Annotated in this window: 58 protein-coding genes, 2 tRNA genes and 2 pseudogenes; 34 read left to right on the forward strand and 28 right to left on the reverse strand. The window is 63.5% G+C overall.

Annotated features, from left to right (window positions below; all coding sequences use genetic code 11):
* From CWO91_RS43050 to CWO91_RS45025, 4 genes and pseudogenes are all read left to right on the forward strand, one after another.
* Positions 1-1,432, forward strand: a pseudogene (locus CWO91_RS43050) (AAA family ATPase); the annotation flags it as partial.
* A 201-nt stretch (positions 1,433-1,633) separates the two neighbouring features.
* On the forward strand, positions 1,634-2,575 hold the full coding sequence (gene ligD / locus CWO91_RS19395; protein ID WP_245471303.1) for a non-homologous end-joining DNA ligase: 942 nt from the start codon (positions 1,634-1,636) through the stop codon (positions 2,573-2,575).
* A 39-nt stretch (positions 2,576-2,614) separates the two neighbouring features.
* Positions 2,615-2,797: a hypothetical protein gene (locus CWO91_RS19400; RefSeq protein ID WP_091887829.1), complete on the forward strand. Its 183-nt coding sequence runs from the start codon at positions 2,615-2,617 to the stop codon at positions 2,795-2,797.
* On the forward strand, positions 2,769-2,900 hold the full coding sequence (locus CWO91_RS45025) for a hypothetical protein (RefSeq protein ID WP_256477664.1): 132 nt from the start codon (positions 2,769-2,771) through the stop codon (positions 2,898-2,900). Before CWO91_RS19400 ends, CWO91_RS45025 begins: the two co-directional genes overlap by 29 nt.
* Positions 2,901-3,092: 192 nt before the next feature.
* Here CWO91_RS45025 and CWO91_RS19405 read toward each other — a convergent pair whose 3' ends face one another.
* Positions 3,093-3,305: a hypothetical protein gene (locus CWO91_RS19405; RefSeq protein WP_130215365.1), complete on the reverse strand. Its 213-nt coding sequence runs from the start codon at positions 3,303-3,305 to the stop codon at positions 3,093-3,095.
* Positions 3,306-3,437: 132 nt separating this feature from the next.
* The gene (locus tag CWO91_RS19410; RefSeq protein ID WP_130215367.1) at positions 3,438-3,629 is read right to left on the reverse strand and encodes a DUF3072 domain-containing protein; all 192 of its coding nucleotides are present in this window, start codon (positions 3,627-3,629) and stop codon (positions 3,438-3,440) included.
* Positions 3,630-3,944: 315 nt separating this feature from the next.
* Between CWO91_RS19410 and CWO91_RS19420 the strand changes: the two genes are divergently transcribed.
* Complete coding sequence (locus CWO91_RS19420) at positions 3,945-4,172, forward strand: hypothetical protein (protein ID WP_091887823.1); 228 nt, start codon at positions 3,945-3,947, stop codon at positions 4,170-4,172.
* A 309-nt stretch (positions 4,173-4,481) separates the two neighbouring features.
* On the opposite strand, the gene CWO91_RS19425 is transcribed toward CWO91_RS19420, so the two are convergent.
* Together CWO91_RS19425 and CWO91_RS19430 are read right to left on the reverse strand one after the other, a co-directional pair.
* A complete protein-coding gene (locus CWO91_RS19425; protein ID WP_130215369.1) occupies positions 4,482-4,754 on the reverse strand; it encodes a hypothetical protein in 273 nt (90 codons plus the stop codon).
* A gap of 27 nt (positions 4,755-4,781) precedes the next feature.
* Positions 4,782-5,018, reverse strand: coding sequence for a hypothetical protein (locus CWO91_RS19430; RefSeq protein WP_130215371.1), 237 nt, complete (start codon positions 5,016-5,018; stop codon positions 4,782-4,784).
* Positions 5,019-5,181: 163 nt separating this feature from the next.
* Here CWO91_RS19430 and CWO91_RS43055 point away from each other — a divergent pair, with 163 nt between their 5' ends.
* On the forward strand, positions 5,182-5,349 hold the full coding sequence (locus tag CWO91_RS43055) for a hypothetical protein (protein WP_165405554.1): 168 nt from the start codon (positions 5,182-5,184) through the stop codon (positions 5,347-5,349).
* A gap of 341 nt (positions 5,350-5,690) precedes the next feature.
* On the opposite strand, the gene CWO91_RS19435 is transcribed toward CWO91_RS43055, so the two are convergent.
* Complete coding sequence (locus CWO91_RS19435; RefSeq protein ID WP_130215373.1) at positions 5,691-5,993, reverse strand: hypothetical protein; 303 nt, start codon at positions 5,991-5,993, stop codon at positions 5,691-5,693.
* Positions 5,994-6,109: 116 nt separating this feature from the next.
* Positions 6,110-6,601, reverse strand: a complete 492-nt coding sequence (locus tag CWO91_RS19440; RefSeq protein ID WP_130215375.1) for a hypothetical protein — start codon at positions 6,599-6,601, stop codon at positions 6,110-6,112.
* Between the two features lie 357 nt (positions 6,602-6,958).
* Here CWO91_RS19440 and CWO91_RS19445 point away from each other — a divergent pair, with 357 nt between their 5' ends.
* The 3 genes from CWO91_RS19445 (at position 6,959) to CWO91_RS19450 (ending at position 8,801) form a co-directional block, all read left to right on the forward strand.
* Entirely contained in the window at positions 6,959-7,255 is a 297-nt protein-coding gene (locus tag CWO91_RS19445) for an HU family DNA-binding protein (protein ID WP_008558895.1), read from the forward strand.
* A gap of 460 nt (positions 7,256-7,715) precedes the next feature.
* A complete protein-coding gene (locus tag CWO91_RS43060; RefSeq protein ID WP_008558897.1) occupies positions 7,716-7,853 on the forward strand; it encodes a hypothetical protein in 138 nt (45 codons plus the stop codon).
* A gap of 750 nt (positions 7,854-8,603) precedes the next feature.
* Complete coding sequence (locus tag CWO91_RS19450; protein ID WP_130215377.1) at positions 8,604-8,801, forward strand: hypothetical protein; 198 nt, start codon at positions 8,604-8,606, stop codon at positions 8,799-8,801.
* Here CWO91_RS19450 and CWO91_RS45030 read toward each other — a convergent pair.
* Positions 8,798-8,923 (reverse strand): hypothetical protein, encoded by a 126-nt coding sequence (locus tag CWO91_RS45030; RefSeq protein WP_283810979.1) that lies wholly within the window; start codon positions 8,921-8,923, stop codon positions 8,798-8,800. The genes CWO91_RS19450 and CWO91_RS45030 overlap by 4 nt on opposite strands.
* 386 nt (positions 8,924-9,309) lie before the next feature.
* Between CWO91_RS45030 and CWO91_RS19455 the strand changes: the two genes are divergently transcribed.
* Positions 9,310-9,597 carry a hypothetical protein gene (locus tag CWO91_RS19455; RefSeq protein WP_091887817.1) on the forward strand — a complete coding sequence of 96 codons (288 nt, stop codon included), beginning with the start codon at positions 9,310-9,312 and terminating at the stop codon, positions 9,595-9,597.
* Positions 9,598-9,667: 70 nt separating this feature from the next.
* Here CWO91_RS19455 and CWO91_RS43065 read toward each other — a convergent pair whose 3' ends face one another.
* On the reverse strand, positions 9,668-9,832 hold the full coding sequence (locus CWO91_RS43065) for a hypothetical protein (protein WP_164935006.1): 165 nt from the start codon (positions 9,830-9,832) through the stop codon (positions 9,668-9,670).
* 264 nt (positions 9,833-10,096) lie between these two features.
* On the opposite strand from CWO91_RS43065, the gene CWO91_RS19460 reads away from it, so the two are divergent.
* The 4 genes from CWO91_RS19460 to CWO91_RS19475 all read left to right on the forward strand — a co-directional run bounded on the left by CWO91_RS19460 (position 10,097) and on the right by CWO91_RS19475 (position 12,436).
* Entirely contained in the window at positions 10,097-10,858 is a 762-nt protein-coding gene (locus CWO91_RS19460; protein ID WP_165405555.1) for an SIR2 family NAD-dependent protein deacylase, read from the forward strand.
* Positions 10,859-11,056: 198 nt separating this feature from the next.
* Positions 11,057-11,686, forward strand: coding sequence for a cold-shock protein (locus CWO91_RS19465; RefSeq protein WP_165405556.1), 630 nt, complete (start codon positions 11,057-11,059; stop codon positions 11,684-11,686).
* Positions 11,687-11,799: 113 nt separating this feature from the next.
* Positions 11,800-12,285 (forward strand): DUF192 domain-containing protein, encoded by a 486-nt coding sequence (locus CWO91_RS19470; RefSeq protein ID WP_130215381.1) that lies wholly within the window; start codon positions 11,800-11,802, stop codon positions 12,283-12,285.
* Positions 12,286-12,359: 74 nt separating this feature from the next.
* Positions 12,360-12,436: transfer RNA gene (locus CWO91_RS19475), tRNA-Pro, on the forward strand.
* Between the two features lie 143 nt (positions 12,437-12,579).
* Here CWO91_RS19475 and CWO91_RS19480 read toward each other — a convergent pair.
* Both CWO91_RS19480 and CWO91_RS19485 read right to left on the reverse strand, forming a co-directional pair.
* A complete protein-coding gene (locus CWO91_RS19480) occupies positions 12,580-12,870 on the reverse strand; it encodes a hypothetical protein (protein ID WP_130215383.1) in 291 nt (96 codons plus the stop codon).
* 621 nt (positions 12,871-13,491) lie between these two features.
* Positions 13,492-14,346, reverse strand: coding sequence for a hypothetical protein (locus CWO91_RS19485; protein ID WP_130215385.1), 855 nt, complete (start codon positions 14,344-14,346; stop codon positions 13,492-13,494).
* 488 nt (positions 14,347-14,834) lie between these two features.
* Here CWO91_RS19485 and CWO91_RS19490 point away from each other — a divergent pair, with 488 nt between their 5' ends.
* Both CWO91_RS19490 and CWO91_RS19495 read left to right on the forward strand, forming a co-directional pair.
* Complete coding sequence (locus tag CWO91_RS19490) at positions 14,835-15,983, forward strand: phage tail protein (RefSeq protein ID WP_130215387.1); 1,149 nt, start codon at positions 14,835-14,837, stop codon at positions 15,981-15,983.
* Between the two features lie 167 nt (positions 15,984-16,150).
* Positions 16,151-17,389 (forward strand): hypothetical protein, encoded by a 1,239-nt coding sequence (locus CWO91_RS19495; protein ID WP_165405557.1) that lies wholly within the window; start codon positions 16,151-16,153, stop codon positions 17,387-17,389.
* Between the two features lie 484 nt (positions 17,390-17,873).
* On the opposite strand, the gene CWO91_RS19500 is transcribed toward CWO91_RS19495, so the two are convergent.
* The 5 genes from CWO91_RS19500 to CWO91_RS43070 form a co-directional block, all read right to left on the reverse strand.
* Positions 17,874-18,338 (reverse strand): hypothetical protein, encoded by a 465-nt coding sequence (locus CWO91_RS19500; RefSeq protein WP_130215391.1) that lies wholly within the window; start codon positions 18,336-18,338, stop codon positions 17,874-17,876.
* A 392-nt stretch (positions 18,339-18,730) separates the two neighbouring features.
* A complete protein-coding gene (locus tag CWO91_RS19505) occupies positions 18,731-19,174 on the reverse strand; it encodes a hypothetical protein (protein WP_130215393.1) in 444 nt (147 codons plus the stop codon).
* A gap of 77 nt (positions 19,175-19,251) precedes the next feature.
* Positions 19,252-19,803: an Arm DNA-binding domain-containing protein gene (locus CWO91_RS19510; RefSeq protein ID WP_130215395.1), complete on the reverse strand. Its 552-nt coding sequence runs from the start codon at positions 19,801-19,803 to the stop codon at positions 19,252-19,254.
* Positions 19,804-20,077: 274 nt separating this feature from the next.
* Positions 20,078-20,299, reverse strand: a complete 222-nt coding sequence (locus CWO91_RS19515) for an RNA-binding protein (protein WP_130215397.1) — start codon at positions 20,297-20,299, stop codon at positions 20,078-20,080.
* Between the two features lie 377 nt (positions 20,300-20,676).
* Complete coding sequence (locus tag CWO91_RS43070) at positions 20,677-20,904, reverse strand: hypothetical protein (protein ID WP_165405552.1); 228 nt, start codon at positions 20,902-20,904, stop codon at positions 20,677-20,679.
* A gap of 263 nt (positions 20,905-21,167) precedes the next feature.
* Between CWO91_RS43070 and CWO91_RS19520 the strand changes: the two genes are divergently transcribed.
* A complete protein-coding gene (locus CWO91_RS19520; RefSeq protein WP_130215399.1) occupies positions 21,168-21,362 on the forward strand; it encodes a hypothetical protein in 195 nt (64 codons plus the stop codon).
* 25 nt (positions 21,363-21,387) lie between these two features.
* Here CWO91_RS19520 and CWO91_RS19525 read toward each other — a convergent pair whose 3' ends face one another.
* Positions 21,388-22,557: an OpgC domain-containing protein gene (locus tag CWO91_RS19525; protein WP_091894900.1), complete on the reverse strand. Its 1,170-nt coding sequence runs from the start codon at positions 22,555-22,557 to the stop codon at positions 21,388-21,390.
* 257 nt (positions 22,558-22,814) lie between these two features.
* Between CWO91_RS19525 and CWO91_RS19530 the strand changes: the two genes are divergently transcribed.
* The 3 genes from CWO91_RS19530 (at position 22,815) to CWO91_RS19545 (ending at position 24,461) form a co-directional block, all read left to right on the forward strand.
* Complete coding sequence (locus tag CWO91_RS19530) at positions 22,815-23,120, forward strand: ETC complex I subunit (protein WP_130215401.1); 306 nt, start codon at positions 22,815-22,817, stop codon at positions 23,118-23,120.
* Between the two features lie 299 nt (positions 23,121-23,419).
* Positions 23,420-23,911 carry an Lrp/AsnC family transcriptional regulator gene (locus CWO91_RS19540; protein WP_130215405.1) on the forward strand — a complete coding sequence of 164 codons (492 nt, stop codon included), beginning with the start codon at positions 23,420-23,422 and terminating at the stop codon, positions 23,909-23,911.
* 250 nt (positions 23,912-24,161) lie between these two features.
* A complete protein-coding gene (locus tag CWO91_RS19545; RefSeq protein ID WP_130215407.1) occupies positions 24,162-24,461 on the forward strand; it encodes a DUF3551 domain-containing protein in 300 nt (99 codons plus the stop codon).
* Positions 24,462-24,550: 89 nt separating this feature from the next.
* On the opposite strand, the gene CWO91_RS19550 is transcribed toward CWO91_RS19545, so the two are convergent.
* Positions 24,551-25,579 (reverse strand): AraC family transcriptional regulator, encoded by a 1,029-nt coding sequence (locus CWO91_RS19550; protein ID WP_130215409.1) that lies wholly within the window; start codon positions 25,577-25,579, stop codon positions 24,551-24,553.
* Positions 25,580-25,735: 156 nt separating this feature from the next.
* On the opposite strand from CWO91_RS19550, the gene CWO91_RS19555 reads away from it, so the two are divergent.
* The 4 genes from CWO91_RS19555 (at position 25,736) to CWO91_RS19570 (ending at position 31,470) form a co-directional block, all read left to right on the forward strand.
* Complete coding sequence (locus CWO91_RS19555; RefSeq protein ID WP_130215456.1) at positions 25,736-26,863, forward strand: isovaleryl-CoA dehydrogenase; 1,128 nt, start codon at positions 25,736-25,738, stop codon at positions 26,861-26,863.
* A gap of 81 nt (positions 26,864-26,944) precedes the next feature.
* Positions 26,945-28,549, forward strand: a complete 1,605-nt coding sequence (locus CWO91_RS19560; protein WP_130215411.1) for a carboxyl transferase domain-containing protein — start codon at positions 26,945-26,947, stop codon at positions 28,547-28,549.
* Positions 28,550-28,553: 4 nt separating this feature from the next.
* Positions 28,554-30,557, forward strand: coding sequence for an acetyl/propionyl/methylcrotonyl-CoA carboxylase subunit alpha (locus CWO91_RS19565; protein ID WP_165405559.1), 2,004 nt, complete (start codon positions 28,554-28,556; stop codon positions 30,555-30,557).
* Position 30,558: 1 nt separating this feature from the next.
* On the forward strand, positions 30,559-31,470 hold the full coding sequence (locus CWO91_RS19570) for a hydroxymethylglutaryl-CoA lyase (protein ID WP_130215415.1): 912 nt from the start codon (positions 30,559-30,561) through the stop codon (positions 31,468-31,470).
* 101 nt (positions 31,471-31,571) lie between these two features.
* On the opposite strand, the gene CWO91_RS19575 is transcribed toward CWO91_RS19570, so the two are convergent.
* The 4 genes from CWO91_RS19575 to CWO91_RS19590 form a co-directional block, all read right to left on the reverse strand.
* A complete protein-coding gene (locus tag CWO91_RS19575) occupies positions 31,572-32,498 on the reverse strand; it encodes a dihydrodipicolinate synthase family protein (protein ID WP_130215417.1) in 927 nt (308 codons plus the stop codon).
* Positions 32,499-32,584: 86 nt separating this feature from the next.
* Complete coding sequence (locus CWO91_RS19580; RefSeq protein ID WP_130215419.1) at positions 32,585-33,568, reverse strand: TRAP transporter substrate-binding protein; 984 nt, start codon at positions 33,566-33,568, stop codon at positions 32,585-32,587.
* 23 nt (positions 33,569-33,591) lie between these two features.
* A complete protein-coding gene (locus CWO91_RS19585; protein ID WP_130215421.1) occupies positions 33,592-34,857 on the reverse strand; it encodes a TRAP transporter large permease in 1,266 nt (421 codons plus the stop codon).
* Positions 34,857-35,465 (reverse strand): TRAP transporter small permease, encoded by a 609-nt coding sequence (locus CWO91_RS19590; RefSeq protein WP_130215458.1) that lies wholly within the window; start codon positions 35,463-35,465, stop codon positions 34,857-34,859. Before CWO91_RS19590 ends, CWO91_RS19585 begins: the two co-directional genes overlap by 1 nt.
* Before the next feature lie 200 nt (positions 35,466-35,665).
* Between CWO91_RS19590 and CWO91_RS19595 the strand changes: the two genes are divergently transcribed.
* The gene (locus CWO91_RS19595; RefSeq protein WP_130215423.1) at positions 35,666-36,346 is read left to right on the forward strand and encodes a GntR family transcriptional regulator; all 681 of its coding nucleotides are present in this window, start codon (positions 35,666-35,668) and stop codon (positions 36,344-36,346) included.
* Positions 36,347-36,466: 120 nt separating this feature from the next.
* On the opposite strand, the gene CWO91_RS19600 is transcribed toward CWO91_RS19595, so the two are convergent.
* From CWO91_RS19600 to dctP, 3 genes are read right to left on the reverse strand one after another with little or no spacing between them, the layout of a single operon-like run.
* Positions 36,467-37,825, reverse strand: a complete 1,359-nt coding sequence (locus CWO91_RS19600; protein ID WP_130215425.1) for a TRAP transporter large permease — start codon at positions 37,823-37,825, stop codon at positions 36,467-36,469.
* Positions 37,822-38,376 carry a TRAP transporter small permease gene (locus CWO91_RS19605; RefSeq protein WP_130215427.1) on the reverse strand — a complete coding sequence of 185 codons (555 nt, stop codon included), beginning with the start codon at positions 38,374-38,376 and terminating at the stop codon, positions 37,822-37,824. The genes CWO91_RS19600 and CWO91_RS19605 overlap by 4 nt, the downstream gene beginning before the upstream one ends.
* Positions 38,373-39,395, reverse strand: coding sequence for a TRAP transporter substrate-binding protein (gene dctP, locus CWO91_RS19610; protein WP_130215429.1), 1,023 nt, complete (start codon positions 39,393-39,395; stop codon positions 38,373-38,375). Before dctP ends, CWO91_RS19605 begins: the two co-directional genes overlap by 4 nt.
* 304 nt (positions 39,396-39,699) lie before the next feature.
* Between dctP and CWO91_RS19615 the strand changes: the two genes are divergently transcribed.
* Complete coding sequence (locus CWO91_RS19615) at positions 39,700-39,942, forward strand: pentapeptide MXKDX repeat protein (protein WP_130215431.1); 243 nt, start codon at positions 39,700-39,702, stop codon at positions 39,940-39,942.
* Between the two features lie 127 nt (positions 39,943-40,069).
* Here CWO91_RS19615 and CWO91_RS19620 read toward each other — a convergent pair whose 3' ends face one another.
* A complete protein-coding gene (locus tag CWO91_RS19620) occupies positions 40,070-40,417 on the reverse strand; it encodes a DUF6481 family protein (RefSeq protein WP_130215434.1) in 348 nt (115 codons plus the stop codon).
* Positions 40,418-40,681: 264 nt separating this feature from the next.
* On the opposite strand from CWO91_RS19620, the gene CWO91_RS19625 reads away from it, so the two are divergent.
* The 3 genes and pseudogenes from CWO91_RS19625 (at position 40,682) to CWO91_RS19635 (ending at position 42,144) form a co-directional block, all read left to right on the forward strand.
* Complete coding sequence (locus CWO91_RS19625; RefSeq protein ID WP_130215436.1) at positions 40,682-40,918, forward strand: hypothetical protein; 237 nt, start codon at positions 40,682-40,684, stop codon at positions 40,916-40,918.
* Positions 40,919-40,994: 76 nt separating this feature from the next.
* A complete protein-coding gene (locus tag CWO91_RS19630; RefSeq protein ID WP_128933965.1) occupies positions 40,995-41,207 on the forward strand; it encodes a hypothetical protein in 213 nt (70 codons plus the stop codon).
* A gap of 182 nt (positions 41,208-41,389) precedes the next feature.
* Positions 41,390-42,144 (forward strand): annotated as a pseudogene (locus CWO91_RS19635) (hypothetical protein).
* Between the two features lie 293 nt (positions 42,145-42,437).
* On the opposite strand, the gene CWO91_RS43075 reads toward CWO91_RS19635, so the two are convergent.
* The gene (locus CWO91_RS43075) at positions 42,438-42,599 is read right to left on the reverse strand and encodes a hypothetical protein (protein WP_164935011.1); all 162 of its coding nucleotides are present in this window, start codon (positions 42,597-42,599) and stop codon (positions 42,438-42,440) included.
* 450 nt (positions 42,600-43,049) lie between these two features.
* On the opposite strand from CWO91_RS43075, the gene CWO91_RS43080 reads away from it, so the two are divergent.
* On the forward strand, positions 43,050-43,226 hold the full coding sequence (locus CWO91_RS43080) for a hypothetical protein (protein ID WP_165405553.1): 177 nt from the start codon (positions 43,050-43,052) through the stop codon (positions 43,224-43,226).
* Positions 43,227-43,626: 400 nt separating this feature from the next.
* Here the strand turns inward: CWO91_RS43080 and CWO91_RS19650 are convergent, their stop codons facing one another.
* A complete protein-coding gene (locus tag CWO91_RS19650) occupies positions 43,627-43,854 on the reverse strand; it encodes a DUF2171 domain-containing protein (protein ID WP_130215440.1) in 228 nt (75 codons plus the stop codon).
* A gap of 125 nt (positions 43,855-43,979) precedes the next feature.
* On the opposite strand from CWO91_RS19650, the gene CWO91_RS19655 reads away from it, so the two are divergent.
* Positions 43,980-45,263, forward strand: a complete 1,284-nt coding sequence (locus CWO91_RS19655; protein WP_130215442.1) for a hypothetical protein — start codon at positions 43,980-43,982, stop codon at positions 45,261-45,263.
* A gap of 7 nt (positions 45,264-45,270) precedes the next feature.
* Here the strand turns inward: CWO91_RS19655 and CWO91_RS19660 are convergent.
* Positions 45,271-45,347 (reverse strand) — tRNA-Arg (locus CWO91_RS19660).
* A 403-nt stretch (positions 45,348-45,750) separates the two neighbouring features.
* On the opposite strand from CWO91_RS19660, the gene CWO91_RS19665 reads away from it, so the two are divergent.
* The 3 genes from CWO91_RS19665 to CWO91_RS19675 form a co-directional block, all read left to right on the forward strand.
* Positions 45,751-50,955 carry an alpha-2-macroglobulin family protein gene (locus CWO91_RS19665; protein WP_130215444.1) on the forward strand — a complete coding sequence of 1,735 codons (5,205 nt, stop codon included), beginning with the start codon at positions 45,751-45,753 and terminating at the stop codon, positions 50,953-50,955.
* 9 nt (positions 50,956-50,964) lie between these two features.
* A complete protein-coding gene (gene pbpC / locus CWO91_RS19670; protein WP_165405560.1) occupies positions 50,965-53,202 on the forward strand; it encodes a penicillin-binding protein 1C in 2,238 nt (745 codons plus the stop codon).
* 50 nt (positions 53,203-53,252) lie between these two features.
* On the forward strand, positions 53,253-54,212 hold a 960-nt coding region (locus CWO91_RS19675; RefSeq protein ID WP_130215448.1), incomplete at its 3' end, for an ArnT family glycosyltransferase.

Consider the following 54,212-nt stretch of genomic DNA (forward strand, 5'->3'; position numbering starts at 1 on the left):
GCACGCCCGGATCGCCACTACCATTGAGCAGCATCTTCCGGAGACGGTGCAGACACAGCCGGAGCTTCTTGCCCACCATTACATGGAAGCGGGGCTGGCTGAACCGGCAATTGACTATTGGCTGAAGGCCGGACAAGCAGAGATCGCCCGCTCGGCCACAGCAGAAGCGATCACGCAACTGACCAAAGGTCTGGAGCTGATCTCTGCTCTCTCCGACGACGCCGCAAGATGGCGGCGGGAACTCGAACTGCAAGTCGCCCTCGGTGTCGCCCTGATGGCTGCGAGGGGCTGGGCCGCACCGGAGGTCGGGCGGGCTAACGCGCGGGCCCGAGACTTATGCGAGCGCCTCGGCGACACGTCGCGGCTTTTCCCTGTTCTCTATGGGGAGTGGGTTTTTCACGTCGTGAGGGCAGAACTCGAGGCTGGTCGAAGTGCAGGCGAAGATTTACTCCGCCGCGCTCAGGAACAGAACGATGCTGCCGCCGAAGCCATCGGCAACCGCATCGTCGGAACCGCTGAATTGCTTCGCGGCGAGTTAGTGGCTGCGCGCGCCCATCTAGAGCGCACGCTCGCTCTCTATGATCGGGCCGCCCATCGGTCGCTTGCCTTCCTGTTCGCACAGGATCCAAGTGTTGCAGGACTGTCCGTTCTATCCTGGGGACTGTTCGCCCTTGGCTATCCCGAGCAGGCCCAGGCGAGGAGCGAAGAGGCATTGAGAGACGCGACGGAATTATCCCACCGCAACACCCTCGGCTATGCACTGCTTTACGCCTGCATCCTATCGCAGCTCCGCCAGAACCACGACGAGGCCCGAGATCGGGCGAATGCGCTGATCGCGCTTGCAGCCGAGCAGGATTCCCCACATTTCCTCGGAGCCGGCATCATCATTCGCGGCTGGACACTGGCCGAGGCTGGGGATTTTGCTGCTGGTATTGCGCGGATCCGGGAAGGACTAACGATGTGGCAGGATACCGGAGCGGGCTTCCTGGTACCCTATTTCCGAAGCCTGCTTGCTGAGGTCCACGGTCGGTCCGGCGCCGTGAACGAGGGCTTGGATCTCATTACCGAAGCGATCGACCGCGTGGAAAAAACCGGCGAGCGGTGGTTCGAGGCCGAGCTCCATCGGATAAGGGGCGAATTGATGCTGTGGCTGCCGAGGCCCGACCCAACCGGCGCGGAAGCACAGTTCGCGCATGCGGTTGCAACCGCGCACCAGCAAGGCGCCAAGCTCTGGGAGTTGCGCGCTGCGACATGCCTTGCACGACTTTGGATAGAACAGCGCCGGCGCGGCGAGGCTCACGATCTGCTTAGTCTGCTCTATGGCCAGTTCGCTGAGGGTTTTGAGACACCAGATCTTCGGGCTGCCAGAGCAGTACTTCAAGAGATCACTGCCAGCTCCGAGAAGAACCCGATCCCAGGTCCCAGCAGTTGAGTCTGCAACGAGCATCGCAGCTCCCTGGTCAAGTCGGCCGCGCGAGAGACCACGTCCTAGTTGATCGTCAAACTCCACACAGCTGCAGGCAGAATTTCGGAACGCGGAGAACGCCTCGGCGTTCGCGACTCGTGAGTAGGGCAGGTTTGCCCGCCCGCGTCGGCGTCCGACGCCAGCGGCGGGCTCTCGCGAGTTGCGTCAGTGGCGAAGCGTACCAAGGCACCTCCGGCCAAAGTGCCGGAAGCAGCCCCCATGCCGGGCTTCATCAGCCCGCAGCTGGCGATCCCGAAGATGAAGCCGCCTTCGGGGGCTCAGTGGATTCACGAGATCAAATACGACGGTTACCGCATCCAGCTCCGCATCGACGGCGACGACCGCAGAGCCTTGACGCGCACCGGCCTGGACTGGACGAACAAGTTTTCCACCATTGCGGGCGCCTTCGACATCGCGGGACAGGCGATCGTGGATGGCGAGGTCGTTGTCATCCATGAGGATCGTCCCAGCTTCGCCGAGCTGCAGGCCGATCTCGCAACGGGCGATCAGGATCGCCTGTTGTACTTCGCCTTCGATCTGCTGTGGCTCGATGGCGAAGACCTTCGGAATTTGTCCCAGCTTGCCCGCAAAGAGCTGCTGAAGGAGCTGATTGAGGGTCACAAGCTGGAGAAGCCGATCGTCTACAGCGAGCACCATGTCGGAGACGGACAGGCGTTGTTCGAGGCTGCCAGCAAGCTCAACTACGAAGGCATCATCTCGAAGCGGGTTGATGCGCCGTACCGGTCGGACCGGGTCGAAGCCTGGCAGAAGATCAAGACTGTCCAGCGCGAGAAATTTCCCGTGGTCGGATTCGTCAAAGACCCCTCCGGCGTCGCGGCGCTATACCTCGGCAAGCAGGAGGGCAAAGAGCTGCGCTACATGGGAAAGGTCGGGACCGGCTGGTCTCGAACGAAGTCCGCGGAGATCCGCAAGGCACTGGAGACCGTCGTCAGCCCCAAAACCAAGCTCACCAAGCCCATCAGGAAGCCGAAGGCCACCTGGGTCGAGCCAAAATTCTACGCTGACGTGGAGTACCGCGACATCACCTCCGAAGGGTTGTTGCGGGCAAGCTCATTCAAGGGGCTGAGCAAAGGAACGCGCCGTTCCTAGCTGCGTTTTAGCTTCCACAGTATGCGTGGAGTACCGGCCGTGAAACCGGATCGCGTGAGGGCAGCCGTCAAACAGGCCCAGGCCATTCTGGCGAGCTATGTCGAGCCGGGGTCGCGCGACGGCAACAAGACAATCAATGATCTGCTGGATGTTCTCGATGACGAAGAGCTGATCGAGGCCATGGAGAGGGAAGATGCGCAAGGCACTGGCAGAACTGAGTGAGGACGAACGTGACGTGTTGCTTTATCTGGCCGACCTCGGCACTGCAGCATGTCTCTCGGGCCTGATCGTCAGCATCCTCAAGCTCATAGGCGATCTGTTCTGACAAAGCCCGACTGCCCGATCTGGCTTGGCATCGGCTTTGTGTGCGAGAGCCATCCCGGTCGCGCTTGGAGTTTTTTCGGAGGCCTCTAATAGTGGTCGCTGGCTAACAAGCGGGAGCCGGCCGGACTTGCACCGTGCTCGTCGACCTCATGGGTTCGAGCAAGTCGGCGTGGGGCCACCACGGGAAAGTCCGCTAGCGAACAACGCCTGCCGCATCGTCGTCCTCGTTCGGCAAGAGCCAATCGATCGCAAGCAGGCTGGCCTCAAGTAGAACGAAGGCAACAATGCCGCCGAGCAGTCCGAAGAACACAATCGAGAAGGTCGCGAGCATAATCGCGCAGAAGACGTCGGCCAGCACCTTGTAAGTGCGTTGTGCCTGGTCCTGCTTGGATGTGAAGTACGGCATCCGGGCTCCTCCAGCATTTGGGTCAGCCTAGTCAAAACGAGCAGCGATCGTCCGTTCCCTATGGAAGGCAGGGCTACCCGCGCACTCGCACGCGTGCATCTGGGCGGCCCCGGCTTTCCGCAATCATAGGGGTCACTCGTCCAGCCCGGCCTTTTGCCGCATCTTGTCGATCAACTCCGACGCCTCGGCCTTGGTCAGTTCTTGCTCGGGCAGGTTCTGATGCGCCTGCTCGGCGAGGGTCTTGAGGTAGGATTCCTGGGCTCCGGTCATCGGGTCGTCTCCGGACACCCAGTCTTTCGGGTCCTTCTCGGTATTGTCTGCCATCACAATTCTCCTTCTCCGTCCAACGTCGGACTGGACTCTTCGTTCCGTTTTTGTTCTCATGGACCATATTCAAAATCGCGGGGCTGAACATGCCGGACCTGGACGTTGTCAGGCGGGAGATCGAACGGATGCGCATCCGGATGGGAAGGCAGAGGAAGGAGATCCTCCAATTGCAGCGGGCGGGTGTCGGGACGCCTCGGCCGAAGCGCTGCTGTCGCGGATGGAGGCAAAGATTGAAAGTCTTTGCGCGCAGCGCGACGCGCTGAAGAGCGCGCAGCCGCGCCAGACCAAGGGCAGGGTGCTCGGCGGGAGGACATGGTGAGCAGGCGTTGGTTCGACGATGAGAGAGAGCTATCGCCCTTCCTGACCGCGCTCGAGGACGTTCGCCGAAGAGCGACGCGGGAAGGGTGGTGCTATGCCCATGTCCAGGCCATCATCGTGGCCATCGACCAGTACGCGGAAGCTGCGACCGGTAATCGCGAGTATTTCCTGAACAAGCCGGTTTCAATTGGTGAGAGCCGGAAGGCCGGGGACGTTCGGTGAGGGCGGTGACCCCGAGGCTGTTGCTCTTGCATCGCATCGGGGCGCATGGCTGGCTTCGACGCTCACGGTCGAAGTACGACGTGCAGTCGATTTGCACGGTTCGAAATGACGGTGCTCTCAATCATGTTGTTCGCCAGGCATGACCACGGTCGCAAGGTAGCAGAGCGGCCATAGCGAACGAATGAGTGCACCGTCACCGAAAACCGGCAGGCCCTCCCGCGACGACTAAGGTTGTTGTCTAAGCATGATCTTTTCGGAAAACCGCTTCGCGCTTTGCGCTAACGCGGCCCTTCGGGTCCGGATCATGCTTTAATTCGTCGGAAGTCCGTGGCGTGCAAAGCAGGACCGAACCTTGCCGGCCGGACCGGCGGGGACCCGATAAGCGTGCCAATCTTCCTGCGTGTATCCGACGGCGCGCAGGCATGCCGTCATTGCACTGTCCCTGCGCTTGGACTCGGCGACGCTGGTGCCGTCGCGTTGTGCCTGACAGACGGGGTCGTGATTGCAGTTGATGCGGGCCTGGGCGGAATTGGCGAAGCTCAAGGCAGCTAATGAGATCAAGCAAAGGGAGATGGATTTCACGGTAATTTCCTTCGAATATGCGTGTGGTTAGTTGGATTTGCAGACGAAAGGCGTGCCGTTCGAGGTGCGTCCGGTGACCGTCTTGCCCTTTTTGGTCACGGGGTAATTGTTGCCGCGGTCATAGGGGGAGAGGTGGATATAGGCGGTCGCTCCACCGTCGTAGTTGCCGGTGATCATGTTCTTCGCGGAGCAGGTCCAATCCGCAGCGTTCGCTTCACCGCCCAGGGCGAACGAAGTCAGCAATAGCATTCCCAAAAGTCGCATTCGAAATTCCCCAATTTAAAAGTGGCGGTACAATAAGCGAGGCGAACAAAACGACAAGTAGTTGGCGGGACCTACTTAACGTTCTGGTTAGCGAATAGCAGAACGGCCGCTCTACTGCGGGACGGCGGTTGAACCCCGCCGAAGACGGGCACGACCAATTATTATGCTTCAAAGCCTGCTCAGCGCGATCGTGGATCTGATCCTGTCTGCCGCATGGAGCGCCATCGTCAGATTCTTCGGTCTGGAAAACCTCGTCGAAATCGTGACGGCGGTCTTCGGGCTTGGCTGTATCGTGATTGGCTTCACGGTGTTCTTGCTGGGCGGCCAGTGAACGTGGGAAGGCTCGCTCGCGTCGTCGCGACAGGCGCTGAAATATGTGCTGGTTGCAGCCATCGCGATCCTCATGGTGCTGGGATCATGGCTCCCGCTCCGGATCTTCAACCGGCTCCGCGGATAACTTCCCGAAGTACCTTCCGGCTCGTGATGAAGCTGGCTTCGCTCGTTCGCCTGTAGCCCATCCTTCGAGACGCCCGCCTATGGCGGGCCCTCAGGATGAGGTCGCGTGTCGCGGTCGAGATATCAGAGCCTCGTGGTGAGGAGCCCGCCGAAGCGGGCGCCTCCGGACGATGCTTTGCATCGCCGGGCGAAGCATGCAGGCCGCGCCGTCTGCAATCAGGCTGCGATCCGTTGCTCGACAGGTACCGTCAGGTATTTGAGCACTTCTGCGTGCTCGAGGTCAGGGACCGCGATGGCCGTGTGGCTGTACATCGCATGGCTCCGCGAGTTTGCGATCTTGTCCAGGATCTCTTTGCCTTTGATGACGTGGAGGCCCATGCCGTCACCAGAGGGGAAGATCGCGAGCACGACGTCATAAGCTGCGATGACGGCTCGCAGCGCTTCGGCCTTGTCCTCGGCGATATCGACAAAAACGCGCACATCAGCCGCGAGTTCACGCAGCTCGTTAAAATCCAGCACTGTGAGGATACTCCAACGCAACGATACTGATGCGAGATTGGAGGCGTTAGGTTACCGAAGTCTCAACAAGGCGTGCCGAGCCACAAGTTTCACGACGAGGTGACTCATAATGCTCGCTAGCGCTTGGCTTCCTCTTTGCGAAGCCGGGCCTCCGCGGCCTCGTCCACGAGGTTCAAGGCGAGGCCGTCGTAGCTCAGCTTGAGCTCACGGCCGACGATCCATATCCATGCCGTGCCGGCCTTGATCGGCTGGGCGTTGAACTGGTCGGAGATCGATTTGACGGCGGCGTCCTGCGGTCCCGGATTGTTCAACTCCGCATGGACACGCCAGATCGGGTGCTTGGCGTCAACGTCGTCACTATCGACCGTGACCTTGGCGCCATTGATCTCGCATTCGAGGGTGTACGAGCCCCGGATCTGGCGGCAGAGGTAGCGACGTTGACTGACGAGCTTGCTGGTTTCGTCGAACGTCATCCCGGGCGAGAAGCCGAAGATGTCGGACTTCTTCACGAGGGCCAGGGATGCAGGCTTCAAGAAGCTCGGCTGGATGGCGACGAGGGCGGCGATCGCAACAACGATCAAGCCGGCGATGACGATGGCGACTTTCATTCGTCCCCCACGAGAAACCTTTCGACCATATAGCAGCCGCGGCGTTCTACCAGGCATCCCAAAAGCGAAAACCCCGCCTGGGGGAAGCGGGGCTTTCTGGTGGGGTGAAGCTTTAGGGACTTCAGTAAGTAAGACGCGCCAGGGGGCAAATGGTTCAAAAAGAATCGGCAAATGCTGCAACATCTTTCACAGGAAGTCTGGAACCTCGGAGAACCCCTGCTTGCGTTTTGGGCCTCGATAGGCTCTAAGCCCGGTCACTTCATGACCTCTGGCATGAATCAGAAGCGCGCCTCCGCGGTCCGGCCGCGTTCACAGCAGAGTTTACGCGCGACGCATCCCTTCAAAGGAATTCAGAACATGGCGAAGATGACGAAGACCCAATTGATCGATGCAATTGCGGAAGGCACGCAGCTGTCGAAGAACGACGTGAAGTCGGTGATCGAATACATGGCGACGGTCGGCTACAAGGAGCTCAACGAGTCCGGCGAGTTCGTCATTCCCGGCTTCGTCAAGATGTCGGTGGTGAACAAGCCCGCGACCGAAGCCCGGATGGGCATCAATCCCTTCACCAAGGAGCCGATGCAGTTTGCGGCCAAGCCGGCGAGCAAGTCGGTCAAGGCCTCGCCGCTGAAGGTGGCCAAGGACGCCGTCTAAGGCGCCGGCGATGCCGGGGCGGCTTCGCGCAGCATCGCAACGGATCAGCGGCTGAAGATGAAGTGGTGCTCGGCGACGGCAATGCCGAACATCGCCACGACGATCAGGAGAAACCACAGGGCCCGCCGGCCGTTGCGCTGCCGCGCAACCGCGGCTGACAAGAAAAACCCCGCGCTTTCGCACGGGGCTCTCTTGGCTGACGGCGTTGGGATTTCAGCGCCTGGCCGCCAACCGTGTTCGTAACGTAAGGTTGAAAATCCAAAAAGCAACAGCGCCGCGATGACGGAGTATGTTCGTCAGGCGGCGCTGCCGTATGACTGGGCCCTGAAATCCCCAGCCTCCGTAGGTGCGCGGAGCGCGGAAAAGGTTCAAGCCGCCGGGCCCTGTGGAATTTCGGGAAGGGGCTGGACTTTCTGTTCTCATTTTGTTCTAGTTAGTCATCTTCTCTTGGAGGTGATTCATGACCGTCGAGAAACAGCGCGAAGTGATCAGGCTCTGGAACGAGCTCAGGAAGCTCGAGGGTCCGGCCGCAGAAGAGCTGCGCATCCAGATCCTGGAATGCTTTTCGGAGAAGGGCAAAGCGAAGCGGGCGGCGTGAGTGGGATCGGCGGGCGTCGACGCTGATGCCTTTGAAGCGAACGTGTGACGGAAAGCGTTCGCGCAGCATGCGCCAAGCCGATGACGGCGAACTCGCCTAACAGTTTTCGGTGCGAGCCGTGCCGCGAGATCGTCATCGTGTTCGCAGTCGTCTCGAAATTCTTGCCGCCGAAAATTTTGCTGCCGAAGAGTCGTGTACCGAGGGTGACGGCACGCGCTTTCATCGATCGTTAGGATTCGCATCCCTCTGATTTTTTCGACTCCGATTCCTTCTTTGCGAACGAAATGGAGTCGGATGCAGAACAAGCCGTGGCTTCTGTGTCGATGCGGGACACGTCGGTCACGGCTGGCTTTCGTAGGCAGTCGTTTGTTGCGAACGCGACTCGCGGCTGCGCCAAGACAAACTGTCGTTGCCGCAGCGATCGACCTCAGGTGATCGGGCGCTCGCCGCGCGCGTTCACACCACTTGTTAAGAGTTGCTCCGCGCCGATTTCTTCGATTCCGATTCGTTCTTCGCGAACGAAAGGGAGTCGAAACTGGAACAAAGGCGGTCGGGCGCGGCGCGCCGAGGGCCCCGCGCAACGCCTAACGAGACCTTCCGCGAAAGCAGATAACCCTATTCGGTTAGGTTAAAAGCCCAATCGCATTGCGCTTGCCGCTAGTTGGGATAGGTGTCTGGCAACGACAATCAAGAAGCGATTTTGCAAGAAACGATTTGCAAGAAACGACCTTGCCAAGAAGCATTTTTATCATGACGCCATTTTCAGAGCCGTCCTTTCATCAAGGCGATCGCCACACCTACCGGCGCGTCGCCATCGTCGGCACGCTCTTCTGTCTCGCTTTCGTGGTGATCAGCTTTTCGCTGCGGCCGCAGGCCGAGGACACGCGTGTCGCGGTCAAGGCCGATAGGCTGGTGCGCACGGCAGGGCAGGCGCCACACGCGAACTAGCGCTTCTCGCCGTACATCCGGTCGTTGGCGGACGTATCCCGGAACGTGCCGCCGCGCGTTGCGAGCGCCACGAAACCGGCATAGCCGGACAGGTTGAGCAGGACTTCGAGCCACGCGGGCATGTCGGGCCTCTTCTGCCTGAAGACGACCTCAACGTGTGCGCGAAAATCTTGTTCCGCGCTCACAAAAAGAAACGTCGTTCGGAGCCGCGACAAAGGATCGAGGTGCCGGCCGAAAAGGCCGCCAACGCTGGCAACCGCTATGGTCTGCTGCCATCTCCCCCGCAAAACAAAAAAAACCCCGCCAGCACCGCGGAGGATGCTGACGAGGTCTTCGTGCTGTCGCCTCTACCCGGATGGCGGAGGCTTCCGCACTTGCAATATCAATCCGCGCGGCGAGCGTTCGTTCCCGCCGGTTCACTGTTTTTATGACTGCCTTCGGTTCCGCGCTACGCGCAACCATCGCAGGCCCTCGCCGTTATCCGCGAGACGCGCGAAGGAGGATAATCATGAAGAAGACACTGGCAGTTCTGGCCACCGTCGCAGCCGTCGGCGTAACCGCGGTTGCGGCGCCTGCGCCAGCCGAGGCGCGCGGCCGCGGCATCGGTCCGGGCCTCGCATTCGGCCTTGCCGCCGGCGCGATCACGGCGGGCGCGGTCGCAGCATCGCATCCCTACGGCTATTACGGGCCAGGCTACGGCTATTATGACGGCCCGGGCTACTATTACGGACCGGGTCCCTATGCCTATTACGGCGGCGGACCGTACTACCGGCACCACCACTGGCGCCACTGGTAGCGACTTAGAAGCGAAAAGCCCGGAGCGAGGCTCCGGGCTTTTTTCGTTCGTGTGCGCGTGACGTTACGCCCTACGGCCAGAGCGAGGGGCGTTCGACCTTGCGCGCATTCTCGAGCGTCGACACGAAATATTCCTCGCGCTCGCGCTTGAACTTCTCCTGGGTGGCGCGGAAGGCGGCAACACGGGTGGCGATCTCCTCGCGTTCGCGAGCCTTGCGTTCTTCATCTTCGGTCATATCCATCCCCTCTGTTCGCACCTGTTTCCACTGACCTCGAGCACTGCCGCCGCATCGCCCTGCGAGTCGGATTCGATACATCCATTGGGGCTCCCGAATGGGGCGTCAATGGGGAGGAGGCATTGCAGGATTGTGATATGCGATGGGCGGCAGGAATTGCCGAGTCTGTTTTCTCCTCGCTCTTTTCGTCACGGTGGATAAGAGCGTCAATAATCTTGCCGCTTGTGTCAATGCAGAGAGCGCAAAACACATCGGGAGCAGCGCGTGATAGCATCGGATCTCCGCAGCGGCGTTGAACGGCTCGGCGACATGATCGCCGAGGCGAAGCGAATCGTGCCGTTCACCGGCGCCGGCATCTCGACCGAGTGCGGCATCCCCGACTTCCGCTCGCCGGGCGGAATCTGGACACGCAACCGTCCGATCCCGTTCGATGAGTTCGTGGCGAGCCAGGAGGCGCGTGACGAATCCTGGCGCCGGCGCTTTGCGATGGAGGAGGTGCTCGCGGCGGCAAAGCCGGGCCGCGGCCACCGCGCTCTGGCTTCGCTCTACCGCGCCGGCAAGGTTCCCGCCGTCATCACCCAGAACATCGACAATCTGCACCAGGCCTCGGGGCTGGCCGCCGAGCACGTGATTGAACTTCACGGAAATACCACTTATGCGCGATGTATCGGGTGCGGGCAGGCCTATCAGCTCGGCTGGGTGAAGCGCCGTTTCGACGCGGAGGGCACCGCGCCCAATTGCACCATGTGCGACGAGCCGGTGAAGACCGCCACGATCTCGTTCGGCCAGATGATGCCCGAAGATGAAATGCAGCGCGCAGCTGCGCTGTCGCAGACCTGCGACCTCTTCATCGCGATCGGTTCCTCGCTGGTGGTGTGGCCGGCGGCGGGCTTTCCGATGATGGCGAAGAACGCCGGCGCACGTCTGGTGATCATCAATCGCGAGCCCACCGAGCAGGACGACATCGCCGACCTCGTGATCCATCACGACATCGGCGAAACGCTCGGGCCCTTTGCCGGCAATTGAGGCATCAATTTGATTCGCGGCTGTGCAAGCTGTTCATAGGTTCCGGCGAATCTCTTTTTTGTCTATGCCTCGCAACCGGGAGTGTTATCTTTTGAGTCGAAAGATTCGCGTCGCGTCGAATTGAGAACATTCTCTTAAGACGCGTGATTCGAGCACCGCCAAAGTGGCGGGTTGCATGGCAGTGTGGGGTCCGGGGTTATGGGGTCGTCGGACGGATTTGAGTCCAAGAAGGTCGGAGTTCCCGTGGGCGAGCACGGCAGCGGTCGCGACAGCGCGCTCAGCCCCTTCACCGGACTGGGTGAGGGCAGCGCCAACCTCGTCGAGGTTCACGGCGTCATCAAATGGTTCGACGCCTCAAAGGGCTACGGCTTCATCGTGCCCGACAATGGCTGGCCCGACGTGCTCCTGCACGTCACCGTGCTCAGGCGTGACGGCTTCCAGACCGCTTACGAGGGCGCCCGCATCGTCGTCGAGTGCATCCAGCGCGCCAAAGGCTATCAGGCATTCCGCGTGGTCTCGATGGACGAATCCACCGCGATCCATCCGGCGCAGATGCTGCCGCCGCGCACCCACGTCACGGTCACCCCGACCAGCGGCCTGGAGCGGGCCCAGGTCAAATGGTTCAACCGGCTGCGCGGCTTCGGCTTCCTGACCTGCGGCGAAGGCACGCCCGACATCTTCGTGCACATGGAGACACTGCGCCGCTTCGGCATGACCGAGCTGCGCCCCGGCCAATATGTGCTGGTCCGGTTCGGGCCCGGCTCCAAGGGCATGATGGCGGCGGAGATCCATCCCGAGACTGGGTCGCCGGGCTTGCAGTCCCACTAAGGCACCCCATTCCCGCAATCGTGAGCAGAGGCGCGCCGGCCAGCCGGCGCGCCTCTGGCTTTTCCGACAACCGTTGCGTAAGGACTGTTCCAGTCCCACGCCGCGAGTCCCCCATGAATTCTGATCGAAAGGCCGTCTGGTCCGTTGCGAAGGGCTGGCTTGCCGCCATCCTCGTCGTTGCCGGCATGGCGGCCGCAATCGGATCTGTTCGCGCCGCGAGCTTCCAGCCGCTCGAGATCGTCACCAGAAACGGCGTGCAGGTGTTCTCGGTCGAGATGGCGACGACCGAGCAGGAGAAGCAGACCGGCCTGATGTATCGCAAGGAACTGGCCGACGGCAAAGGCATGCTGTTCGACTTCAATCCCGAGCAGGAAGTGTCGATGTGGATGAAGAACACCTACGTCTCGCTCGACATGATATTCATCCGCGCCGACGGCCGTATCCTGCGCATCGCCGAAAACACCGAGCCAATGTCGACCAAGATCATCTCGTCCCAGGGACCGGCCCGGGCGGTGCTGGAGGTGGTGGCGGGAACGGCGCAGAAATACGGCATCCGCCCCGGCGACCGGGTCGCCCACCCGCTGTTCGGCAGCAAATAGGCGCCCCCGAACGGCACCATTGGCGCCTTGCTGGCGCGCCGGGAAGCGTGTATCGACGGGGCTCGCCGGACATTCGGGGTATAGCGCAGCCTGGTAGCGCGGCAGTTTTGGGTACTGCAGGTCGTTGGTTCGAATCCAGCTGCCCCGACCAACTAACCCGCTGAAACTGCGGCGACATTTGTTCTCCTTTTCCATGCTGATTGCGCCCGCGCTAACCCCGGGGAAGCACCGGGGAAGCACGAGCGCAGATTTTAGGCCTTTTGGGCGGCTTTGATAGAGGCCGGCGCCAGCGATTCAGTGCAGCGTGTTCTCCATTGCCGCCTTCGCTTCCATCATCCTCAACGCCATTGGCAACGTCACAGCGGCATCGATTTCGACCCGATTGCCCGACAGGGCGCGGAATTGGCCGGCGGCTTTGCCTTTGAGAGGCGCCAGCATTGCGGCAGCGATTGCCGAGCTGACCTGACACCGGACGAGGGCGTTATTGCCTTCAATAGCCAGGATTAGGTCGGTACCGCGGCGAGCGAGCAGGGCGCCGAGATCAGTCGAATGGGTCGAGGTGCGGAGGGCGGTGGAGTTGCGCATAGTGTTTTGCCTTTCGAGCAAGATGCGAGTCCAGGGGCGAAATGACCGACACTAGGCGGCCCCGCGCACCTTTGGGCGTGCGCCTTGGACATACGCGCGCGGCCCCTGGACAAGATTTGTGATTGCCGCTCACCGGATTGGCTCTCGGCTAGTGTCTCGGGCTTTCGACCCGGGACCAGAATGCGGCATGTCGAAAAATCGACAACGAATATTTTGTCTGGAAAAGTCTAATGCGTAAAACCAGACAGCTGAGCGCTTGATCGGTTTGCGCATTCTATCGATTTCAGCGCTTTTGTCGGGTTTTCTGATCGCGCATGACCATACAACAAATGCGCGCGCGGCGCATGCATGCGCGCACTAAGACTCAAGTCACCGCAATAAGTTAGCGGCAACGACACTGGTGGCGAAGCTGATCAAGAGCGCATTTTAGGCATCTCGGCGGCGCGTTGGCTCTCGAGACTGACCATGCCCCTTGCCTGTCGATTAGAAAGTGGCGCGGGACTGCGGCCGATACCTGGCCATGCCGGCATCCACCCCTAGGGGGGAGGCGCGCGCGATCAGTCCAGAGGCCGCAATGCCGCTCTGCTAAATTTCAGATTCGCCAAAAGTCAGGGGCGACGCTCACCGAGCGTCATAGGAGGGGTCATCGAAGATGTCGCTCATCTCGATCGGCTCAACGATCTGTTTCTTGAATACTTCGAGCGCGCAAACCTTCAGAACCTTCTTGATGAGCTTGTACTTCTCCGCATAAAATTTGAGTCCACGAACGGGCCTCGTATTCTTCGGATCGCGTTGTCGCACCACGTCTTCGGTTGCCGCGGCGATATCCTGCTTCAGACTCTTGAGGCCGCTGGCGAAAGATTCATCTCGGCACGTTTTGGCGTAGTCGTCGGGATCAAGTTCGGTGATCGCACGCGGTGGAGCTCGGGGCTCATCGGCCGCAACTGGTGCTGACGTTGTTTCTGAAGGAGAGGCCTTCGCTTCCGTTCTGGTCGGCGCGGGTTCGCTTGTGTGAGTGACAGGCTCTTTCAAACGAGTAGGGTCGATCTTAGCATGCTCCAACTTGAGTGCTGCGTTATCGAGCGCCTTCTTGAATTCGGGTGAGATCTCCGCGACTGCTTCCAAAGCGCCCTTTGACCCGGCAACTGCGCCGGAGCTCGGTTGTTTTGCCGGCGGAGGAATTTGCGCCGGTGCGGCCGCAACGGTCTTCGGCGGTGCGTCGTCGCATTTCATCGGCTTGAGCTCGACACCGTTGATCTTGCCGCTGACGCCGCTGCAATCTTTCATCGGCTTGACCGGCTTTAGATTTTGGTTGCCGACCACTGCCCCTTCATTCGGGCCTGTCTGAGAAGACTTCGCTGTCGCCGCGGGCGCTCTACCGATGCGCACGGCCCGTGCGATGCCGCCGTTGGCCGTAATCGAGCCGTCGGGCTGGAGCGTGTACACCCACGAGCCCAGGCTGGTCGTGTAGGTCATATAGTTTCCCGAACAGGTCCAGGTGCCCTCAGCTTGACACGCCGCGTGCTCGCTACAGATGGCCCTTCCGTCAGCGGTAAGCGTCCCTTTATTTCCTCCGGAATGCCGCCATTCACCTACGAATTTGGAGGCGCAGCTTGCTGGCGGAGCGGCAAACGCCGGTGTCACAAAAACAGCTGCCGCGAAAGGCAGGCAAAGCAAAAAACGCATTGAAATCCCCCGAGTCAATACGATCGGACGTTATCGGCAGTCAGACGCCCCTTCAAGAACCTCGAATAATTGCCAGCCGTACCTATCCACCAAGAAACTACCCAGTTGGAGCTAACCAAAGCGACTGGCACCCAAATCTGTAGACGGCCTGGCAGGAGTATCGCCGTAACTTTTTGCTCACTTCATTCCTCTAAAGTTATCTCACGGACGCAACGCCGCTTCGCCGACGGCACCCACCGCGCAATCCCGCGCATTTCCTCTCACCCCGTCGGCGATAGATGTCATCAACGCCCTACGACCGTCAGACGTCCTTTGCACTTTTCAGCGCCGAGAATCCATCAAAGCCTCATCCGGGAAACACGCTCGACGCCGAGTTCAACGCCGTCAAGCTGGCGATGGACGACACCCAACAGAACCTGGCCCTCATCCAGGACGACGACGGCGCGCTGAAGCGCGGCTCGGTCGGCCGGGCGCAGTTCGACAGCAGCGTCAGCATCGGTTTCGCCGCACCGTCGCAGTGGGCGAGTGGGGTCCTCTACACCGCCGAAGTCAACACTGTCTTCCACAACTCGATTTTCTACATCGCGAATACGACCCACACCTCTGGCGTCAGCTTTGACGCCTCGAAGTGGGACGAGATCGCCGATTTCACCGCCGCGGTCGCGATCACCGACGGCTCGATCACGTCCTCCAAGCTGGCTGACGGCGCAGTCGCCGCGAACAAGTTGGCCGACGGTGTTGTCTCGAACTCGAAAATTGCAACGGGCGCAGTCACGACCACAAAGATCGCCGACTCGAATGTCACGACGCCGAAAGTGGCTGACGGTGCGATTACGTTGTCGAAGCTGGAGCCGAGCATCGCCATGCCCGCAGGCCTCGGTCCGCTGCCGTGGTCGGGCGCAACGCTCCCGGCGGGATGGGACTGGGCCGACGGTGGCGTGCTCCTTTCGGATACGCCGTACCCCGCGCTTCGTGCCCGATATGTCACTGACGGCTTCCCCTTCGGTCAGGACGGCTCCGGCAATCCGAAGAAGCCCGACATGCGTGGGCGCGTTCCGGCTGGCGTGGACACCATGAACGGTTCTGCCGCGGGGCGGCTCACGGACGCCACGTCGGGCTTTGGTGACGCCCTTGGCGAAACAGGCGGCTCCCAGTCGGTCATCCTGACGTCCGCGCAGATGCCGTCGCACGCGCACAGCGTCACAGATCCTGGTCACACGCACACCTTCAACAACAACCCGGTCGTGACGGGCACAAATAGTATCCAGACGACGAGCGGCAATACCTACATTATTCCGGGAAGCCCTCAGACATCGACCATTGTTGCAAACACCACTGGCATTTCGATTCAATCCACGGGTGGCGGTGGCGCGCACAACAACGTCCAGCCCACGATCGTGCTCAATTACATCATCAAGGCGCACTAACGATGCCGCAGCTAATCGAGTTCGAAGGCCAACGGCATGAATTCCCCGACGACTTCACGCCGGCGGATATTCAGCGTGCGTTGAGCAGTTATTCTCGGCCTGCGAACCGAGTGCAAAGGCCCGACGGAGCGCACGTCGAGTTTCCGGCCGGTACCTCCAACGAGGAGATGACTACAGCCCTCCGAAAGCATTATGGCGAACCGGGGCAGCCGACCATTCCTCCGCTTCCGCCTGGCTACACGCTCGATCGTCCCGTCACAGATCCAGCGCTCATTGCGCAGCTTGAAGGCACGCCGCTGGGTGCCAAACGTGGAATGTTCGACGATCTCATTCCAAAAGGACGCACCTTCGATTTCACTTCGCCGGACGGGAAGGTCTACACCGTCACCGGCCCGGAGGGCGCAACGGTTCAGCAAGCTTGGGAGATCTTGCAGCGGCAGTTGAACACCCAGCCGGCCGCTAAGCCGCCGTTCGATCCGACACAGCCGTATCAGGTCGTGGCCGACAAGCCACCTTTCGATCCGACCAAACCGTTTCAAGCAGGCTCGGCCCCTCCGAAGCTCGTCCCGGTGGATCATGATCCGTTTGCGTCGGCGGCTGGTGTGCGGCCGAATCCGTTTGATAGATTTGATCCACAGCCGGGCGCGCAGAACGCCGCGCAGCAAGGCCGTCTCTACGTCACCCCCGAAGCGCCGAAGCCGATCGAGCGCCCGGCGTCGATCCTGCCGAGCAGCGTAGGCGGCGCGGTGCGCGACTTCCAGGTCGGCGCCCAAGGCGTCGGCAAGGGGCTCACTGACATCATCACTGGCCCGTTCGACCTCGTGGCGGGTGCGCAGAACGCCGCTGTCGGCGGCATCAACAAACTGCTCGGCACGGACATCCCGATGGCCACGCCGGCGTCCAAGCTGGTCGAGAAAGGCGCCGACGCAATTGGTGTTCCGGGTATCGACCCTGCCACGATGTCGCGAAGCGAGAAGCTATTCTACGACGTCAACCGGTTCGGCACGCAGGCGGTCGGCACCGGCGCCATGCTGGCGCAGCGTGCGCCGAGCGTCGCGACCGCGGCAACCCGGTCTGAGACCGTCCCGGAGCGGATCCTAGATCACATGGCACGGCCATACACGGAGGCCCCCGCCCGTACGCTGGTCGGAGATACGATAGGTGGAGCGGGCGCCGGGATCGCGGTCAACGCATCAGACAACTACGTTCCTGACGACGCAAGCGTCTTCGGCCACTACGTCGGTCACGGCCTCAAGGATGTCACGAACCTGGTCGCCCCGCTGGTCGGTGCTTCCGGCGCCAACACGTTGCAGACAGGCGTCGAGACCCCAAGATCGGCGCCGGCACGAATCATCGTCTTGCTCCACACCAGGTCTCGGAGCTTCGCCCGGCTTATCTTGACCTGAGTGCCGCGAATGCTGACATCAATACCGCGGGTCCTCGGCGGCCGTTTGATCCCGTGCTTCCGCTCGAATGCCTTGGTCGCCCGGTCTTCCATCCTTGATCGGTAGCGCGCCAGGCGCTCGGGGTAGGGATATGGAAACGGCGCGCACGCCGTCTTCAGCTTGTAATACCGCCGGGCCCAGGATTGCTGCTCTTTATCGTCGAACGGATAGAAGTGCAGGTCGACAGCGCGAGCCCATGGAGCTCCGTTGGGCATGTAGCCGGGCCTGTTCAGGTCAAAGTCCCACCAGAGTGCGTCGGAGAGTCGGACCAGTTGCTGCGGAGTGGCTAGGCGATCGACCGTCTCGGCGCAGTATCTGGGGTGTCCAGAGGGATCGCCGGCCACTGGCGCAATGATGCCGATGTCGAGAAGGCCGTCGAGCTCGTAGCCTTTAAGTTGGAGCCGCTCGAGGAGCTCCTGTTCGGCGTAGAGGGGCGGTTCAGTGGTCATCGCGTTCCGGCCCCGACGGCAACGCGCGTCCATCTGATCGGACGCTTAGCAAAGCTCGTATTGAAGTAGCCTTTTGGGGGCGTCGGCACTTCGAAAAGTTTGCAGATGCGCATGAGCACATGCTTTTTGATCCCGAGGCGTTTCGCCACTTCGGCCATCGGCGCATTCCAGACGCGCAGGCCCAGCTCAACGCGAGAGATCCCGGTGTACTTGGTGACCTCTTCGTTCTGAAGCGCGGCCAGTCGATCGATCACGAGCTGGGCGTAGGCCGCGGCGAGCATCGCCTTCTTGATCTCCGGAGGAGGTTCTTGAGGTGGCTCCAGGGCAGGGGGCGCTTCCAGTGGCCGCGGATCCTGAGCACGATCGATGGCGCGATCGTGCGGCAGAGGGGGCGGAAATGGGTTATCGGGAATGCCGGTGAATGGCTTTGCGGCGTTGAGGACTTCCTGTTCGTTGCGCATGCTTTGCTCTCCATGAGCCCCAGCGTGCGTTTGGGATCACTGAAACCGAGCTCGGTCAACGGTGAGAGTTTGTTGGCTTTGTCGACATTGCGCGAACTGCCTGCAATCTGACGGCTCGTGGCCGTGGTTGTTGGCCTTTGTCTGGTCAGCGGCTATCGCTAAAGTCGGCTCGCGAGAGAGCGTCACTCCGAATCAGGTCGGGTTGGTGGTGCTGCGTTATCGATTTTGCGTGATTTTGTGGCTTTGGAGGAGCGACTTCGTCGACCGGGGCTAGCTGCTCTCTGCGACCACGGGCCATCCGGGGTACGTCTCCGCAGGCCGATTTGGTGAGATGACTTTTGGGCGCGCGGCCCTTTCACGTCGCCGCTTCGCGGCAGCGCCTGGCCATTTGATCAGGCCGGCGGTCTAACTTGGACACCAGCCGCAGCTCCAGCATGCAGCATCTTCTCACGTCCGAAGAGATTGAACGGTTTGCCCTCACTCTCCTCGATTATCGATTGGGCCTGCAGTCTCATGAACTCGTCGGCGTACTCACGGCCCTGAAGCTGCGCGATCATGTTGTATTGACGGTTTAGCTTCGCGATAAGGCGATCGCCGGACCAGCGGACGATTGCTTGCTGGATCCGCACGATCCAGTACGCAATGAAAATAGGGAAGCTGGCAACGATCACCGCAAACCATAGCGGCGACATCCAGTCCAAGCCGGACGAAGTTGCCATGAATTGACGATACGGTTCCCGCCAGACGAGCAGCAGCAAGCCCGCGACGACACCGAGCAGCCCGACAGCGCTGGCAAATCCCAGGGTGAAGACCGTGTAGAATTGGCCGCGGGGCATCCGGAAGACCTCCGTTCTGAGCTCAACGCCAGATTGCCGTAGGTGGATGGCCCCTGCAAGCCCGTCAGAAAGGCCGCTCAATCGAGGTAGGAGGGGCGCTGGACGCGTTGCATGGCTAGGATCGCCCGATTGACTGCCCGCTCTCGACGAGCCGCCAGGCGGGCCGCGGCCGTCGGCTTCTTGGGGCGCGGCTTCGCCCGCTTCTTCCGGGCCTTCTTGATCTGGACGGGTATCCCCGGTGAGTGGTGGAGCTCGCAGCGCTTATTCAACTGTCCCTTGCGGACCCGGCTTTTGGTCGCGAGCGCCAGGAAGTTGCGCTTGCAGCCAGGTTCGGCGCAGACAGACTGATAGCGGATCATTTCGATGTAGCGGCCGTCGCGGGTCCAATGATCTTTGGTGCCGAGGATCCGGGCGGCTTCTGGCGCCAACTTGCCGACGGCAGCCACGGTGTAGCGACGGACGGGAGCCGTACGGCCGGTTCCCGCGCGATAGACGATGACGAACGACTTGGCACCGGTTGGCCGGACGCGCACCCCGAACCCGGGAAGCTTTGCATCCCATACCGTGTATTCAGACGCCTGCTTTTCCAGGCTGTCGACCAGGCTTTTTGTGATGGTTTGACCGCTCATTTTTCCTCCGGGAAGCACGGGGGAAGCACCGCGGTGCCAATCACAGCAGGTGATAGATGCCGGAAAGTTAGGGAGCGGCTGATTTTCCCTGGAGCGTTAAGGCCCCTGCGGGCCCCGGAGGGTAGGTGAGGGAATAGCTGGTATGTTTTGGGTACTGCAGGTCGTTGGTTCGAATCCAGCTGCCCCGACCAGTTCCGACGTGTACCCCAAGAATGCCCAGGCCGACGCCCAAGTCTGATGCCGAAGTCTCTTGCCTAGGGATTCGGGGGCCGCCTCAGAACAACAGCCAGTCGACGAAGCGCCAGGCGAACCAGGCGAGGGCGCTAATCCAGCCCAGCATTGCGATTCCCGCAAGGCCGAGCCCGCAGAGTGCGAGCAGCAAGCTTCCGGCCTCCGGCGTCTCCGCGAGTTCCTCAGGCGTAGCGACCTGGCTCACGGCGCCCGCCGGCTTTGCCTCCTGCGGTTCATTGATCTCTGCTCGTTCGTGGAAATTCACCGGCCGCGCTCCAGCTCTCACAGGGACGTGAGACGCCGTCCGTGCAGGCGGGCGCACGCTGATCGCGGACACTCTCGGATGCCCCGGACAGGCGGGAAAAAGCTGCAACGCGTGGCGGAGTGATTGGTTGCCATCGTCTGGCCGAAAGGCGCTGCGGAAGCCTTGGCGCACATTCTCCTTGCCTCGCGACTTTGGCGCGATGTTTCAGGCGATTGCGGCCCTCCGAGGGCGCAGAATTGGCCGGACGCTCATCGAACCTTCTGCGCGGCGCCATAGACATATGCGTGTTGGGGATTTCAGCGCCCAATGCCTAAACGGACGCCGCCAAGCGATGATACTCCGCTTGCGCGGCGTTGCGCTTTTCAGGCGTCACTTTTTCAGATCTGGCCCATCAGCTCGAGGCGTGCCAGCCGGCCGGAAACGGCACGAACGGCCAGACTGTCTGGTTGTCGTTGGCGGCCTTCAGCGGCTGCGGGGATGGTGTCTTTGCGATCGGGACAGGCGTTGTCGATCGCAGCGCCAAGCGCAGACATGCACATTGCAAATTCATTGTGGTCGTCCTGGCCAGTCAATTCTTTTGAAAATACGTGTCGGCTCAAAAACACCGCGCGTCCTCAAAACGGCGCGCTCTCAAATCACGCACGCACTCTAGAAAAGTCGACGCCGGCTTTCAACCAATCTCGCCGTTTGCGCACGAGAAGTAAGGTTGATCGGTTAGGTTAAGGGCGAGCGGTTGTTGCGGGCGCCTTAGTCGCTGTTATCAGATCGAGCACGGCTCGCGATGGGCTGCCTGAAATCCGTGCTCACACAAGATCACAGTTCGTGGCAGCGCGCGCATCAGTCGAGTTCTGCGCCAGTGAGTTCTGCCATGTCTTCCGATCGCAACCCCAAAACCACCGGTCCGCAGTCAAGCTGGACCGAGATCTGGCATCTCTGGACCGTGATCGTGCCGCGCCGCTCGATCAACGGACAGCTCGTGTACGGTAAGGTCTGGCGCCGCCACGACGGCCGCGACTGGATCTACAAGAAGTTCACCGAGTTCGACGGCGAAGAGGCGGCCTGACGCGGCATCGGCCGCCGCGTCACCATCAGGCGGCCTTCGCCGCTGCCGGTTTGGACGGCGGCGGCTTCAACGGCTTGTCCTGCTTCTTCGACCACGAGATGTAATAGGCCACCGTCGTCATGATCGCGACGCCGGCGATGCTGACGAAGAGCTGCGCGAACAGCGAGCCCGAGCTCATCGACAGTTCGAAATGGCCGACGAAGGACAGGAAGACGCCGACGCAGAACACCGCGAGCGACTGCTGGCCGCAGACGATCAGCGGATCGAACACCTTCCACTCCAGGCCCGGCCACTCCTTCGGCACGAAGCGGATCACCAGGATCACGATCACGACGAAGTGGATGAAGCGGTAGGGCGCGAGGTTGGTCTTGTCGTTCGGGTTAAACGCCGAGAACAGCCATTGCGGGAGCATGCCGCCCAAGGTCGGGAAGCGGCCGGCCATGGTCATGATCAGCGCGAAGGCGAGATAGGCGAGGCAGAGGTAAAGCGTGATCGGCGCGTTGATCAGCGTCATCGAGCGCCGCGCGCCGCCCATGGCGCACCAGGCGCCGAACACGAACAGCACCTGCCAGCAATACGGGTTGAAATACCACTGGCCGGCCGGATAGGCCGTCAGATTCCAGCCGAAATGGCGCGCGGCCAGCCACAGCACGATGGACAGCGCCATCGTCACGTCGGGCTTGCGCAGCATGAACCACAGCACCGGCGGGAACAGTCCCATCAGCACGATGTAGAGCGGCAGCACGTCGAGATTGAGCGGCTTGAAGCGCAGGAACAGACCCTGGCGCAGCGTCTCGGTGGCGTTGTCGACGAGGCCGGCGACGTTGAACTCGTTGATCATCTCGGAATCGCCGAAGCGCAGCGCGAGATAGCTGATCGAGGCGATGTAGATCACGAACAGGATGATGTGGGCGACATAGAGCTGCCAGACCCGCTTGGTTAGCCTTGTGGCGCCGACGACGAAGCCGCGCTCCAGCATCATCCGCGCATAGACGAACGAGGCGGTGTAGCCGGAGATGAAGACGAACAGGTCGGCGGCGTCGGAAAAGCCGTAATTGCGCGTCGTGACCCAATTCACGACGTTGTCGGGGATGTGGTCGAGGAAGATCGCCCAGTTCGCGACGCCGCGAAACAGGTCGAGCCGGAGGTCGCGCCCCTTTTCGGGAAGCGTTGCGCTGATGTTCAGGAAGGCCATGCGACGGGAGCTTTCGGAAGGAACAAATACGCTGATGTCGGGGAGGCAGTGCCGCCGGGCGGGGTCCCGGCGCGGAAGGCGGGTACGCAATTGTCACGGTGCAGCATAATGACTATACCCGTAGGTAGGGCACCCGGGGAGCCGGAATCACCGAACACTTCCCGAACGGTGTCTCTATACTATCCCTGAGATTTCTACCAACTGCCACCGTGACGCATCCAGTTCGAACGAAAAGACGAAGAGGCCCGGACCACCCCATGACCGCACGCATTTTCAAGCCCGCCAAGAACGCGATGCAATCCGGCCGGTACAAGACGAAGGAATGGCAGCTCGATTACGAGCCGGAGCAGCCGCGTTCGGTCGAGCCGCTGATGGGCTGGACCTCGTCCGGCGACATGAAGCAGCAGATCACGCTGCGCTTCCACAGCAAGGAAGAGGCGGTCGCCTATTGCGAGCGCAAGGGCATCGCCTACCAGGTGATCGAGCCGCAGGAGTCGGTACGCCGGCCGGCCGCCTATGCCGACAATTTCTCGTTCCGCCGCGGCGAGCCCTGGACGCATTGAGGGGCCAACCCGGCGCCAAAGACTTCCGTCATGCCCGGGCTTGTCCCGCCTGCGCGGCCGAAGCCGCTTCGGCGAGGCGTAGGCCCGGGCATCCACGTCTTTGGTGGCCGCGTGAAAGAACGTGGATGGCCGGGACAAGGCCCGGCCATGACGGCGGGAGATATTCCGCCCACACGCTATAAACCTCGCATCCGACCATCCCACGTCACGGATCAGCTACCACGCCGGCTCTGGCCCTTGGCAGCTATTCCGCCGCATGCTTCGCTGCCGCACATGACAAGCTCATGGGCGAGGTGGGTATGGCGGGGCGTGACCAGCTCGACGGCGTCGATCTGAAGATACTGTCCGAACTGCAGCAGGACGGGCGGGTTCGCAACAACGAGCTGGCGCTGCGGGTCGGGGTGTCCGCGCCCAACTGTCTGCGGCGGCTGAAATCGCTGTTCAGCCGCGGCGTGATCCGGGCGGTGCGCGCGGTCATCGACGAACGGCGGCTCGGCTTTGAGGTGGTGTCGTTCGTCTCGATCCAGCTCGGCAGCCAGGCGCAGCCTGTGCTGGAGGCGTTCGAGAGCTCGATTGCCGCGATCCCGCGCATCCAGCAGTGCTGGCGCATTTCGGGCGACACCGACTATCTCCTCAAATGCGTGGCGCCGAGCGTCGAGAGCATGCGCCAGCAGCTCCTGCATTTCGCCGCGATGCCGAACGTGAAGAACGTCCGCAGCTTTCCGGTGCTGGGCGTCGCGAAGGACGTGCCACTGCCGTTGCAGGAGGTCGCCGCGGTATCGGCGGGATAGGGACGCTGCGTTCCAGGCGCCGTCACCGCCAGGCTCGCGAAAATCCGAAGGAGCGATACGCCGCCACACGCCCGACGCCACTATGATGCTGAGTAAATCACCTAACTGTGACATGTGATTTCGGAAGTCCTGCGATGCGCTGAACCGTGATTGTCGGTTCGGGGCCGCCGCCTAGATCCAAGGTGTGAACCTCGGCCTGCGTCGCATGCCGAGGCCTCTTTTGTGGGACCCTGAGCCAGGAAAAGACACCATGACCTCGACCTCGAAGACGTTTGTCGCATCCGCTGCAACGCTGTTTGCATCCGCGTTTCTCATGATGACCGCACCGACTGCGCGTGCGGACGATTTCTGCATCACCAACGGTGCCCAGGCCGCTCACGGTTGCGGTTATCCGACCATGGAAGCCTGCCGGGCCGCGGCCGGCGGCATCGGTGGAACTTGCGCACAGAGCGGCGGTGCGAAGACCTCGAATGACGCGCTGGCCTACCAGCCGAAGCAGACGCGGTCGCGTACCAAGATTCGGCCGGGCGCGCAGACCAACTCGAACTAACGCCCGACATCGCGACCGGTTTCGGAACGTTGCGGCCCCCGAGGTTCATCTCGGGGGTCATCAATTTATGACAAAGAGGCGACAACCCCTCAGCGATACCGGCCGCGAAACTCGCGGGGCGAGGCGCCGGTCCAGGTACGGAAGGCACGCGAAAAACTCTTCTCGTTGCGGAATCCGGCGATCTCCGCGATCCGCTTGATCGGCGTGCGGCCGCGCATCAGCTCCTGCCTGGCGAGCTCGAACTTTGCCTCTTCCTTGAGATCGCGCAGCGAGGTGGCCTCCTCGCGCAGGCGCCGATGCATGGTGCGCGTGGACAGCGCCAGCTCGCGCGCGACATCCTCGGCGCCGAGACTGCGTCCGCGCGCATTGCGGAGCACGCGGCGCACGCGCTCGACAAGAAGCCGGTCGCGCCGATAGGGCAGCACCGTCAGCCGCAAGGCGCCTTTGAGCATGTTATCGAGGTCGGCGGCGCTGCGCGCGAGCGGCAGCGACAGATAGTGCTTGTCGAAGATGATCGCGGCGCGGTCGGCGTCGAAGCGGATATTGCGGCAGAAGATGGTCGGGTAGACCGAGACGTGGCCGGGCTGGGGGTAAGGAAATTCCGCCGCGCGCAAGGCGATCGCGGAATCGACCGCCCAGCAGGAGAAGCCGAGCACGTAGCGGAGCAGGGTGACCAGGCAGAATTCGCGTAAGCCGCCGAGATCGCGCAGCTCCCGGATGAAGACGACCGCAGTCTCCTCGCCAACCGCGAGATCGAGCACGACATCCTCGGTGAGCAGGCGGTGATGCCGGCACCAGCGCTTGAGCGCCACCTCCAGCGTCGGCGCCGTGATCGAGGCGCGGCACAGCATGCCATAGGTGCCCCATGGCAGCCGGCGCGAGAACCAGCCGAGCGCCTCGTCGTCGAGCTCGCGCATGGCATGGCCTGCCAGGACCTCGAACTGGGCGGCCGTGATCCGCCCATCCGGAGAATCGACAAGGTCCGGCGCTACCTGACCCCGGCTCAGCGCCTCCGCGGGATCGCGGCCGTATCGTTCATAAGCGGCGACCACACCGCGGACGAAGGCGGCAGGGGTCATGGCACGGCGCGGGATCGCGGTGGCGGCTTGAAAAGGCATCGGAATTCCCTCGGAAAATCCTCGCCAAGTTTGGCGGAAAATGCAACCTTTTCGACCGCAAGAGCGCCGGGGCCCCGCTAGGTTCGGACGCCAAAATACGGAGGAATCGCCTTGAACATCCCGAGCATCGACTTCGATTTGGGCGAAGACATCGGCATGCTGCGCGACACGCTTCGCGCCTTCGTGGAGGCGGAGATCACCCCGCGCGCTGCCGACATCGAGAAGGCCAATCTGTTCCCCGCAGACCTCTGGAAGCGTTTCGGCGACCTCGGCCTGCTCGGCATGACTGCACCGGAACAATATGGCGGGTCCAACATGGGCTATCTCGCCCATATCGTCGCCATGGAGGAGATTTCGCGCGGCTCGGCTGCCGTGGGGCTCTCCTACGGCGCCCATTCCAACCTCTGCGTCAATCAGATCCGCCGCAACGGCAACGACACGCAGCGCCAGCGCTATCTGCCGAAGCTGATCTCCGGAGAGTATGTCGGCGCGCTCGCGATGTCCGAGCCCGGCGCCGGTTCCGACGTGGTCTCGATGAAGCTGCGCGCCGACAAGCGCGGCGACCGCTACGTGCTCAACGGCTCGAAGATGTGGATCACCAATGGCGGCGATGCCGACGTGCTCGTCGTCTACGCCAAGACCGATCCGGAGGCCGGTCCGCGCGGCATGACCGCCTTCCTCATCGAGAAAGGCTTCAAGGGGTTTACCCACGGCCAGCACCTCGACAAGCTCGGCATGCGCGGCTCCAACACCTATCCTTTGTTCTTCGACGAATGCGAGGTGCCGGAGGAGAACGTGCTCGGCAAGGTGGGCGAGGGCGTCAAGGTGCTGATGTCCGGCCTCGACTATGAGCGCGCGGTGCTCTCGGGCGGCCCGCTCGGGATCATGGCGGCCTGCATGGACGCGGTGGTGCCGTACATGCACGAGCGCAAGCAGTTCGGCCAGCCGATCGGCGATTTCCAGCTGATGCAGGGCAAGCTCGCCGACATGTATTCGACCTGGCAGGCCACGCGCGCCTATGTCTACGCCGTGGGGCGCGCCTGCGACCGCGCCGACCACGCGCGCAGCTTGCGCAAGGACGCGGCTGCCGCGATCCTCTATTCCGCGGAGAAGGCGACGTGGATGGCGGGCGAGGCGATCCAGGCGCTCGGCGGGGTCGGCTACACCAGCGAATTTCCGGTCGGACGGTTGTGGCGCGACGCCAAGCTCTACGAGATCGGCGCCGGCACCTCGGAGGTTCGCCGCATGCTGATCGGCCGCGAGCTGATGGCCGAGACGGCTTGAGCTCTATCCATTTGGAAATGCCGCGAAGCTGGTCCAACCTACCCGCGGCCTCTCATCACGCCACAGACACGCGGGACTTAAATGCCGCTCCATTCCAGCATCGATCCGTCTTCCCAAGACTTTGCGCGCAATTCCGAGGCCATGCGCACCCTCGTCGTGGACTTGCGTGAAAAGCTGAGCCAGGTCGCCGGCGGCGGCGGCGAGGCCTCGCGCAACCGCCACACCGCGCGCGGCAAGATGCTGGCGCGCGAGCGCGTCGACCTGCTGGTCGATCCCGGGACCTCGTTCCTGGAGCTGTCGCCACTCGCGGCCTATGGCCTCTATGGCGGCGACGTGCATTCGGCGAGCGTCGTCACGGGGGTGGGGCGCATCTCGGGCCGCGAATGCGTGATCGTCGCCAATGACGCCACCATCAAGGGCGGCACCTATTATCCGATGACCGTGAAGAAGCACCTGCGCGCGCAGGACATCGCGCGGCAGAACAATCTTCCTTGCGTCTACATGGTCGATTCCGGCGGCGCCTTCCTGCCGCTTCAGGACGAGATCTTTCCGGATGAGCGGCATTTCGGCCGCATCTTCTACAACCAGGCCCAGATGTCCTCACAAGGCATTCCTCAGATCGCGATCGTGATGGGCTCCTGCACCGCCGGCGGCGCCTATGTGCCGGCGATGTCGGACGAGAGCATCATCGTCCGCAACCAAGGTACCATCTTCCTCGGCGGTCCGCCGCTGGTGAAGGCCGCGACCGGCGAGGTTGTGAGCGCTGAAGAGCTCGGCGGCGCCGACGTGCACTCGCGCCAGTCGGGCGTGACCGATCACTACGCCCAGAACGATGCGCACGCGATCGGCATCGCCCGGCGCATCGTCGGCACCTTGAAGCCACCGACGCGACCGAACCTCAACATGCATGCCCCGCGCGATCCGCTGTTTGCGGCGGAGGAAATCTATGGCGTAGTCCCCGTCGATGGCCGCAAGCCCTTCGACGTGCGCGACATCATCGCCCGCATCGTCGACGGCTCCGAATTCGATGAGTTCAAGAAGCTCTACGGCACGACCCTGGTGTGCGGCTTCACCCATATCTGGGGCTTTCCGGTCGGCATCATCGCCAATAACGGCATTCTCTTCAGCGAGAGCTCGCTGAAGGGCGCGCATTTCATCGAGCTGTGCTGCCAGCGCGGCATTCCGCTGGTGTTCCTGCAGAACATCACGGGCTTCATGGTCGGCAAGAAGTACGAGGCCGGCGGCATCGCGCGGGACGGTGCCAAGCTGGTGACGGCGGTCGCGACCGCCTCGGTGCCGAAATTCACCGTCGTGATCGGCGGCTCCTACGGCGCCGGCAATTACGGCATGTGCGGCCGCGCCTACGCGCCGCGCTTCCTCTGGATGTGGCCGAATGCGCGCATCTCGGTGATGGGCGGCGAACAGGCCTCGATGGTGCTGAGCCAGGTCCGGCGCGACAATATCGAGGCCAAGGGCGATAGCTGGTCGAAGGAAGAGGAAGAGAAATTCCGTAGCCCCATTCGTGCGCAATATGAGAGCCAGGGGCATCCCTATTACGCGACCGCGCGGCTCTGGGACGACGGCGTGATCGATCCGGCCGACACGCGGCTGGTGCTCGGGCTCGGCCTTTCGGCGGCGTCGAATGCGCCGATCGAACCGACGAAATTCGGCCTGTTCAGGATGTGATGCGATGGACCGCTCAAAGCTCTACCGGCGATTTCACACGCTCCTGATCGCCAACCGCGGCGAGATCGCCTGCCGCGTCATCCGCACTGCGCGGGCCATGGGCCTGCGCACGGTCGCGGTCTATTCCGAGGCCGACCGCGACGCGATGCATGTCGCGCTCGCCGACGAGGCCGTGCTGCTCGGGCCGGCGCGGGCCCGCGACAGCTATCTCAGTGTCGAGCGGCTGATCGAGGCCGCGCGCAAGACTGGCGCGGAAGCCGTGCATCCCGGCTACGGCTTCCTGTCGGAGAATGCCGAATTCGCGCGGGCCTGCTTCGATGCGGGTCTCGTCTTTGTCGGTCCGACGGCCGGGATGATGACGGCGATGGGCTCGAAGTCCGGCTCGAAGGAGTTGATGGAAAAGGCCGGCGTGCCGCTGGTGCCCGGCTATCACGGCGAAGCCCAGGACGAGGCGACGCTTTCGAAGGCCGCGGACAGGATCGGCTTCCCCATTTTGGTGAAGGCGTCGGCCGGCGGCGGCGGCCGCGGCATGCGCATCGTGCGTTCGGCTGCCGAACTTGAGCCCGCGATCGTCAGCGCCAAGCGCGAAGCCAAAGCTGCGTTCGGTGACGATCGCATGCTGATCGAGAAATATGTCGACAATCCCAGGCATATCGAGGTGCAGGTGATCGGCGACAGCCACGGCAATCTGCTCTCGCTGTTCGAGCGCGAATGCACGCTCCAGCGCCGGCATCAGAAGGTGATCGAGGAGGCGCCGTCGCCGACGCTCAATCCTGCCCAGCGCGAGACCGTCTGCGCCGCCGCGCGAAAGGCGGCGGGCGCGGTGAATTATGTCGGCGCCGGCACCATCGAATTCGTCTCCGACGGCAAGGACGTGTTCTTCATCGAGATGAACACGCGCCTCCAGGTCGAGCATCCCGTGACCGAGCTGATCACCGGCATCGACCTCGTCGAATGGCAGCTGCGCGTCGCTTTCGGCGAGGCGCTGCCTCTGAAGCAGGACGAGATCCGGCTCAACGGCCATGCGGTCGAGGCGCGCGTCTACGCCGAGAACCCGACCAAGAACTTCATGCCGTCGGTCGGAAAGATCTCGACATGGCGCCTGCCGGCAGAGACCGGGGGCTTGCGCATCGATGCCGGCTATCGCGAGGGCGACAGCGTGTCGCCCTATTACGATGCGATGCTCGCAAAAATGATCGCGTGGGCGCCGACGCGGGACGTCGCGATCGAGCGGCTGAACCGGGGGCTGGAAGAGTCCGACGTTCGCGGCATCGTCACCAACATTCCATTCCTGTCGGCGCTGATGACGCATCCAAAAGTGCGGACCAATGCGGTTGACACCGGGTTCATCGAGCGCGAGCTGGCGGTCCTGACGCAGGCCGCACCGGCGCCCGGCGAACTCGAGCTGTGCGCCGCCGTGGCCGCTGTTATCAACGAGGAGCAACAGGCCGCACGTGTGCATGCGAATTCGCCCTGGCAAACCTTCGGCTGGCAGCCGGTCGGCCGCCGCCGGCGCAGTTTCGCCTTCCGCGTCGGTCACGGACCTGAGCAGAAGATTACCCTGAACTACGGCAGTGACCCCTCGACGCTGCTGATCGGCGAGCGCGAACTCGCGTTCACGATTGCGCCGCACGACGGCGGATTCGATCTGACGCTTGATGGCTTGAAATCTTCCGTTGCGGCCGTGATCGACGGCCATGAGCTGTATTTGCGCACGCGCAACGGCCGCTTCGATCTGCACTGGGTCGATCCGTTCGGCGGCGAGAGCGAGGAGCATGCCGGCGAGGACAAGATCGCGGCGCCGTTGCCGGGCACCGTCGTCGCCGTGCTGGCGGAGGAGGGCGCCAAGCTCGACAAGGGTGCGCCGATCCTCACCCTCGAAGTGATGAAGATGGAGCAGACGCTGCGGGCCCCCTATGCCGGGGTGCTGAAGTCCATCAAGTGCAAGGTCGGCGACATCGTGCAGGAGGGCGTCGAGCTTGCCGTGGTCGAGCCGTCAGGAGAGTGAGATGAGCGACCAGGTCCGCATCATCGAAATGGGCCCGCGCGATGGGCTCCAGAACGAGAAGACGCCCGTGAGTGTCGAGGCGCGCATCGCCTTCATCGAGGCGCTGGTAGAGGCCGGCCTCCATACAGTCGAGGTCGGTGCCTTCGTCTCGCCCAAGGCGATCCCGCAAATGGCAAGCTCGGACGCCGTGCTGCGCGGCGTCAGCCACCTGACGGATGCCGAATTCCATGTGCTGGTGCCGAACGAGAAGGGCTATGACGCAGCCCGCGCCGCGGGCGCGCAGGTCGTCTCGGTGTTTGCGGCAGCATCGGAAGGCTTTTCGCGCGCCAACATCAACTGTTCGGTCGCGGAGTCCATCGACCGGTTCAAGCCCGTGCTCGCGCGCGCCAAGGCCGACGGCGTCAAGGTGCGCGGCTATATCTCCTGCGTGCTCGGCTGTCCCTTCGACGGCGAGATCAAGCCGAAGGCGGTCGCCGATCTCGCCAACACGCTATGGGAGCTCGGCTGCTACGAGATCTCGCTCGGCGACACCATCGGCGTCGGCACGCCTGATAAGGCGAAGCAGATGCTGCGCGCGGTAGCCGCTAACATTCCGCCCGCCAATCTCGCGATGCATTTCCACGACACCTACGGCCAGGCGCTCGCCAATCTCTATGCGGGGATGGAGGAGGGCGTCCGCGTCATCGACGCCGCCGCCGGCGGCCTCGGCGGCTGCCCCTACGCGCCGGGCGCGACCGGCAATGTCGCGACCGAGGACGTCGTCTACATGCTTGAGGGCATGGGCATCAGGACCGGCGTCGATATGGACAAGCTGCTGGCGGCGACCAACGAGATGAGCGGCGTGCTGGGCAAGCCGCCCGTGAGCCGGGTCGCGTCCGCGCTGAACGCCAAAATGAAGCGAGCCGCTTCGTAGGGTGGGCAAAGGCGCATTTGCGCCGTGCCCACTGTCTTTCCGCAATCGAATTCGTAAATGGTGGGCACGCTTTCGCTTTGCCCACCCTACGAAACCTGCGATCAGGCCGCCTTCAGCCCGACATCCGGCAGGCGCGGCCGGTTCTTCAGCGCCTTGGCCATCATGGCCTCCACCTCGGCCTTCTCCTGCGGCAGCAGTGCGAGGCGGGGCGGGCGCGTCAGTGCCGTGCCGCGGCCCATGATGTGCTCGCACAGCTTGATGCACTGGACGAGGTCCGGGCGTGCGTCCAGATGCAAGAGCGGCATGAACCATTCGTAGAGCGGCATCGCCTCCGCGTAGCGGCCCGCCTTGGCGAGGCGGAACAGCGTCTCGCCCTCGCGCGGGAAGGCATTCGACATGCCGGAGACCCAGCCCACGGCGCCCATGGCGACGCTCTCGACGATGACGTCGTCGAGGCCTGCGAACAACACGAAGCGGTCGCCGACCATGTTGCGGGTGTCGATGAAGCGCCGCGTGTCGCCGGAGGAATCCTTGAAGCAGACGACGGTCTCGACGTCGGCGAGCGAGGCCAGGATGTCCGGGGTGACGTCGTTCTTGTAGATCGGCGGATTGTTGTAGAGCATCACCGGCAAGTCGGTGGCACTGGCAACGGCGCGGAAATGCGCGGCGGTCTCGTGCGGCTTGGAGGAATAGACCAGGGCCGGCATCACCATCACGCCGTCGATGCCAACGCGCGCGGCTTCCTTGGCGGTCTCGACCGCAAAGGCGGTGGTGAATTCGGCGATGCCGCACAGCACGGGCACGCGGCCGGCCGCGACCGACTTCGCCGCCTCCATGATGGCGACTTTCTCCTTGCGCTCCAGCGAGGTGTTCTCGCCGACCGAGCCACAGACGATCAGGCCGGAGACGCCGTCGCGGATCAGGCCATCCATCACCTTGGCGGTCGCATCGATGTCGAGCGAGAGATCGTCGTGGAATTGCGTGGTGACGGCCGGGAAGACGCCTTCCCAGGAAACGCGGCGGCTCATGATTTCACTCCAAGTAAATTTGCAAGGTAGATTGGGCCGGCGGGGGGCTGGATCCGCCGGTTGTGTGAAGAGGATAGCGATTAAGATCAGAGCGTCGCGCCGACCTTGCGCAGTTCGGCGAGGACAGGTGCCTTGGGCAGCCAGATCTTGTCGAACTCGGCAATGACGGCCTCGGTGTCCTTGGCGTCGACTAGGCGGATCGGGATCGGCGCGTTCTTGAAGTTCTCGATCAGCGCGGGTTCGTTGCCGGCGAGCTCGTCGATCTGCGCATCCAGCGTCGACTTGATCGTCTTGGCGATCAGCTCGCGGTCGGATGCGGGGAGCGACTGCCAGACCCGACCCGAGACGACCGCCGCCATCGGCATGAAGACGGCGTTCATCTGGAGGATCACCTTCGACACCTTGTCGAAGCGCTGGTTCCAGGAGAATTCGAGATCGGCCTCGAGGCCGTCGACCTGGCCGTTGGCCATGGCGTCGAACACCTGCGGCGTCGGGATCGGCGTTGGCGCTGCGCCCAGCGAGGAGTAGAAATCGCGATAGACCGGCGTGGGGTTGATGCGCAGCTTCATGCCGCGAATGTCGGCGAGCGTGTTCAGATCCTTTGACGAGAACACCGCGCGCATGCCGGTGATGCCCCAACCGAGCCCGATCGTGCCGGTCTCCTGCGGCAGCACCTCGAACAGCTTCACCGCCGCCGGATGCCGCACGAACTTCGCCACCGCAGGCGTCGAGCGGACGATGTAGGGCGCATTGATCGCGGCGATGTGCGGCACGCGCGAGCCGAGCTCGGCGGCCTGGATGAAGCCCATGTCGAGCGCGCCGGACTGCAATTGCTGCATCATCGCCGGTTCGTTGCCGAGCTGGCCGGAGTGGAACACGCTCACGGTCAAGCGGCCGCTGGTGGCCGCCTTGAGATCGTCGCCGAATTTGAGCGCGGCCTTGTTCCAGGAATGGCCGTTGGGCGTGATCAGGCCGAGGCGGAATTCCTTGGCCTGGGCGAGCGCCAGCGACGGCGCGAACACCGATGCGGCGGCACTGGCGGCGAGAAAGCGGCGGCGTGAAAGCGGCATGGTCGGGCTCCTTTTGGATGGGCCTATTTGACGAGGATCAGCGAGAGCGACGGGTAGAGCGAGAGCAGCACGAGGAGGACGCAGGCGATGACGAAGAAGGGCAGCGTCACCATGAACATCTTGCCGGGCTTCGCGCCGGTGACGGCGGCCGCGACGAAGAAGCAGAGCCCGACCGGCGGCGACAGCAGGCCGAGCACGAGGTTGATCACCACCACGACGCCGAAATGCCGGGGATCGATGTGATAGACGTCGGTCGCGACCGGCAGCAGGATCGGCACCGTCATGATCAGGCCGGGAATGCCGTCGATCACCGTGCCGATCACCAGCAGGATGACGTTGCAGATCAGCATGAAGCTGACGGGGTCCTTGGCGGCGGTCTGGATCCAGGCGGCGGTTTCCTGCGGCACCTTGCCGAAGATCAGGACCCAGGAGAACACCGCCGCGGCCGCCACCAGGAACAGCACGATCGCCGAATAGATTGCGCTGCGCAGCATCATTTGCGGCAGCTGGGAGAACTCGAACTCCTTGGTCCAGAATTTTCCGACCAGTGCTGCTGCGACGGCCCCGACGGCAGCGGATTCGGTCGCGTTGGCGAGACCGCCGAGAATGGTGCCGACGATGACGATCGGGATCAGCAGCGTCGGAGACGTCCGCAGGATCGTCATGATGCGCTGACGCGGCGTCTGATAGTCCGCGCGGGGATAGTTGTAGACGTATCCCATCAGCGCGATGACGAGACAGAACATCACCGTGAGGATGACGCCCGGCACGATCCCGGCGATCAGCATGTCGCTGACCGAGACCTGCGCCAGCACGCTGTAGACCACGAACATCACCGACGGCGGGATGATCGGACCGAGCATACCGCCATAGGCGGTCAGCCCCGCCGCGAAGGTCTTGTCGTAGCCTTTCTTTTCCATCTCCGGCACCATGATCTGGGCCATGATCGCGACCTGCGCGGTCGCAGAGCCCAGGATCGAGGAGATGAACATGTTGGCGAGGATGTTGACGTAGGCGAGCCCACCCTTGAATGAGCCGACGAACGCCATCGCCATGTCGACGATACGCCGCGTGATGCCGCCGCCGTTCATGATCTCGCCGATCAGGATGAAGAGCGGAATGGCGATCAGGCCGTAGCTGTCGACGCCGCCGAACAGCTGGAGCGGGTAGGACTGGAACAGCACCGGGTTGCCGGATGCGGCGATGTAGACGAGACCGGCGAGGCACAGGCAGAGGCCGATCGGCACGCCGACCAGCATGAACGCCAAGAAGGCCGCTGACGTGATCATCAGTTGACCCCGTCCAGCTCGGAGAGCTGAAAGCCCTTCGGTGTGACGCGCGGGACCAGCCCGAGATCTTCCAGCAAATTGGCGAGGCCGTGAATGGTCATCGACACCGCGAAGATCGGCAGCGTCAGATAGAGTATCCAGGTCGGCCAGTTCAGCGTCTGGGTGTGCTCGGTGTAGAGGAAGTTGAAGGTCTCGGCCGCGAGCTTGCGGCCGTCGAAGCCGGCGCGTGCGAGACCAATCGGATCCATCCAGAGCAGGCAGGTGACGATCAGCGCGGCGCCGAACACGACGACGAGGCCGGTCGAGATCACCTTGGCGAGCTTCTGGTGCTGCGGCGAAAGACGCTCCGTCAACATGGTCACCGCAAAATCGAGCCGCAGCCGCGTCATCGCGGAGGCGCCGATGAAGGTCAGCCAGACCACGCAATAGACCGCGGATTCGTCGATCCAGTAGATCGGGAAATGCGAGTAGCGGGTGACGACGTTCACCAGGATCAATCCGGTGAGCAGGTACATCAGGCCCATCAGCGCGAGGCGCTCGACCGCGAGCAGGGCGCTGGACGCGCGCACGATGACGCGTCGAACGCTGAATGCGCGTGTGGCCGGCATCGTCTGCTCGATCATGGAGGCCCCAACCCCGAGATTTGTCGTGCTATCGCTAAATGTATAATTTATACATTTAGCGGAGATTGCGGTCATTTCGGCGGCAGTCCGCGCTCTTGCTGGGCACCGGCTTTTGCTGGGCCCTTCAACATGCAAGAGAGGGACCGCTTCGGCCGGATGAGTCGCGAAGGAAGACAGAAGGTCAGATGAAACAGCCTCTGAAGCATCGCACGCTGTCGGCTGCGATCGTCGACCAGCTCAGGCAGGCGATCCTCGACGGCACATATCCGGCGGGATCGCAGCTGCGGCAGGATGCGCTTGGAGATGCCTATGGCGTCAGCCGTATCCCCGTTCGCGAGGCGCTATTCCAGCTCGAAGCCGAGGGGCTGGTGCGCATCGTGCCGCAAAAGGGCGCCATCGTCTCCGAGCTGTCGCTGGATGAGATCAACGACGTGTTCGATCTGCGCCGCATCCTGGAGCCGCGCCTCCTGGCGCAGTCCGCGCCGCGTTTCACCGCCGATGATTTCGACGGGCTCGCCGACATCCACAGGAGATTTGAGAAGGCGATCAAGGCGAGGAACGTCAGTGAATGGGGCCAGCTCAACGCCGACTTCCACATGGCGCTCTACGTTCACGCCCCGCAGCCGCGCACGCGCGCGATCGTGCTGTCACTGCTCCAGACCAGCGACCGCTACACCCGCTTGCAGCTCTCCAACACCAAGGCGATGGGGATCGCGGAAAAGGAGCACGCCGAGTTGATCGCGCTGTGCCGTGCGCAGAAGGTCGAGGAGGCTTGCCGTTTCCTGGAGCGGCACATCGAAGCGGTGCGCAAGGATCTGTTGCAGGTGGTGGCGACCGCGCCGCGGTCACGGCGGAAGAGCGAGTAGGGTGGGTTAGCCGAAGGCGTAACCGACCACTGTTTGTCACCGCGGAAACAGACGAGGTGGGTTACGCCTCGCGGACCGTGCTTCGCGCATCCGCAAGGCTAACCCACCCTACAAGTGCTTCTACCGGCTCCCGTCCGGCCCCATCACCAGATCAGGCAGCCAGGTCGATATCTCCGGCACGAAGCAGAGCAGCAGCACCGCGGCCATCATCAGGAGCACGAAGGGCAGCGTGCCCCAGATCACCTCGCTCAGGGAAACGTCGGGCGCGACGTTGCGGATGACGAAGATGTTCAATCCGACCGGTGGATGGATCAGCCCCATCTCCATCACGATGGTCATGACCACGCCGAACCAGATGATGTCGAAATTGGCGGCGCGGAGCGGCGGCAGGATGATCGGCGCCGTCATCAGGATGATCGAGACCGGCGGCAGGAAGAAGCCGAGCACCACGACCATGACGAGGATCGCGAACAGCAGCTCCCAGCGCGGCAGGTGCATCGCGACGATGGATTCGGCGACCGATTGCGAGATGTGCAGATAGCTCATCACGTAGGAATAGAGCAGCGACATGCCGATGATCATCATCAGCATGGTCGATTCCCGGATCGTCGACCGCATGATCGGAGCGAGATCGCTCGGCCGCCATACGCTGTAGATCGCCGCGATCAGCGCCAGCGCCAGGAGGCCGCCGAGGCCGGCGGTTTCCGACGGCGTGGCGTAGCCGCCATAGAGCGCGATCATGACGCCGGTGAGCAGCAGCACGAAGGGAATGACGCGCGGCAGCACGCTGAAGCGTTCGGCGAGCGTATACTCGTCGCGCGTGAGGATCGCGGCCTGCGGTCCGCCGTTCTTGTAGATCGCTTCGGCCGCCTTGTATTCCCGGCGGAAGCGGATCACGGCATAGGCGCCGAACAGGGTAACCAGCAAGAGGCCAGGCCCAATGCCGGCGAGGAATAGCCGCCCCAGTGACTTTTCGGCGGCGACCGCGAACAGGATCATGGTGATCGAGGGCGGCAGCAGGATGCCAAGCGTGCCGCCGGCAGCGATGATGCCGGCAGCAAAGCCGCCGGAATAGCCGCGCTTGCGCATCTCTGGGATGCCGGCCGAGCCAATCGCCGAGCAGGTCGCGGGCGAAGAGCCCGCCATCGCCGCAAACAGCGCGCAGGCGAACACGTTGGCGACGCCGAGCCCGCCGGGCACGCGATGCAGCCAGGCATGCAGCGCCGAATAGAGATCCTGGCCGGCGCGCGACTTGCCGATCGCGGCACCCTTGAGAATGAAGAGCGGGATCGACAAGAGCGTGATCGAGGCCATTTCCTCGTAGACGTTCTGCGTCACCGTATCGAGCGAGGCTGAGGGCATGTAGATGCCCATGAACACGACTGCGACCGCGCCGAGCGCGAACGCAATCGGCATGCCCGAAAACATCACGAGCAGCGTCGCGATGCCGTAGGCGAGACCGATACCGAAAACGCTCATGGCCGCTTGGCTCCTGCGAAAGGCAGCGCAAGCTGCACGATGATCTGGACGCAGAGCAGGCTCATGCCGAGCGCCATCAGCGAATAGGGGATGGCGAGTGGCGGCGACCACATCGAGTTCGAGACCTGACCGTCGACATAGGCTTCATGGGCCAGCGTCCAGGACTTCCAGGTGAAGAAGGCGCAGAACAGGAACGTTGCGGCGTCGACCAGCCAAAGGCGGACCTTGTTCGCGAGCGGCGAGAGCAGGCCGACGAAGGCCTCGATGCCGATGTGGCCGCGGCTCTGCTGCACATAGCCCGCCGTCATGAAGGTCGCGCCGACCAGCAGGAACACGGCGGCCTCGTCCTGCCAGTAATTGGCGGCCTTGAACAGAGCGCGACTGAGCACGCTGTAGCTCAGGATCATACAGGCCGCGACCAACGCGATCGCGGCGAACACGACGATGATGCTGTTGAGGACGGCGAGACCGCGATCGATCGCCGCCGCAAGGCCTGTCCTTGCGGCAGCGTTCGGCAGGTCCTCACGATCCGGAAGCGGACCGTGGCTCATGCCGCGACGTCGGTGGCGAGCTTGAGCAGGTTCGCAGCGGTCGCGGTCTTGGCGCTGTAGTCCTTCCAGGCGGTGTCACGGGCGATGTCGCGCCATTTGCCGACAGTCGCGGCGTCGAGCACCGAGACCTTGGCGCCGGCCTTCTCATAGACCTTGGCGACCTCGATGTCGTCGTCCTGCGCGCCCTTGCGGCCGAAGGCCTCGAGCTCGGTGCCGACCGCGAGCAGGATGTCCTGATGGTTCTTCGGCAGCTTGTCGAAGATCGACTTCGACATCATCAGCGGCTCGAGCATGAACCAGTAGGAGGTGCCTGCGCCAGAAGTCAGGGACTTCGCCACCTCTTCGAGACGGAACGAGATCAGGCTGGTCGAGGAGGTGATGCCTGCATCGCAGGCGCCGGTCTGCATCGCCGCGTAGATTTCGTTCGAAGGCACCGACAGCACCGAAGCGCCGGCGGTCTGGAGCACCATGTCCATCTCGCGCGAGCCGCCGCGCACCTTCATGCCCTTGGCGTCTTCCGGCGCGACGATCGGCTTGGAGCGGCTGGCGACGCCGCCGGCCTGCCAGACCCAGGTGAGCAGGATGATGCCCTTGTCGGCGAGGAAGTCGGTCAGCGCCTTGCCGACCGGCTCCTTCTTCCAGCGCAGGCCCTGGTCATAGGTGGTCACGAGGCCCGGCATCAGGCCGATATTGGTTTCCGGCAGCTCGCCGCCGGCATAGGGCATCGGATAGAGGCTGATGTCGAGCGCGCCCTTGCGCATCGCGGAGAACTGCGCGTTGGTCTTGATCAGCGAGGAGTTCGGATAGATTTCAGCGGCGATGTCGCCATTGCTGCGCTTGGCGACTTCGGCGGCGAACATGCGGCAGAGCCGGTCGCGGAAATCGCCCTTGTCGATGGTGCCACCCGGGAACTGGTGCGAGATCTTCAGCGTGGTGGCGGCCTGCGCCGTACCGGTGCCGAAACGAAGAATGGCGGGTGCGGCGACGGCGGTCGCGATCAGATGACGGCGCGTAAGCATGGTGTGATCCCCTTGGACGTTCTTGTTTGGGTGATTTGGGTCGGGTCTTTGAGACCGCGCTTTAGGCCCATCCTAGCCGGTCTTTCACCCCGTGTTCTCTCATCTGATAGTTCGAGACCGAATGCCGCGGCAAGTGCCGGTCGTGCTGCGCTGCACACTTCCGATCCGCGCGGGACGACGCCAAACAAAGGATGGTCGCGGCGAAATTTATCGGCGAGCGCGTAACAACGCCGCGTGGCAATCCGTCGAGACAGGATAGCGGCATCCGTCGCTGACCAACACCATCTCGAAGGGAAGACTGCTCATGACCATTCGCACCCGCATCGTGCTCGGCGTTTCGGCTGCCGCTCTGTCGCTTGGCCTCGCGCTGTCGCCGGCCGCCTTTGCTCAGGACAAGATGGGCAAGGACGACGGCATGATGAAGAAGGACACGATGTCCAAAGACGGCATGAAGAAGGATACCATGTCCAAGGACAGCGGCATGAAGAAGGATCACATGTCGAAAGACGGAATGAAGAAAGACGACGGGATGATGAAGAAGAATTGATCCCCGTCCTCGTCGCGCAACGCTCGCCTGAGGCGAGCCCGCGCGATCTCGAATTCCGGGTGCGGCCCCACGGACCGCCCCGGAGTGGCGCTTCAGTTCAATTTCAATTGAACGTTACTTTTGAGCGTTACTTGCGCTTGGCCTTGCGGGCCGCGTAACGGGCGTCGCGCTTGGCCTTCTGCTCGGCTTCCAGAGTTGCCTGCCTTTCGGCGGCTTCCTGGGCCTCGCGTGCAATCCGCGCGGCCTCGGCAGCCTTGGCTTCTTCCTCGATCCGCTTCTGCTCGGTCTTTTCGGCTTCGCGCGCAGCCTTGGCCTCGGCGCGCTTGGCCGCGAGGGCCTCGCGCTCGGCGCGGCGTGCCGCAACGGCCGGATCATCGGGACCCGGCTGCGACTTGAACTTGTTCAAAAGATTTTTGCGGGCGTCCTGTGCCGCCTTTTGCCGGTCTGCGAAGCCGGGTTCCCTGAATCCACTCATTACGAGCCTTGTCTTCCTCGCTTTCAATCCTACATCGGTGCCTGTTGGTACGTCGGCTGGGCATAGCAGGCGCCACGCGACGCAGAAGCGTGTACATCGGCGCGCGTCGCGAAGCCACCCATAATCGCAGCCGACCAGGTCAACGAAAAATCGCCAGCCCCGACGATCTCGTAGCCCGGAAAAACTGCCGAATTGTGATGTCCCTCATAGGGGAGCATGCGGAGCGGCGCCTAGCGTCCGCCCCCAACGAGACGGAGCACGGGCATGACGATCTTCCGACTGAGCCTGAAGGCGGTCGCAGCCGCCTTCGTGGTGGCGGCGCTGGCCGGCGCCGCGTTGCTGCTAGCCCGTCCGCAGCCGATCGAGAGCGCCGTTCTCGGTGCGGATTGGGAATGCACCCAAACAGCGTTCGTGCTCACAACCTGTGCACCGCGGGTCCAGGAGGCAATTCCGGCCGTCGAGACCTCGCGCAAGGATGCGATCCGGCAGACCCGGGGCTGAGCGCGCGAGGCTGACCAGGATGTGACGGGCTGCCGCAGAGGTGATAAAGCCAGTCCGGTTGCGCAATCAGGTAGCCATGCCCAAGCCTGAACCGGGCCAGAAGCCCAAATCCCCTAGAAGACCTCCACCCCCTGACAGCCGCCGCGGCGCGATTGCCGGCTTGATCATCGCGCTTCTGATCCTCGGCGTCGGCTGGTGGCTTGCCCGCGATCTCACTTCGGCCAGCAAGATGCAGGACTGTCTGATGTCGGGGCGGACCAATTGCAATGTGATCGAGCCGGCGCGCTAGGAGCGTCCGGCGCGACCCTCTGCAGCCTTTTGGGGCCGAAAAATTGCTCTGATCTTAATCATTTGTAACGGGACTTGGCCGATCAAGCAGGTCAGTTATGTCGGCCGGCATCAGCCCAGCGTGAGGCGAATCGTCTATCGCGCCAGGGACCACGGCAATCGAGAGTAGGGGGTCAAGCACGCATGAGTGCGTCCAGCCGCATGAAGATCATCATTCCCTTGGTTTCGGCCATGTCGTTGCTCGCGCTGTCGGCGCAGGCGCAGGAGGCCAGACCGCCGAAGGAGGCAGGCCAACTGCCGGCACGGCCGGCCGCAGGCGCGCCGCCCCAGACCAATCAGAACATGCGCAAGGGTCCTTCGCCGCAGCAGGCGACCCGGCCCGCACCGCAGCCCCATGCCGGTCCCGGCCCGCGCACCGCCGGCGGTTCGCCATCGGCACGTTATGCGCGCGATCCCGCTCCGGCGCGCGACTGGGGCGGACACGCCTATCGCGGCAATCTCGCCTGGGAGGGCGGGCGCTGGCGTCACGATGTCCGCAACGGTCGCTCCGGCTGGTGGTGGGACGTTGGCGGCGTCTGGTATTATTATCCGCAGCGGATGGCGGGCCCGCCGGCCTACATTTCGGAGGACTACATCGACGATGTGCCGGTGGCTATGCCCCACCTCCGGTCGCGTATGCGCCGCCACCCCCGCCTCCGCCGCCGGCCGATCCCGGCGCGAGCGCACTGGGCGGCGCCATCGTCGGCGGCGTGCTGGGTGGTCTGCTCTCGGGCAACGCAACGGGTGCTGCCGCAGGCGCGGTTCTCGGCGGGGCGACCGGCGCAATTGCCGGTGCTACGGCGGCATCTCAGCCCGGCTATTACTGGGCGCAGGACACTTGCTATTACCGCTATCCGAACGGCCAGTACGTGCAGGCCGATCCCCGCGCGTGCTATTGAGCTTTCCAAACTGGATCTGAAGCAGCAGAGGCGGGCCGAGGCCCGCCTCTTTTTTGCGCGCCGGCGATGGCTTCAAATTAGCGCTGGCGCTCGTTGCCGCCTCGCGCAAGTCTCAAAAGAAAAATGTCGGGATGATTCGCGGGGATGTGGGACATGCTGGATGCCATCCAGATCAGCGTGGCGTTGTGGGCCATTATCGTTTGCGGCGGGATCAAACTCTCGCGGATGCTGCCCCATTTGTTCTAGCGCACGACCCCTGTCGGTCGCTCGCGGCAGGCTCGTCGCCTTGCGCGTCAGGACACCAGCCAGTTGAAGAACGCCATCGCGGCCCAGACCAGGCCGCCGATCCAGGCCAGCATCACGATGGTGATCGTCCCGAGATAGGCGATGCCGAGCAGGTCGGACCTTTGTCGTTGCGTCGGGACGACCACTTCGGCTGCTGCTTTGTGTGTCATGACCTGAACACCACCGTGGAGCGTTGGAGCGCTGTTTAGCGGAGATACCGGGTGCAGGCTGTGACGCAGTTCACAGACCGTCAAACGAGCCTTGGATGCCGAGGAAAGTACCCCGCAATCATACGGGCGAAATTGCCATGCGCTTGTCCAGATCGGCCGGTTATAGGGTCAGCCTCATGTGCAGCAAGTACGATCCACAGCACGAGGCCGAGGCCGCGATGAGGCGGGCCGCAGCGTCCGAAGGCGCTGATCGGCAACGCCTGATCCAGCTGGCCCTGGCCTGGCACCAGCTCGCCCGCGATCGGCGTGAGGAGCGGACGGACTAGCCGCATTGCGGCCGGCAGCGTCTTTCGCGACAAGAAAAACCCCGTGCTCGGGGGACAAGCACGGGGTCCTTCAAAGCCGACCGGGGCTGGTAGGTCGGCACCACCTTATTTCGCCACATCCAACGTGCCGGTGGTGGTCTCGTTCCACCACGCGCAGAAATTTTCACAGGATTCGGGCCGCTTCATCCTGAACAGGATCGACCGCAGGATGCTGCGCCGGGAGCGGCGCAGACTGCTGCTGTCAAACGCCGCGATCGATGCCTACCGGCTGCGGCCTGTGCTCGTGACGCTCGATGCATGATTGATACGCGGCCGGACGGCGTGTCTGGTCGCTTCCACGCGCCCAGGCCCGAACGGCGAAGGCCAGTTGATGGTGACCGACCGCGGCGTTCGTAAGAGAGGCTTGCACCACTTCAAGGCGCTTTGCGATGCCGCCCGGGCTCACATCCACGGCAGCGTCAATCGCCAAAAACGCCATGGCGGTGGCGGCAACCCCGGATGTGATGGCCATTCTTGTCCAATCGGATGGCGGCATCACAATATCCTTCGACAGCTCTTTTGCATGCCGGATAGGTAGGACTCTCCGGGCCGCCGGACAGGTCTGCGCACGACTTCTTGAAGTGCGACCAGATCGGAATGAATCGGCGAGGCTCGAAGCGGCTCCATGAACTAAGAAAAAGCCCCCGAAGGGGCTTATTGTCTTATGCCGCTTCCGTCTTCGGCACGGCGTCGGCATTCACCGACAGTTTGACGAGGTCGCCCTCGACCGCGCCGACATATTTCATGTCGATATAGTGATGATGGTCCTTGTGACCCTCGGGGCTGTCCTTCCGGGTCAGCTTGATGCGGTTACCCTCGACGCGGTCGACGGTGCCGACATGGGCGCCGTCCTTGCCGATGATTTTCATGTGCTCTCTGATATCAGCCATGATGACCTCCTTGCAGGGTCTTTAACTGCGAACAGCGGCCTTCGTTGCAGACCGCGCGGGCAGATGCTGGACCCAACGCAGGGCCCGGACGTTGACGTTGCAGATGGCACCTGTCCAAGATCCGCATGGAGACGCTTGCAGCCTATCTGGAACGAAAGCATCAGGAACTCAGGCTGTTGAATGATTGTCTGAGGAACCGGCTCGATTTGGCACGTCCGCGATCCGTCGACGAGGTCGTCAGGTCCAAATTCCAGATCACTGCGGCGCTGAGGGCGGAGCATGAGCTGCATGAGTGGAAGGCGACGGAGACGGCCTGGTCGCATACGGCCGAGCCTGCCAGCGGGCCGTTCGAGTTCAGTTACGACTACCAGCGCGCCGATCTCAGGGTACGCGGTCCTTCGTTCTATGAGCTCGAGTGCGGCTGCACGAGCACGGCGATCTACACCGCTTCAGGCATGGCCGCGCTCTCCGCCGTGCTCCTTGCCTCGGCGCACACTGTCGACAGTGCTGACATCCTGGTGCTTCCGGGCTCCTACGGCGAGACGCTGGAGCTGATCCGGAGCTTTGTCCCTCATCTGCAACTCGTGAGCTTGAACCTTCCGCTAGGCGATGGGTTTGCCAAGGCGAATTCTCCGCGCATGCTTCTGCTGGATTCCTGCTCCTTTGCCGGCGCTTTCGAGGCCGCGCTGCGTAGTGATGGCTCGGGGCTCGATCTCCTGGTTTTCGACACGACCTGTTTCGCCGGCAGATCGGGTCGCATCAGGCGTGTCCTGCGGTGGGCCCGGCGATACGGAATTCCGCTGGTGCTGGTGCGAAGCCACAACAAACTCGATTCGCTCGGAGCGGAATATGGCCGGCTCGGCTCTGCGGTTTTCGTGCATGGCGATGAGAACGAGCAGCGGGCGGGGCGACTCGACTGCAAAGGGCTCGCCGCCGAAACGCGTAACGCGGTGCGGCTGCTCGGCGGCGCGGCGCTGCCGGCACATTTCCCGCCCTTTGCCGGCAGTGCGACCTATTGGGCTCTGACGAAAAGGCGCGTTGCGGCGATCTTGCGCAACGGACGAAGCACGGCCCGATATTTTGCCGCAAAGCTCCCGGCGCTCTCGGCCGAGCTCCATTTCACCCACGGCCTCTACGTGACGCTTCGGGGCAGGCGCCCGCTCGACGAGGCGCGCGCGCGACAGGCCGCCGAAGACATGAGCAACGAACTGCACGGAGAGGGCTTTCCCATCCGTCACGCCGGCAGCTTCGGTTTCGACTTCGCCGCGACCGAGTGGTTTCACGATGCGACCACGGACCAGTACAGCGTCCGCGTGGCGATTCCCGACCTTCCGACGGAGCTGTGGACCAATCTGGCTGCGGCCATCGCCCAGTGGTGGGTGACGCATCAGGCTGATGTTGGAAGATGAACGCGACTGGCGATCCCGGCAGGACTCGAACCTGCAACCCGCGGAGTAGAAATCCGCTACTCTATCCAGTTGAGCTACGGGACCGTTTTCAGCCGCCCCGGTCGGGGCTGGCTGTTCATCTACCATGCCCAATATGAAAAATCTGGCGTTTCGCCAAGTCTGAACCGAACCGTTTTCCTCAGAGCCGCGACAAAGCGGAACGGTGGGGTGTCAGGGTGCCGGGTTGAGCGGCAGTGTACTGGACGATGGATCACATCGCCGGGAGCGCTGGCTAGCTTCCGGGACACGGCCACCGGTCGACCGGCCTGGTATTGCTGCGCCATCAGGACGGCGTGCGCGGCGGTACCTTGATCGGTCTCCTCTGGGCCTGCCTTGTCATGGCGAATGCGACGATTTGCACCTTTGGTTCCATCGCCTTGAGTCCGTCACCTTTCCGCGCACTTCATTTGCCGCCGCGGCGTTCGTCCGCGATTTCCGGGAGTCCATCATGATCGGTTTGATCCGCGCCGTCACACTCTGCGCCACGCTGGCGCTCGGCCTTAGCGCAGCACTGGCCGCCGACAAGGCGTTCAAGCGCGATGATCTCGCCGATTCCGCAATCAAGCTGGAGGCCCAGATCAAGAGCGAGGCGGGGCCGGTCGCCAAGACCAGTGCGACGCTGCGTACCGACGCCGACGCCGCGTTCCGGCGCAACGACTATCGCACCGGCCTCTCGGTGCTCGGGCAGATCGCGGCGACCACGCCGGAGGATGCCGGCAACTGGCTGCGGCTCGCCAAGGTCATCTTCCAGATCTCGCCGAAGACGTCGAGCGAGCAGACGTTCCTCTGGGAGCGCGCCTCGACTGCCGCCTATATCGCTTACCAGCGCGCTGGCAATCCGGGCGAGGAGGCCGACGCGCTCGCCGTGCTCGGCAAGTCAATGGCCGAACGCAAGCTGTGGCGGCCGGCGCTGGATGCGATGCGGCTGTCGCTTGACATGCGCGAGGTCGCCGAAGTCCGCGGCCAGTATGAGAAGCTGCGCGACGAGCATGGTTTCCGGCTGCTCGACTATACGGTGGACTCGGATTCGGCGAGCCCGCGCGCTTGCTTCCAGTTCTCGGAGGAATTGGCCAAGCGCACCGACTTCGCGCCGTTCCTGGCGCTGGCTGGCACCGACAAGCCGGCGCTGTCGGCCGAGGGCAAGCAGCTCTGCGTCGACGGGCTGAAGCACGGCGAGCGCTACAACATCAATCTGCGCGCCGGCCTGCCATCGGCCGTGAAGGAGGGCCTGCCGAAATCGGCCGAGTTCAACGTCTATGTGCGCGACCGAAAACCCTTCGTGCGCTTCACCAGCCGCGCCTATGTGCTGCCCAGGACCGGCCAGCGCGGCATTCCCGTGGTCAGCGTCAACACGCCCGCGGTCAGCATCAACGTGTTCCGGATCGGCGACCGCAATCTGATCAACACGGTCGTTGACAGCGACTTCCAGAAGACGCTGTCGAAATATCAGCTCTCCGATCTGGGCGACGAGCGCGGCGTCAAGGTCTGGTCCGGCGAGCTTGCGACCGCGATGACACTGAACCAGGACGTCACCACGGCTTTCCCGGTCGACCAGGCGCTCGGCGAGCTCCAGCCCGGTGTGTACGTCATGACCGCTGCGGCCAAGGGGCCGGGCTCCGACGACGAGTACCAGCTCGCCACGCAATGGTTCATCGTCTCCGATCTCGGCGTGTCGGCCTATTCCGGCAATGACGGCATCCACGTCTTCGTCAACTCGCTGGCCTCAACCGATCCGGTCGGCAAGGCCGAGGTGCGCCTGGTTGCCCGCAACAACGAGATCTTGGCCACCCGCAAGACCGACGACAGCGGCCATGTGCTGTTCGAGGCGGGGCTCGCGCGCGGCGAGGGCGGGCTGTCGCCGGCGCTGCTCACCGTCACCGGCGAGAAGGCCGATTATGCCTTCCTCAGCCTGAAGACGAGCGCCTTCGACCTGTCCGACCGCGGCGTCTCGGGGCGCGCAGTCCCGGCCGGCGCAGATGCCTTCGTCTATGCCGAGCGCGGCGTCTATCGCTCCAGCGAGACTGTCTATCTGACGGCGCTGCTGCGCGACGGGCAGGGCAATGCCGTCACCGGCGGGCCGCTGACGCTGGTGATCGAGCGGCCCGACGGCGTCGAATTCCGCCGCGCCGTGCTGTCCGACCAGGGCGCCGGCGGCCGCACGCTCGCCGTGCCGCTCAACTCGGCCGTCCCGACCGGGACCTGGCGGGTGCGCGCCTTCACCGACCCGAAGGGCACATCGGTCGGCGAGACCACCTTCATGGTCGAGGACTACGTCCCCGATCGGATCGAATTCGACTTGTCTGCCAAGGACAAGCTGATCAAAGCTAATGCTCCAGTGGAGCTGAAGGCGGACGGTCATTTCCTCTATGGTGCGCCGGCCTCGGGCCTCCAGCTCGAAGGCGACATGCTGGTGGCGCCGGCGAGCCAGCGCCCGGGCTTTGCCGGTCACCAGTTCGGCGTCGACGACGAGGAGACCACCTCGAACGAGCGCACGCCGCTGGAGAACCTGCCCGAAGCTGACGCCAACGGCGTTGCGACCTTCCCGGTGACGCTGGACAAGCAGCCGGCCTCGACGCGGCCGCAAGAGGCACAGATCTTCGTCCGCATGGTCGAGACCGGCGGCCGTGCCGTCGAACGCAAGCTCGTGCTGCCGATCGCGCCAGCGACCGCCATGATCGGCGTCAAGCCGCTGTTCGGCGACAAGAACGTCGCCGAGGGCGACAAGGCCGAGTTCGACGTCGTGTTCGTCTCGCCCGAGGGCAAGACGCTGCCGCGCGACGGCCTGCGCTACGAGCTCCTGAAGATGGAGTCGCGCTATCAATGGTATCGCCAGAACAATTACTGGGAGTACGAGCCGGTCAAGTCGACGTCGCGCGTTGCCGACGGCGATGTCGTGATCGCCGCCGACAAGCCGTCGCGGATTTCGCTGAACCCCCAGCCCGGCCGCTATCGGCTGGATGTGAAATCGAACGACGCCGACGGCCCGGTGACCTCCGTGCAGTTCGACGTCGGCTGGTATTCCGACGGTAGCGCCGACACGCCGGACCTGTTGGAGACCTCGATCGACAAGCCACATTACGCCTCCGGCGACACCATGACGGTGTCCGTCAACGTGCGCAGCGCCGGCAAGCTGACCATCAACGTGCTCGGCGACCGCCTGCTGACGACGCAGACCATCGACGTCAAGGAAGGCACCGCGCAGGTGAAGCTTCCAATCGGCAAGGACTGGGGCACCGGCGCCTATGTGGTGGCGACGCTGCGCCGTCCGCTCGATGCGGCCGCCCAGCGCATGCCGGGCCGGGCGATCGGCCTGAAATGGTTCGGCATCGACAAGCAGACCCGCACGCTCCAGGTGCAGCTGACGCCGCCGGCGCTGATCCGGCCGAACTCGACCCTGAAGATCCCGGTCAAGCTCGACGGACTCAATCCGGGCGAGGACGCCAAGATCGTCATCGCCGCGGTCGATGTCGGCATCCTCAACCTCACCAATTACAAGCCGCCGGCGCCGGATGATTACTATCTCGGCCAGCGCCGCCTCAGCGCCGAGATCCGCGATCTCTACGGCCAGCTGATCGACGGCATGTCGGGCACGCGCGGCCAGATCAAGTCCGGCGGCGATGCCGGTGCGGGCGAACTCCAGGGCTCGCCGCCTACGCAGAAGCCGCTCGCGCTCTACTCGGGCATCGTCACGGTCGCAGCTGACGGCACCGCCGAAGTGAGCTTCGACATTCCGGAGTTCGCCGGCACCGCGCGCGTGATGGCGGTGGCGTGGACCGCGACCAAGCTCGGCCGCGCCAATACGGATGTCGTGATCCGCGATCCCGTGGTGCTGACGACGACCCTGCCGCGCTTCCTGCTCAACGGCGACCGCGGCACGGTCAATCTCGAGATCGACAATGTCGAGGGCCAGGCCGGCGACTACGTCATCAACGTGAAGACCGGCGGCCCCCTGAAGATGACGGGTAATCCCGCCACCACGGTCAAGCTCGCCGCCAAGCAGCGCAACGCGTTCTCGCTCGCCATCGACGCGACCGCGGCGGGGCAGGCGACGCTTGACGTCGACATCAAGGGACCGAACGGCCTTACGCTCGCGCGCCACTATGCGCTCGACGTCAAGGCGGCGACGCAGGTCCTGGCACGGCGTTCGATCCGGACGCTTGCGAAGGGTGAGAGCCTGACGCTGACCTCGGACATGTTCTCCGACCTCGTGCCGGGCACCGGCAGCATCTCGGTTTCGGCGAGCCTGTCGACCGCGCTCGATGCTGCGACGATCCTGAAAGCGCTCGACCGCTATCCCTATGGCTGCTCGGAGCAGATCACGAGCCGCGCGATGCCGCTGCTCTACGTCAACGATCTCGCCGCTGGCGCACATCTCGCCATGGACACCGAGGTTGACCAGCGCATCCGCGACGCGATCGAGCGGCTCTTGGCGCGGCAGGGCTCCAACGGCTCGTTCGGCCTGTGGTCGGCGGGCGGCGATGATGTCTGGCTCGACGCCTATGTGACGGACTTCCTGACCCGCGCCCGCGAAAAGGGCTTTGCGGTGCCGGACGTGCTGTTCAAGAACGCGCTCGACCGCATCCGCAACTCCGTCGTCAATGCCAACGAGCCGGAGAAGGACGGCGGCCGCGAGCTCGCCTACGGCCTCTACGTGCTCGCACGCAATGGCGCGGCTCCCATCGGCGATCTCCGCTATCTCGCCGATACCAAGCTGAGCAACCTCGCAACGCCGATTGCGAAGTCGCAGCTTGCGGCGGCGCTGGCACTGGTCGGCGACCGCAACCGTGCGGAACGCGTCTATAGCGCGGCCCTCGACAGTCTCGCACCAAAACCGGTGCTGGAGTTCGGCCGCACCGACTATGGCTCGCAGCTCCGTGATGCCGCGGCGCTGGTGTCGCTCGCGAGTGAAGGCAACGCGCCGAAGGCAACGCTGACGCAGGCGGTATCGCGGGTCGAGACCGCGCGCGGGCTGACGCCCTACACCTCCACGCAGGAGAATGCGTGGCTGGTGCTGGCGGCCCGGGCGCTGGCCAAGGAGAACTTGTCCATGGAGGTGGACGGCCAGCCGGTCAAGACCGCGCTCTATCGCAGCTACAAGGCCGCGACGCTGGAGGGCAAGCCGCTGACGATCACCAACACCGGCGATGCGCCGGTGCAGGCGGTGGTCTCGGTGTCGGGCTCGCCGGTCACGCCGGAGCCGGCGGCGTCGAACGGCTTCAAGATCGAGCGCAATTACTTCACGCTCGACGGCAAGCCCGCCGACATCAGCAAGGTCAAGCAGAACCAGCGGTTTGCGGTGGTGCTGAAGATCACCGAGGCGAAGCCCGAATACGGCCACATCATGGTGTCGGACTATCTGCCGGCGGGCCTCGAGATCGACAATCCGAAGCTGGTCTCGTCCGGCGACAGCGGCACGCTGGACTGGATCGAGGACGGCGAGGAGCCTGAAGACACCGAATTCCGTGACGACCGGTTCACCGCGGCGGTCGACCGGGCCTCGGATTCCAAATCGGTCTTCACCGTCGCCTATGTCGTGCGTGCGGTCTCGCCCGGCAAATACGTGCTGCCGCAGGCCTATGTCGAGGACATGTATAATCCCTCGCGCTACGGCCGCACCGGGACGGGAACCGTCGAGGTGCGGGCGGCGAAGTGAGTGTTTGGAATGATTGACGCTCCGAACGGGCCACAATCTCCGTCGTCATGCCCGGGCTTGTCCCGGGCATCCACGGACGTTGGCCCCGCGAGCAAGAACGTGGATGGCCGGGCCTCCGCCTCGCCGAAGCGGCTTCGGCCGCGCAGGCGGGACAAGCCCGGCCATGACGGAGCAGGGGGCAGGGGCTTTCGCGTCCTCTCCGCCCTCGCGCTGATGTTCATCCTCACCGTCGTCGGGTTCGTCGGCTGGGTCTACTCCCTCGGTCCTTTGCCGCTCGACGAGGCGCGGCAGGTCTCCACCACCATTGTCGATCGCAATGGCAAGCTGCTGCGCGCCTATGCCATGGCGGACGGGCGGTGGCGGCTGCCGGTCGATGCCAGGACGAACGTCGATCCGACCTATCTAAAACTGCTGCTCGCCTATGAGGACCAGCGCTTCTACGCCCATGATGGCATCGACCCGCTGGCGCTGGGCCGGGCCGCATTGCAGCTTGCAACGCGCGGCCACATCGTGTCGGGTGGCTCGACCATCAGCATGCAGCTTGCGCGGCTGATGGAGCCGCGGCGACAGCGTTCGCTCTATGCCAAGCTGCGGCAGATGGTGCGGGCCATCGAGATCGAGCGAAGCTTGAGCAAGGAGCAGATCCTCGATCTCTATCTCGCGCTCGCGCCTTACGGCGGCAATCTCGAAGGCATCCGGGCCGCTTCGATTGCCTATCTGGGCAAGGAGCCGAAGCGGCTGTCGCTGGCTGAGGCCGCGCTGCTGGTGGCTCTGCCGCAATCGCCGGAGACGCGCCGGCTTGATCGCCATCCCGAGGCAGCCCGCATCGCGCGCGACCGCGTGCTCGACCGCATGGTCTCGGAGCATCAGGTCAGCGCGGAGGACGCGAAGCAGGCCAAGGCCGTTCCCATTCCGAAGCTGCGCAAGCCGATGCCGATCCTGGCGCCGCATGCCTCCGACACCGCGCTTTCGATCGTGAAGGACACGCCGGTCATCAAGCTGACGCTGGATGCGAACTTGCAGAAGGTGCTGGAGCCGCTGGCACGTGATCGCGCCATCGCGCTCGGGCCGAACATCTCGGTCGGCATCATCGTGGTCGACAATGAGAGCGGCGACGTGCTCGCCCGCGTCGGCTCGGCCGATTATTTCGACGAGAGCCGGGCAGGGCAGGTCGACATGACCCGCGCCATTCGCTCGCCGGGCTCGACGCTGAAGCCTTTCATCTACGGGCTCGCCTTCGAGGATGGCTTCGTCCATCCGGAGAGCCTGATCGACGACCGGCCGGTCCGCTTCGGCTCCTACGCGCCGGAAAATTTCGACATGACGTTTCAGGGCACGGTACCGGTGCGGAAGGCGCTGCAATTGTCTCTGAACGTGCCTGCCATCGTGCTGCTCGATCGCGTCGGCTCCAGCCGGTTGGCCTCGCGGTTGCGGCAGGCTGGCGGCAATCTCGTGTTGCCCAAGGACGAGGCGCCGGGGCTCGCCATGGGTCTCGGCGGCGTCGGCGTCACGCTCCAGGACCTCGTCCAGCTCTATACAGGTTTCGCCCGGCTCGGCACCACCAAGCCGCTGCGCGAGGTCATGGCTGACAGGGATGACCGCGAGCCGTTGCGGCTGCTGGATCAGGTTGCGGCCTGGCAGGTCGGCAACGTGCTCTTGGGCACGCCGCCCCCGGAGAACGCCGCCCATAACCGGATCGCCTTCAAGACCGGCACCTCCTACGGTTATCGCGATGCCTGGTCGGTGGGCTTCGACGGCCGCATGACGATCGGCGTCTGGGTCGGCCGGCCCGACGGTGCGCCGGTTCCCGGGCTGATCGGGCGCGTCGCTGCCGCGCCGATCCTGTTCGACGCCTTCGCCCGGACCGGCAAGACACTGACACCGTTGCCGAAGGCGCCGAGGGGAACCCTGGTGGCCAGCAACAGCAAGCTGCCGCTGCCGCTGAAGCGGTTCCGTCCCGTCGGGGAACTGGTGCGCACCGGGGGCGAGCAGGCGCTGCACATTCAGTTTCCGCTCAACGGCTCGCGGATCGACGTCGATCGATCGGGTGGTCGGGAGAGCGCAGCCATGCCGGTCAAAGTCGCCGGCGGCGTTCTGCCCATGACCGTCATGGTTAACGGAACCGCGCTCGGCGAGATCGACGGCCGCCGCCAGCGGCTGATCGATCCGCCCGGCCCGGGCTTTGCGCGGCTCACCGTGATCGACGCCACGGGCGCGGCGGACACAGTTGTCATTCGAATTCAATGAGCCCGGCTTAAGCGGTTGTGGCGATGGCGGTTTCAGCGTAAGCGGAACCAATGGCCGAGACCTACCCAACTCCCCGTTTTGGAGCCCCCCGCGAGCCGAAATCGCCCGTCAATCCAGGCAGCGGGCTCGTGCGCATGCTCGATATCGTCACGGCCAGCCACGCTCGTGCGGTCGGCTTCCTGGTGCTGTGTGCGCTGCTGCTATTCCTGCCGGGCTTCTTCACCATCCCGCCGATCGACCGCGACGAAGCGCGCTTTGCCCAGGCCACCAAGCAGATGGTCGAGAGTGGCGACTTTGTCGACATCCGCTTTCAGGAGGACGTCCGCTACAAGAAGCCGGTCGGCATCTACTGGCTGCAATCGGCCGCGGTCGAAACCGCTGCGGCGCTCAAGTTGCCGAAGGCCGAATTGCGCATCTGGGTCTACCGGCTGCCGTCGCTGTTAGCAGCGATCGGCGCCGTGCTCATGACCTATTGGGCCGCGCTCGGTTTCGTCACGCGGCGCGCCGCGGTGCTGGCGGCGCTGATGATGTGCGCATCGGTGCTGCTGGGTGTCGAGGCGCGTCTCGCCAAGACCGATGCGATGCTGCTGCTCTGTGTGGTCGCCGCGATGGGCGCGATGGCGCGGGCCTATCTGTCCTGGCAGCGCGCGGAAGATGAGACCCATCCGCCCTGGAGCTGGCCGGCGATCTTCTGGAGCGCGCTCGCCGTCGGTATCCTGATCAAGGGTCCGCTGATCCTGATGTTCGCGGGCCTGACCATCGTCGCGCTCGCGATCCAGGATCGCGATGCCTCCTGGCTGTGGCGGCTGCGTCCGGTCTGGGGCCTGATGTGGATGCTGGTGCTGGTGCTGCCCTGGTTCGTCGCGATCTTCTGGCGCGCGGGCGATGCCTTCTTCGCCGATTCCGTCGGCGGCGACATGCTGAGCAAGATAGGCGCTCAGGAATCCCACGGCGCGCCGCCTGGACTTTATCTCGCGCTGTTCTGGATCACCTTCTGGCCCGGCGCGCCG

Origin of the sequence: Bradyrhizobium genosp. SA-3 (genome assembly GCF_004212635.1) — a bacterium.
In the GTDB taxonomy this organism is placed as follows: domain Bacteria; phylum Pseudomonadota; class Alphaproteobacteria; order Rhizobiales; family Xanthobacteraceae; genus Bradyrhizobium.

Bases quoted from the DNA above. Each gene is read 5' to 3' on its own strand.
- CWO91_RS45025 (WP_256477664.1), top strand. From the start codon at position 2,769: ATGCGCAAGGCACTGGCAGAACTGAGTGAGGACGAACGTGACGTGTTG.
- CWO91_RS19405 (WP_130215365.1), bottom strand. From the start codon at position 3,305: ATGCCGTACTTCACATCCAAGCAGGACCAGGCACAACGCACTTACAAG.
- CWO91_RS19410 (WP_130215367.1), bottom strand. From the start codon at position 3,629: ATGGCAGACAATACCGAGAAGGACCCGAAAGACTGGGTGTCCGGAGAC.
- CWO91_RS19420 (WP_091887823.1), top strand. From the start codon at position 3,945: ATGGTGAGCAGGCGTTGGTTCGACGATGAGAGAGAGCTATCGCCCTTC.
- CWO91_RS19430 (WP_130215371.1), bottom strand. From the start codon at position 5,018: ATGCGACTTTTGGGAATGCTATTGCTGACTTCGTTCGCCCTGGGCGGT.
- CWO91_RS43055 (WP_165405554.1), top strand. From the start codon at position 5,182: ATGCTTCAAAGCCTGCTCAGCGCGATCGTGGATCTGATCCTGTCTGCC.
- CWO91_RS19440 (WP_130215375.1), bottom strand. From the start codon at position 6,601: ATGAAAGTCGCCATCGTCATCGCCGGCTTGATCGTTGTTGCGATCGCC.
- CWO91_RS19445 (WP_008558895.1), top strand. From the start codon at position 6,959: ATGGCGAAGATGACGAAGACCCAATTGATCGATGCAATTGCGGAAGGC.
- CWO91_RS43060 (WP_008558897.1), top strand. From the start codon at position 7,716: ATGACCGTCGAGAAACAGCGCGAAGTGATCAGGCTCTGGAACGAGCTC.
- CWO91_RS19450 (WP_130215377.1), top strand. From the start codon at position 8,604: ATGACGCCATTTTCAGAGCCGTCCTTTCATCAAGGCGATCGCCACACC.
- CWO91_RS45030 (WP_283810979.1), bottom strand. From the start codon at position 8,923: ATGCCCGCGTGGCTCGAAGTCCTGCTCAACCTGTCCGGCTATGCCGGT.
- CWO91_RS19455 (WP_091887817.1), top strand. From the start codon at position 9,310: ATGAAGAAGACACTGGCAGTTCTGGCCACCGTCGCAGCCGTCGGCGTA.
- CWO91_RS43065 (WP_164935006.1), bottom strand. From the start codon at position 9,832: ATGACCGAAGATGAAGAACGCAAGGCTCGCGAACGCGAGGAGATCGCC.
- CWO91_RS19465 (WP_165405556.1), top strand. From the start codon at position 11,057: ATGGGGTCGTCGGACGGATTTGAGTCCAAGAAGGTCGGAGTTCCCGTG.
- CWO91_RS19470 (WP_130215381.1), top strand. From the start codon at position 11,800: ATGAATTCTGATCGAAAGGCCGTCTGGTCCGTTGCGAAGGGCTGGCTT.
- CWO91_RS19480 (WP_130215383.1), bottom strand. From the start codon at position 12,870: ATGCGCAACTCCACCGCCCTCCGCACCTCGACCCATTCGACTGATCTC.
- CWO91_RS19485 (WP_130215385.1), bottom strand. From the start codon at position 14,346: ATGACCTACACGACCAGCCTGGGCTCGTGGGTGTACACGCTCCAGCCC.
- CWO91_RS19490 (WP_130215387.1), top strand. From the start codon at position 14,835: ATGTCATCAACGCCCTACGACCGTCAGACGTCCTTTGCACTTTTCAGC.
- CWO91_RS19495 (WP_165405557.1), top strand. From the start codon at position 16,151: ATGACTACAGCCCTCCGAAAGCATTATGGCGAACCGGGGCAGCCGACC.
- CWO91_RS19500 (WP_130215391.1), bottom strand. From the start codon at position 18,338: ATGCGCAACGAACAGGAAGTCCTCAACGCCGCAAAGCCATTCACCGGC.
- CWO91_RS19505 (WP_130215393.1), bottom strand. From the start codon at position 19,174: ATGCCCCGCGGCCAATTCTACACGGTCTTCACCCTGGGATTTGCCAGC.
- CWO91_RS19510 (WP_130215395.1), bottom strand. From the start codon at position 19,803: ATGAGCGGTCAAACCATCACAAAAAGCCTGGTCGACAGCCTGGAAAAG.
- CWO91_RS19520 (WP_130215399.1), top strand. From the start codon at position 21,168: ATGTCTTCCGATCGCAACCCCAAAACCACCGGTCCGCAGTCAAGCTGG.
- CWO91_RS19525 (WP_091894900.1), bottom strand. From the start codon at position 22,557: ATGGCCTTCCTGAACATCAGCGCAACGCTTCCCGAAAAGGGGCGCGAC.
- CWO91_RS19530 (WP_130215401.1), top strand. From the start codon at position 22,815: ATGACCGCACGCATTTTCAAGCCCGCCAAGAACGCGATGCAATCCGGC.
- CWO91_RS19540 (WP_130215405.1), top strand. From the start codon at position 23,420: ATGGCGGGGCGTGACCAGCTCGACGGCGTCGATCTGAAGATACTGTCC.
- CWO91_RS19545 (WP_130215407.1), top strand. From the start codon at position 24,162: ATGACCTCGACCTCGAAGACGTTTGTCGCATCCGCTGCAACGCTGTTT.
- CWO91_RS19550 (WP_130215409.1), bottom strand. From the start codon at position 25,579: ATGCCTTTTCAAGCCGCCACCGCGATCCCGCGCCGTGCCATGACCCCT.
- CWO91_RS19555 (WP_130215456.1), top strand. From the start codon at position 25,736: ATGCTGCGCGACACGCTTCGCGCCTTCGTGGAGGCGGAGATCACCCCG.
- CWO91_RS19560 (WP_130215411.1), top strand. From the start codon at position 26,945: ATGCCGCTCCATTCCAGCATCGATCCGTCTTCCCAAGACTTTGCGCGC.
- CWO91_RS19565 (WP_165405559.1), top strand. From the start codon at position 28,554: ATGGACCGCTCAAAGCTCTACCGGCGATTTCACACGCTCCTGATCGCC.
- CWO91_RS19570 (WP_130215415.1), top strand. From the start codon at position 30,559: ATGAGCGACCAGGTCCGCATCATCGAAATGGGCCCGCGCGATGGGCTC.
- CWO91_RS19575 (WP_130215417.1), bottom strand. From the start codon at position 32,498: ATGAGCCGCCGCGTTTCCTGGGAAGGCGTCTTCCCGGCCGTCACCACG.
- CWO91_RS19580 (WP_130215419.1), bottom strand. From the start codon at position 33,568: ATGCCGCTTTCACGCCGCCGCTTTCTCGCCGCCAGTGCCGCCGCATCG.
- CWO91_RS19585 (WP_130215421.1), bottom strand. From the start codon at position 34,857: ATGATCACGTCAGCGGCCTTCTTGGCGTTCATGCTGGTCGGCGTGCCG.
- CWO91_RS19590 (WP_130215458.1), bottom strand. From the start codon at position 35,465: ATGCCGGCCACACGCGCATTCAGCGTTCGACGCGTCATCGTGCGCGCG.
- CWO91_RS19595 (WP_130215423.1), top strand. From the start codon at position 35,666: ATGAAACAGCCTCTGAAGCATCGCACGCTGTCGGCTGCGATCGTCGAC.
- CWO91_RS19600 (WP_130215425.1), bottom strand. From the start codon at position 37,825: ATGAGCGTTTTCGGTATCGGTCTCGCCTACGGCATCGCGACGCTGCTC.
- CWO91_RS19605 (WP_130215427.1), bottom strand. From the start codon at position 38,376: ATGAGCCACGGTCCGCTTCCGGATCGTGAGGACCTGCCGAACGCTGCC.
- dctP (WP_130215429.1), bottom strand. From the start codon at position 39,395: ATGCTTACGCGCCGTCATCTGATCGCGACCGCCGTCGCCGCACCCGCC.
- CWO91_RS19615 (WP_130215431.1), top strand. From the start codon at position 39,700: ATGACCATTCGCACCCGCATCGTGCTCGGCGTTTCGGCTGCCGCTCTG.
- CWO91_RS19620 (WP_130215434.1), bottom strand. From the start codon at position 40,417: ATGAGTGGATTCAGGGAACCCGGCTTCGCAGACCGGCAAAAGGCGGCA.
- CWO91_RS19625 (WP_130215436.1), top strand. From the start codon at position 40,682: ATGACGATCTTCCGACTGAGCCTGAAGGCGGTCGCAGCCGCCTTCGTG.
- CWO91_RS19630 (WP_128933965.1), top strand. From the start codon at position 40,995: ATGCCCAAGCCTGAACCGGGCCAGAAGCCCAAATCCCCTAGAAGACCT.
- CWO91_RS43075 (WP_164935011.1), bottom strand. From the start codon at position 42,599: ATGACACACAAAGCAGCAGCCGAAGTGGTCGTCCCGACGCAACGACAA.
- CWO91_RS19650 (WP_130215440.1), bottom strand. From the start codon at position 43,854: ATGGCTGATATCAGAGAGCACATGAAAATCATCGGCAAGGACGGCGCC.
- CWO91_RS19655 (WP_130215442.1), top strand. From the start codon at position 43,980: ATGGAGACGCTTGCAGCCTATCTGGAACGAAAGCATCAGGAACTCAGG.
- CWO91_RS19665 (WP_130215444.1), top strand. From the start codon at position 45,751: ATGATCGGTTTGATCCGCGCCGTCACACTCTGCGCCACGCTGGCGCTC.
- pbpC (WP_165405560.1), top strand. From the start codon at position 50,965: ATGATTGACGCTCCGAACGGGCCACAATCTCCGTCGTCATGCCCGGGC.